Raw genomic sequence first — 57671 nt, 5'->3', positions numbered from 1 at the left:
TGGAGGTTCACGCGAAGGAGGTTTTAGAAGCGATAGAAATTCATCTGCAAGAAGAGAAGGTGGTTTTAGAAGCTCTGCTCCAAGAACTGAAGGAGGTTCGGATAGAGCTCCAAGACGTTCTGAAAGCTTTGGCGATTCATCAAGACCAAGAAGACCAAGAAGAGATTAATAATTCAATTTCTTAATACACAAAATCCCAAATTCCAGACGTACTTGGAATTTGGGATTTTTTTTACGAGAATTTCATCCTCTTTAAATCAGTTTTGTAATTCAAAAAAGCAATGCTGCAGCCTTTGTTAATTTTCTTATAATTAAATTCCCAGACTGCGAGATATTTAATCCCGATTTACTACTTTTAGAACTTTAAAACAGGATATGAAATATTTCGCAATTTTCTTTTTTACTCTTTTCGCCAACCTTGGTTTTGCGCAAGATACGCAAGATTCACAGCCAACAGTCCCACAAAGAGTTTCAGGTTACGTTATTAACGACGACAGCAAACAACCGCTTTCTGGCGTAAACATTATTAACACCAATAAAGTTCGTGGTGCAAAATCTGACGAAAAAGGGTATTTTGAAATTGATGTACAAGTCAACGATACACTTCATTTTTCTATTCTTGGGTTTCAATCGCTAAGAATTAGAGTTACAAATGACTGGATAAAAAATAAAGTAACCAGAATTCAACTTACCGAAAAAGCAATTGCTTTAGAAGAAGTTGTCATTGCTCCTTTTTCTCTAACAGGATATCTTGAAATTGACTCTAAATTAATTCCAACAAAAGAAAACTATCGTTATAGTATATCTGGACTTACGCAAGGTTACGAAGCTGGAGAATATGCTCCAAATGCCTTCGGAAAAGTCCTTGGATCTATCTTTAATCCCGCCGATGTACTCTATGGCTTTTTTGGAAAAAATGCTAGAGAACTGAAAAAACTAAAGGAAATGAAAAAAGATGATACAGTACGAACGCTTTTAGAATCGAAATACGATCGAGAAACCGTTGCAGTATTATTAGGAATCAGCAAAGATGAAATTCCTGAAATTATGCACCGCTGCAACTATTCTGATTCTTTCATTCAAAGTGCAAACGATTTGCAGATTATGGATGCGATCAGTGCTTGTTACGAACAATATAAAGTTTTGAAGAGAAACTAATTCTGAAGTGGTCAGTGGTCAGTTTTTTTTAGTGATCAGTATAAGCTAAAAAAGTGTTCTGTATCAAAAAAAATATACAAATAAAAAAAGTGACCATTGGTCACTTTTTTTATACTTACAGTTTCATTTTTAAAGAGCAGCAAAACTGAACACTATCCCGAAGGGACTGAACACTGACCACTTTTTTAGACTGAATACTAAAAACCCGAACACCGAACACTACTATTTAACTGGAATATTAGAAAGAATTTCTAAAACAAATTTCCAATATTTTTGTGCTGAAGAAATACTTGCTCTTTCGTCTGGAGAGTGCGCTCCGTGAATTGTTGGTCCAAAAGAAATCATATCCATGTCTGGATAATTTGTTCCTAAAATACCACATTCTAAACCAGCGTGGCAAGCCACAACTTTAGGCTGTTCTCCGTTTTGTTTTTCGTAAATGTCTTTTAAAACTTCTAAGATTTCAGAATTCACGTTTGGAGTCCATCCCGGATAAGAACCTGAAAGCTCTACTTCGCAGCCGACCAATTCAAAGGCAGAACGTAATGAATTAGCCAAATCAAATTTTGAAGATTCAACAGAAGAACGCGTTAAACAACCTACTAAGATTTCTCCATCTTTAATCACTACACGAGCAATATTGTTTGACGTTTCAACCAAATCTGCCATATCAGCGCTCATTTTATACACTCCGTTCTGAGCTGCATAAATTGCTCTAATTATGCCTTCTTGAACTCCTAAATCCATTACTTTTTCAGGCAAATCGCCTTTTACGATTTCAATAGACAAATTAGGCTCGGTAGTTTTATATTCCGCTTTAATATCAGAAATAATTTCCTGCATATCATAAACATAAGCCTCATCAAACATTTGAGAAATAATTACTTTAGCAACGCTTTCTCTCGGAATTGCATTTCTAAGACTTCCTCCATTCACTTCAACGATTTGCAAACCAAAATTTTCAAATGCATCAAACAACAGACGATTCATAATCTTGTTAGCATTTCCTAAACCTTTATGAATATCCATTCCCGAATGTCCACCGTTTAAGCCTTTTACGGTAATAGTATATCCAACAGAACCTTCTGGAACTTCTTCTTCATGATACGTTCTAGTTGCTGTTACATCAATTCCTCCAGCACATCCGATATCAATTTCATCATCTTCTTCTGTATCCAGATTCAATAAAATCTGACCTTGAAGAATACCGCCTTTTAAGTTTAAAGCTCCTGTCATTCCAGTTTCTTCGTCAACTGTAAATAAAGCTTCAATTGCAGGATGCGGAATATCTTTACTTTCTAAAATAGCCATAATCGTTGCCACTCCTAACCCATTATCAGCTCCAAGTGTTGTGCCACGCGCGCGAACCCAGTCACCATCCACATACATATCGATCCCTTGTGTATCAAAATCAAAAACAGTATCTGCGTTTTTTTGATGCACCATATCTAAATGTCCTTGCATTACAATCGGTTTACGATTTTCCATTCCTGGAGTTGCCGGTTTTCTGATGATTACATTTCTGATCTCATCTTCGAAAGTTTCTAAACCTAAGCTGTTTCCAAAGTTTTTCATAAACTCAATCACACGCTCTTCTTTTTTCGATGGACGCGGAACAGCATTTAAATCTGCAAATTTGTTCCAAAGTGCTTTTGGCTCCAGATTTCTAATTTCTTGACTCATTATATTTTGTTTGATGTTTAACAATTAAGAGCCTCAAAGTTACAAAGTTTAAACGCTTTTTTGCCACGAATTTCACAAATTAGCACAAATTATAATGGTTCCAAAGTTTTACCTAAATAATCAATTAGTAAAAATTCGTGCAATTCGTGGCTAACTTATTTTTATATTTACTTATCCAAAAAAATTACTGTGAAATCAAAATACGTTTTACCTTTATTTCTTCTTGTTCAAATCATTTTTTATAAAATCCTTCCTTACTTTCCAGATTTTATCGAAGGCTTTTACAGCAAGAATTTATTCATTAGAATTTCTCATTTTTCAAGAACGCTTTTAGGTAAAATTCCATTTTCTGTCGGCGACATTATTTATGGTCTTTTACTAATTTCTATTATCAGTTGGTTTTGGAAAATTAGAAAAACATGGAAAACAGACTGGAAAGATCATCTTTTAACCATCTTAGGCAAAATCTCTGTTTTTTACTTTTTCTTCCATTTGCTTTGGGCTTTTAATTATTATCGTAAACCTCTTTTTGAGAAGATGGAAATCAAAAGAGAATATACAGATGCAGATCTTTTGGCTTTCACTAAAAGGTTAATTGCAAAGACAAACGAAGTTCATTTTCAAATTACAAAAAATGACAGTGCTAAAGTTGTTTTTCCGTATTCGCAGAAAGAATCATTTCAGATGATTTTAAACGGTTATGATAATTTGGCGAAAGAACACCCATACTTTAAATACAAAACGTTGAGCGTAAAGAAATCACTGTTCAGCGTTCCATTAACTTATATGGGATTTGGCGGTTATTTAAATCCGTTTACAAACGAAGCTCAGATTAATTATTTGTTGCCAATGTACAATTTTCCTCTGACCACATCTCACGAAATGGCTCACCAAATTGGTTTTGCCAGTGAAAGTGAATGTAATTTTATAGGTGTCCTGGCGTCTGTTAAAAACGAAAATCTTTATTACCAATATTCAGGATACAGCTTTACCTTAAGTTATTGTTTAGGAATTTGGAAGCATAAAAATGAAAAGATTTTTAACCAGCTAAAGAAAACTGTTCACGTTGGAATTTTAAAAAACTATAAAGAAAATCAAGATTTCTGGAAAAAATACGACACGTTTATCGACAAAGGTTTTCACTTTCTTTGGGACAATTTCTTAAAAACAAATAACCAAAAAGACGGAATGGAAAGTTATAGTAAGTTCATCGATTTAACGATTAATTATTATCGAGATAAAAACTTTTAATCATTTAGCTACAGATTAAAGAATTAGAAAGGATTTATAAAACATTTCAAAGAGATCAATAAAATCTTTTAATGTGTGGCAAAAAAACTATTTTCAACTGTAACAAAAATGATTTCACTACTACTAATATAAATATGAGCGAAAATCTAGAACAGTCATTTGTTGCGCAGCTGCAGGCAAATCAGAATATAATCCACAAGATTTGTAGATTATATACTGCTGGCGAAGATGCTCATAAAGATCTGTTTCAAGAGATTACCATTCAGCTTTGGAAAGCTTATCCAAAATTTAGAGGCGACAGTAAATTTTCGACTTGGACGTATCGTGTTGCCTTAAATACAGCGATTACCTTATACAGAAAAACCAAAAAAACTATTTCTACCGTAGATTATGAAAATCATCAGCATTTTGTAAAAGATGTTGACTATAATTATGAGGAAGAAGAACAGATAAAACTGATGTATAAAGCAGTTTATCAATTGAATGATATTGAAAAGGCATTAGTTTTTATGTATTTAGAAGACAAAGATTATCAAGAAATAGCTGAAACCCTAGGGATCAGCGAAGTGAATGCGCGTGTGAAAATGAACAGAATTAAGGGGAAACTTAAAAAAATACTAAATCCTTAAAAATTATTATGAAAGAACTGGATTTACTAAAAAAAGACTGGCAAAAGAACACTGCTTCTTTTCAACAAATTTCTGAAACGGAAATTTACAAAATGATTCACAAAAAATCATCGTCTATTGTAAAATGGATTTTGATCATCAGCATTTTGGAAATTTCTTTCTGGACATTTTCAAACTTATTCATCAATACAGATGATGTATTGCGAAAAATGAATCATCCTGAAATTGTAACCGCTTTAGAATTTTTAACGTATTTCAATTATGTTGTAGTATTAATTTTTGTTTACATCTTTTATAAAAATTACAAAACCATTTCGACTACAATAGCCACAAAATCGTTGATGGGTGCTATTTTAAAGACTAGAAAAACGGTTCAATATTATGTTTGGTACAATTTGGGAATGATTGTAATTACAGCAATTCTAAGCTTTTTTATCGCTTTTGTCTACAATCCAGATATGGAGTTTCTTCGAAATAAACTAGCCATGAACGGAAAAGCCATGTTCGTTACAATTGGAATATTATTTCTTGTAATTTTAGGCTTCTTTGGATTGTTCTGGTGTTTCTACAGAGTTATTTACGGAACGCTTTTGAGACGTTTGTATGCGAATTATAAGGAGTTGAAGAAAATAGATTTTTAATCAAAGTTACAAAGTTCAGAGTTACAAAGGGACAAAGCATTTGCAACGTGAAACCTGAAACTTGAAACAAAAAAAAATTAGAAATCTAATACTCCCATTGTCTCAATCTGTTGAGTTCTTCCTGTGCTTTTATTTCTTCTGCTGGAATAACTTTTAAGAATGAAGGGTGTTGTTCGATTGCGTATTCTACTTTTTCTACAATTTGTTCGATGGTATCGTTTTCATAATCAATATCAAGAGGTTCTTTGATGATGAAAGATTGCAGAATTCCTTTTTTCTTTAATCGAAGTCCTTTTTTGTCAAACGAACGGCGGAAACCATCAATTACAATAGGAATAACGATTGGTTTGTGCTGTTTGATGATATGTGCGGTTCCTTTACGAACTGGTTTAAACGATTTGGTAGTTCCTTGCGGAAAAGTAATAACCCAACCATCTGCAAGCGCTATTTTAATATTTTCAGTATCGTTCGGATTTACATCACGTTTTTCTGTAACATCTACTCCTTTTGCCCTCCAGGTTCTCTCTACAGTTATAGCTCCAACATAGGCTAAAATTCTGGGTAATAAACCAGACTGCATAGTTTCTTTGGCGGCAACATAATAAATGTTCATTTTTGGTTGCCATAAATAACCGATATTCTTAATCGTATCCTGACGTCCTGATAAACTGGCATTAAAGACGTGAAACATAGCTACAACGTCTGCAAAATAAGTCTGATGATTGGAAATAAACAAAACATTAGTATCTGGAAGCGTTTTAATAATCTCAGATCCTTCAATCTGCAATTCATTAAAACCTCTATACCTCTTATGGGTCATCGCACCAAGAACTCGGATTAACCATTTCTTGATGAATAATATATGCCCAAAAGGATTTCGCTTAAACAATCCCATAACTAATTTGTCTTATTTTTTGTGAGTTCGCAAACATACAAAAATTATTCTTTTAGCAACACATTTACACAATTTCTACAATTAACACTTATTCAAATGAATATCAAAACGTTAAAAAAACATTATCAAGCTTCTTTTGCAATTGCAGCTTTCAAAACATCTCGCAATTCGTTTAAAATCATTGCTGTGGCTCCCCAAACCACATGATTTTGAATATTAAATGCAGGAACCAAAATATTTGCTCCGTAAGAAGTTGATAATCTGGCTTCGATTATAATCTCATCATTTAAAAAAACAGAAATAGGCAGTTCTATAATTCCGGCTACTTCTCGCACATCGGGATAAAAAGAAAGTTCTTCTTTAGCAATTCCTAAAAACGGATGCACCAAAAAATTGCTTGGCGGAATATACATAGGAGAAAAATGTTTGATTACCTCTATTTTATCGCTCGTAATTCCGATTTCTTCATGTGTTTCTCTAAGTGCTGTGGTTTCAAAATTTAAATCTTCCTTTTCATATTTTCCTCCTGGAAATGCAATCTGAGCCGAATGGACTCCATCATAAGCATTTCTAACGATCAAAACCAGATGTGTTTTTTCCTGTTTTGGATAAAACAGCATCATTACTCCCGCCATTCTAGCGTTTAGTGCTTCGATATCAAGATTTTTTAATCCCACTATACGCTCTTTTGGAGCCATTTTTAAGTGTGATGTCACTGCTGGCAATTCTACTGGAATTATATTGGGAACATATTTCAAAAAGTCTTGAAAATTCATAATCAAAGCTTATTTTTGTATTTTCAAATAAAACATAAATATACTTCAGAAAACGCAGTACCGCAAGTTTTCTAATCTTAAAGCCTAAAAAAATGTACAGCAGAGAAGAATCGCAAAGAATAAAAAGAGAATTTTGGGTAGCTTTTGCCGAAAAATACCCTCGCAAATGGGTGCTTTATGATACCAAAATCAAAGATTTCTCTTTTAAATTTTACGTTGATAATAAAAAGGCACAAGTTTTAATTGACATTGAACACCGAAGCGATGAAAAACGTATTGCTTACTTTGAAAAATTGGAAGCTTTAAAAAATATTCTGGAGGAAGAATTTATTAAGAACCTAGTTTTTGAAAAAAATTACACGCTTGAAAGTGGTAAAAACATCAGCCGAATTTGGGTCGAAAAACTAGAAGTTGGTTTTAGCAATAAAAATACTTGGGATACTATTTTTGATTTTTTCAATGAAAATATGCACGCTCTTGAAATGTTCTATTTAGAGTATGATGAGTTTATTAAGGATGTGGAGAATTAAAGGTTCTGAGGTGCTAAGGTTCTAAGAAACTAAGGTTCTCAGTTTATATAGCAAACCCGACAGGTTTTAAAAACTTGTCGGGTTTATTATTTAAATATGTTTATGATTGAAAAATTAAAGCTCAGAACCTTAGAAGCTTAGCATCTCAGAACCTTTACATCAAACATTAAAAATATTATACACAATAATATGATCGTCGTAATTGATGTAAAGCTGTTTACGGTAATCTTGTTTTTTTCGGGTAATAATTGACAGTTTGCATTCTTTTCCGTCGTTATCTTTACACATAAAAGAATACGTTATATCGGTATCGTTTTCTTCTCTTTCAATATAATCTAAAATGGTGAAAAGCTGAATTTCTTGAGAATAAACTACTATTCTATGTTTATTGGTATCTAAAACAACGGTAAGATTTACCAAATCAAGATTAGACCACTCGCCCCATTTTCCTCTTTCGTTTTTTTCTAGAACGCTAAAGCCTGAAGTCTTAAAATGATAGGACTGACTTTGAGCTTGTTGAAAACCAAATCCTAAAAAAAGTAGTAATATATAAGTGCGTATAGAATTCATAAATTATTTCTTGCCGTCAATTAAAACTCAAATGTAGTCTTTTCTTTGGATGCGACTTCAAATTCGGCTATCATTTGTTGAACAATTTCTTCAACTGGTAAAATTTCGTGAATCAATCCTGCAACTTGTCCAATCTCTAATTCTCCCTCCTCCAAATCGCCTTCAAACATTCCTTTTTTGGCTCTTGCACGCCCTAAAAGCTGTACCAATTCTTCTTTAGAAGGACATTTTTGATACAAGTCTTGAACATCCTGATAAAATTTATTTTTCACCAATCTTACAGGAGCCAACTCTTTCAAAGTCAATTGCGTATCTCCTTCTTTAGTATTAACTATCGTATCTTTAAAATTATTGTGTGCCGAAGATTCTAGAGACGCGGCAAAACGGCTTCCGACCTGAACTCCATCTGCTCCTAAAACCATTGCGGCCAGCATTCCTCTTCCTGTGGCTATTCCGCCCGCAGCGATTAAAGGAATTTGTATTTTTTCCTTTACCATCGGAATTAAAGTCAGCGTAGTAGTTTCTTCACGCCCGTTGTGTCCGCCCGCTTCAAAACCTTCCGCTACGACGGCATCTACACCTGCGTCTTGCGCTTTTAAGGCAAAAACACTGCTACTTACCACATGAACTACTGTAATTCCTTTTTCTTTCAAAAAAGAAGTCCATGTTTTAGGATTTCCTGCCGAAGTAAAAACGATCTTTACTCCTTCTTCAACCACAATACTCATGATTTCTTCAATATTTGGATATAACATCGGAATATTGACACCGAAAGGCTTATCGGTTGCTTTTTTGCATTTCTGAATGTGTTCTCTTAAAACCTCTGGATACATAGAACCCGCTCCAATAAGTCCTAAACCTCCAGCATTACTTACTGCCGAAGCCAATTTGTAACCGCTATTCCAAATCATTCCGCCTTGAATGATTGGATATTTTATATTGAAAAGCTGAGTGATTTTATTCATTAATTTATTGCTTGATTATCTTTCCTGTTTTATGCAGATTATCGGCATCAAAACTATAAATGTACAGTCCGCTTTGAAGCGATTGCAAGGAAAGAACTGGGTTTGAATAATTGATTTTTTCTTCTATTAATTTTTGTCCTAATATAGAATAAATGGTTACTGATGCTGTATTATTTTCATTCAAAAAAGAAAACGAAACTTCATTTTTAACAGGATTTGGATACACGGCAAACGAAACTTCTTCTATAAAACTGTCCACACTTAATGCTGTTCCAAAATTTGGAATTCCATAGCCATAACTATTATCTGGATTAGAACATCTGTCGGCAGAAGCCAAAATCATCTGTCTGATTTCTTTGTTTGTTTTGGATGGAAAAGCTTGCCATAATGAAGCCGCCATTCCTGCCATAATCGGGCATGAGAACGAAGTTCCGCTTGCAGTTCCAATAGTTCCGTTTGCATTCGCAACTACAGCAGAAACGCCTTGAGCCATTACATCTGGCTTTATTCTTCCATCATAACTTGGACCGATAGAACTAGAACTCGTTCTTGTTTTTGCTGCATTTACCGAACCAATTGCTAATACAGAAACAGCATCAGCAGGAGAACCAATATGATTTTCTGGTCTGGTTCCTTCATTTCCGGCAGAAGCCAAAACCAATATTCCTTTGCTAAAAGCAATTTCAGCACCTCTTGAAACAAAATTGGTTGTTCCGTTCATATCGCTATAAATATGATCGTATCTTGGCTCAGTTCTATCGCCAAAATATCCTAAAGAAGAGGTAATAATATCAACTCCTAAAGCGTCTGCTTTTTCGGCTGCTTCTACCCAAAGTGATTCTTCTACTGGATTTTCTACAGCACCTATTTCTGTAATAAATAAGTAGTAAGAAGCATTAGGAGCAGTACCAATAAGGGCGTTTTCTTTGTACCCGCCCATCGTAGAAAGAACCTTGGTGCCATGATCATCACCTGCATAAAAATTATTGCTTCGGTTTGTATAATCGTAACCTCCGAGAATTTTATTATTATTTATAAGATTTTCAAAAGGCTGAGCTGTATTTACACCCGGAAATCCCGCATCTAAAACCGCTATAATTTTTCCTTCTCCAGTATAATTCTGCTGATGTAAAAGATGTCCATTCAACATCTGTATTTGATTGCCCGAATTGCCATAAGAATAATTAGCTGCAGTTTCTAGTTTATTAGCAATTTGACTTGTCTTTGCCGTAGAAGTGCTTTTTGAAGTAGAATTTAAAGTTCTGTCTGCAAACTCCACTTTTGCTACAAAAGACAACACTTTTAAAGCATTAATATTAGCTTGAGTTCCACGAATATGAAGTGCGTTTAGCCATTTAGACTGCGCCATTACCGTAATTCCTGTACTCGATTTAATTTGATTTACATAGGAAGTTTCTAAAGGAGCATCGGTCAAATCTAATGCTATATTTTGATTTGTTCTTCGATCTAAAGCTTTTTGAGAAAGTTCTATTAACGGATTATCATAAAATGATTGAGCATTAGGTTTTCCATTAAAATAAACCCATGCATCTTCTTGCGCAAATACCGCAAACGAAAGGAGTAATAAAAGAAAAGTAAAATTATATCTCATCAGTTTATACTTTTTAAGGATTACTCCCAAATAAAGTATAAAGCTAAGAAATTACTCCCGAACCAACTAATTCATTTTCCAAATACCAAGCAACAAATTGTCCTTCTGTAATAGCAGATTGTGGTTCTTCAAACTCCACATACATTCCGTCTTCAAATTGATGCAAAACGGCTTTTTGCAAAGGCTGACGGTAACGAATTCTCGCCATTACTTCCATTTTTTCTCCTGCATTTAGCGTCATATCTTCTCTAATCCAATGTACTTCAGATTTTCCGACAAAAAGTGCTTTTTTAAACAAACCAGGATGCTGGCTTGACAAACCTGTATAAATAGTATTGGTTTCTACGTCTGTAGCAATTACAAATAACGGATCTGTTGTTCCGCCAACATTCAGACCTTTTCTTTGTCCAACGGTAAAATAATGAGCTCCTTGGTGTTTTCCAACCACTTTGCCCATTGTCGGAAGATAGTCTAACTTTTTAGATTCTAATTTTAATTGCTCTTCCAAAGAAAGTTCAGCTGATTTTTCAACAGCATAAATCGGATCATTTTTGTCAACCTGAACAATTTTACCATCTTTCGGCTGCAATTTTTGCTGTAAAAATTCTGGAAGACGAACTTTTCCAATAAAACATAAACCTTGAGAATCTTTCTTTTCTGCCGTAACCAATTCCATTTCAGCAGCGATTTCGCGTACTTCTGGTTTGGTTAAAGCACCAATTGGAAACAAAGCTTTAGACAATTGTTCTTGAGACAATTGACATAAAAAATAAGATTGGTCTTTATTATTGTCAACTCCAGCAACTAATTGATAAACTGGTTTTCCGTCAACTTCAATTTCACTTTTTTGACAATAGTGTCCCGTAGCCACATAATCTGCACCAAGACTTAAAGCGATTTTCATAAACACATCAAATTTGATTTCGCGATTACAAAGCACGTCAGGATTTGGAGTTCTTCCTTTTTCGTATTCGTTAAACATGTAGTCCACGATTTTTTCTTTGTATTCTTCGCTCAAATCAACAGTTTGAAACGGTATACCAAGTTTTTCAGCAACAAGCAAAGCATCGTTACTGTCTTCTAGCCAAGGACATTCGTTAGAAATAGTAACCGAATCATCATGCCAATTTTTCATAAAAAGGCCAATTACTTCGTATCCCTGCTGCTGCAATAAATAAGCTGCAACACTAGAATCTACTCCACCTGAAAGTCCAACAACTACTCGTTTCATTTTGAAATGTTTAATTTTTAAGGTTGCAAAGGTACACCAAATAGTAGAAAATCTTGCAATGGTTTGCATTAGTTTAAGTAATGCCTAAGTAGATAAAACTTATTGCTTTTTTAAGTACTTTTAATCATACATTTTACGAGTATGAAAAAACATATTTATAGCTTAGTTTTCCTGTTCGTCTTAACGACTTTGAGTGCACAACGATTTAGCGCTTCTCTAGCAAATTATGAAGCTTACAAAGCGTTTAGAGGAAAACCTTTGTCTGATAAATTTTCGAATATCGAATCGGTAAAAGTGATTTACGATCTTCGAAAACAAAAAATGTATTATTTCAACAGCAGTCTTATTCCGCTTCATTATGATTTTGTGGTCAATTATTTAGGCTACAGCCAAGATCTTGAAGTATTCAACAATGAAAATTACAGTGACACCGAAAAAAACAGAGATTTTCTTCTCGGCAATTTAAATCACATCAAAGGAACCGACAAATGGATTTTTGAACTTGCTGCATCCGATCACATGCCCGTTGCATTGATTGAACGTTTTTTTAATATGGTCAAAAAATCCACTTTTATTGGCGAAAAACTCAAATTTTATCTGAACAATCCGGAGATGATGAATTGGTTTCAGCGGGAAGAATTTAAAATTCCGTGTGTGAAATCTGATTATATTTTTGGTGAATTAAAGTATCAAGAAGTTGTTCGCGGCAGCAATATTGGAATTCTCAAGAAATACAAAATCAAAGAATTAGAAAACATAAAACCGAATGCCGACGAAATTATTATTTTGGATGGAACGCCAGATATTCTCCCAAACGTAAGAGGAATTATTGTGAATGAACTTCAGACGCCTTTAAGCCATTTGGTGCTTTTAGGAAAAAACAGAAAGATTCCGATTATGGCTTATACGGATGTTGAAAAAGACAATACTATCAAAAAACTACTTTCTAAAAAAGTAGAGCTAAAAATCGAAGTCGATACTTTTTTCATAAAAGAAACCACAAAAAAGATTCCAATAAAATCTGCTGGTAAAAAGAAAAAACTAACAATTGATAGTTCTGTAACCGAAGTAGTCAGTTTGGCTACAATTCCAAAAAAAGGAGTGAATTACATTGGTTCAAAAGCTCAAAATATGGCGTATCTGATTGCAATTTCAAAAGAGATTCCGTTTCGAACTCCTGAAGATGCGCATGCAATTCCTTTTTATTTTTATACGAAACATATTCAGAGAGCATCTATTTCTCCTTTAATTGCAGAACTTTTAGCAAATCCGCATAAAGATTCTACCGTTTGGATTAATAATCAGTTAAAGAAAATTAGAGATGCGATAAAAAAAGAAAAAGTCGATCCCGCTTTAATTGCCAAACTCAACGAAACTTTCAAAAATGCCAAATTCAAAAATTTCAGATTTCGTTCTTCCACCAACGCCGAAGATTTGGATGATTTCAATGGCGCCGGACTATACGATTCTAAAACTGGAATTTTAGGAGACAGCATTAAAACTTTCGAAAAAGCCATCAAACAAGTCTGGGCAAGCGTTTGGAATGAAGCGTCGTATAACGAAAGAGAACTTTTCGGAATTGACCAGCAAAATATTGCAGTGGGAGTTTTGGTTCATCGCTCATTTCCTGATGAACTCGCAAATGGTGTAATTATTACAAAAAACATTTTTAGGCAAAACTTTCCGGGAATTACCGTTAATGTTCAAAAAGGAGAAAATTCGGTTGTAAAACCAGAAAAAGGTGAAATCTGCGAGCAGTTTGTAGCGTATCATTTTAATGACGGAAAAGACGAAACCGATTTTGATATTGATTACACTTCAAACTCAAATTTAAACAATAATGAACCTTTATTGAGTCGAAAAGAAATGAGCAATCTCTATGATGTCAGCAAAAAAATTGAAAGCAAAATGTATCGCTATTGGCGTAAAAACCAATTTCATCCTGTAGATATTGAGTTTAAAATTGTGGGCGAAAAAAGAGATTTATATATCAAACAGGTTCGTCCATTCAATGATTAAATATTAGACGCGGATTAAACGGATTTACTTCGTAAAGACGCGGATAAAAACTAATTTATATTTTTTAAAAATGAAAAAAATCCGGTTTTATCCGCGACTTCGTGGTAACGAATCCGTTTAATCCGCGTCAAAATATCTGATTTTAAGCTACAATTTTTAAGAAAATTAATAGAAAACTAAAACATCTATTTCGTTGCTTGCGGTATTTATTAAAACAATTCTAAAATCAAAGTCTTCAATTTTAATTTTTTTTTGAATTGATTTTCGAATTACTTCTGAGTTTAAAGAAAAGTTTTCGTCAAGCGGAATTTTTACATCGACAGAATTCAGATATTTTGAAGCTTTTTTATTTACTATAATTGAAGCTGCAATATAAAATCCGATAATGGTAATTTGAAAGAATAACAATAATTCCATCTTTTCAAACGGATACATAATATCCAGAATAGACAACGTAATCGTTGCAAAAAGAAAGATTATGGCATTTACCGTAAATGATTGTGTTCTAAATCGGAGTATGGAAAAAATAGCAAAAAGACCAAAACCAATGCCAACACCGATTTCTATTTTGGTAAAAAGGTAACAAAGCGAAAAAGTACAAAGTCCGACAATAACCATCAACGGATTTATGGTAGCGTTATCTTTTCTGTTAGAGAAAAAATACAAAACTAAAATCGAGAAAAACAACAGTAAAAATCTTCCTAAAATCTCGCTTAAATCCATCTAATTAATGTATTAGTGAAATCAAATTTAAAAAATAGTTTGTCACAAATTTCACTCAACTGTACTAATTTTTATTTACGCATAAAAAAAGCCGTCATTACAGACAGCCTTCGATTATTTTTTCTTTTCTCCTTTTTCAGAAGCTTTGTTTGCATTTTTAGGATCACTCATATTAAGCTCCTTTACCAATTTGCCTTTAGTGTAAAATTGCCAGATTCCAGCTTTTTTACCATTTACAAATTTACCTTTAGAAGCAACTGATTTATCTGAATCATAAAAAACCGCATCGCCGTTGTATTGATCATTTTGGAAGTTTGACTCTTCCAAAAGCGTTCCGTTCTGCCCTATTTTTTTATATGGTCCTTCTTTTAAACCATTTTTATACATCATCTCCTCAGCGATTTGAGCATTTGGATAATAAATAGTTCTTTTGCCTTCTAATTTCCCGTTTTTATAATTCTCAACCGTCATAAGAACTTTAGAAGCTTTGTGGTAATATTTCCACTCGCCTTCACGAGCTTTTCCGATCTCTTTTCCCTCGCTTACTTTATTTTTATTCTGATCGTAAAATATAGTGTACGAACTTCCATCATTGGCACTAAAATCTCTCGTTGCCAAAACATCCCCTTTTTTTGTATCATCAAAAAATTTAAAAACACCTGTTTCTTTCCCGTGATCAAAAGTTCCTTCATAACGCGGACGTTTCGATTCAGTATAAGTGCCTTTCCAAAGTCCGTCTTTTTTTCCGTTAGCGTCGACTTTATTAAAATCCTGCGAAAATCCAAGAGTGCTTATTAAAAGTAAAATCCAAAATTTTTTCATAATTTATTTTTTAGTATAACACTAAAAATCACTTTTTAGTATTGCAAAAGTATAACCATTTTAACTTTTATTTTTAATTAATTATCATAAAAACAATTTTGATTCTGTTTAAGTTTTTTAATGGGATAAAAAATGCAAAAAGAGTTTAAAAACGTAACCTAACACATATAAACAACTAAAAACCAGTAATTTAAAAATATAAAAATCATGTTAAAATATTCTTAATTTTAATAATTGTTTAATTTATTTAAAAAATTGTTAAACAAAATTTCATAACTTAGCTATATCAAACGAAAAAAACAATGTATTATGAAAACAATTACAATGAAATTAATCGCTTTGATAGCGATAATTTCCATCGTCAGTATTTCATGTAACAATGATGACGATAATGCTCCTGAAAAAACCAAAACGATTACTGCAATTGCGAAAGCAAGTCCCGATCTTTCTTCCTTGGTTGCCGCCCTTGAAAAAGCCGATTTGGCTACTACATTAAATTCTTCTGGCAGTTTTACTGTTTTTGCACCTACAAATACGGCTTTCAATGCTTTTTTAACCGCAAATGGATATGCTGATCTTAATGCAGTACCAACTGCGGCCCTAAAAGAATTACTATTAAATCATGTACTGAACATAAAAGTAAAGTCTAGCGAAATCACAACTGGATATGTAAAAACTTTAGCAAAAGGTGGTGCTTCTACTTCTAACACGATAAGTATGTATTTAGAAAAAGGTACAGGAGTTGACATAAATGGAGGCAAAACAAACGGAGGCGCAACAGTTACAATGGCAGATATTGAAGCGTCAAACGGTATTATTCATGTTGTAGATGGCGTAATCGGATTACCAACAATTGTAAATCATGCAATGGCTAATAAAAACTTCACAACATTAGTGGCTGCTTTAACTTATAATCCTTCATCAGGTTTTGCAACTACTCTATCTGGAACAGCAAATTCTCCTTTTACCGTTTTTGCTCCTACCAATGCAGCATTTGCAAGTTTCTTAACAGAAACCGGATTTTCGGGTCTCCCTGCTATTCCTGCCAATGTTTTAGAAACTACTTTAAAATATCATGTTGTTACTGGCGCAAATGTTCAGTCGGCTGCTTTGACAAATGGACAGACAGTTAGTACTTTTGCTGGTCAAAATTTTACAGTTAACCTAACGGGAGGTGCAAAAATCACCGACGCAAGTAATAGGGTAAGTAATATTATAGCAATAGATGTCCAATGTTCAAATGGGATAATTCATGTCATAGACAAGGTTTTATTGCCTAAATTTTAAACCATAAAAAAACCGTCCCGATGTATCGGGACGGTTTTTTTATTTATTTATTGAAAAATTATTTCTTTTTCTTATTCTGAGCTTTTGCTGCTTCTTGCTGTTCCATTACTTCTTGAAGACGCTGCTGAAACTTACTTGGTTTCTTAGGCTCTTTCAATTTGTTTTCTTGAATCTGAGCATGAATTTTCTCGCTATCAACAATATAATTCTTGATAACAAACATAATTCCGATTGTAATTAAGTTTGAAATAAAGTTATACAAACTCAATCCCGCACCATAGCTATTGAAGAAAATTAACATCATTAATGGCGAAACATAAATCATGATTTTCATCATTTTTGCCATATCTGGCATACCTTCTTGCTGAGGAGCAGCCATTTGCTGATCTCCAGAAGTCATTTTCATGTAGAAGAAAATCGCAATCGCTGCCAAAATTGGGAACAAACTGATGTGATCTCCGTACATTGGAATGTTAAATGGTAATTTTATAACTGAGTCAAAAGATGATAAATCGTCTGCCCAAAGGAAACTTTTTTGTCTCAACTCAAATGCTGCAGGGAAAAACTGAAACGACGCGTACATAAAAGGAAGCTGAATCAATGCCGGGATACATCCTGCCATTGGGTTTACGCCTGCTTTGTTGTACAGTTTCATTGTTTCCTGTTGTTTTTTCATTGGGTCTTTTTTATACTTTTCTCCCAATTCATTAATATCAGGTCTTAAAACTTTCATTTTAGCCTGAGACAGGAATGATTTATACGTAATTGGCGACATAGCCAATTTGATGATAATTGTAAAAATGATAATAGCAATTCCTAACGAAAGTCCCATTGTTGTACTCAAGAATCCAAATAACGGAACAAAAATGAATTTGTTAATCCATCCAAAAATTCCCCAACCTAACGGAATAATTTTTTCGAAGTTTTTATCGTAAGCTTTTAATGTTTTGTAATCTGCAGGACCCATATACAAATTCATTTTGTAATCGATCTCTCCATTCGAAAATGCTAAAGGTAAATTTGCTCTAAATTGTTTTGTAAAAACAGTATCGATTTTTTCATCTTTAACTAAGTCGTCAGATTGTAATTTTGAAGTTTCAAATGGTTTTTCTGTAGATAGAATTGTAGTAAAGAAATGCTGTTTGAAAGCTACATAACTTACTTTTTCAGGAGTTTCTTCTTTTCCTTGACCACGGTTATTTACGTAGCTGTATTTTTCATCACCGTATTCATAGTTAATTTCAGCATAACGGTTTTCATAAGAAACGCTTTTTTCGTTTCTGTATGTTTTTAAATCCCATTGCAAATCAACTGGTTTTGCAGAGTTTAAAACTCTGTTCAAACCTTGAGAACGAATATCAAAACCAACTAAATAATCGTTTGGTTTTAAAATATATTTATATTCTAAAAATTCATTAGCTCCAGCTTTCAAACGCATAGATAAAACTTGGTCTGCACCAATTTTTTCTAATGTCGGCTCGAAATACAAATCTTTAGAATTTAGTGTTCTATTATCTGTCGTAAGAAGCTGTAAATTTAAGTTTGAGTTGTTATTTTTAATTAACTCAACTAATTGTCCAGAACCTTTTTTTAATCTTTCGAATTCTTTTAGAGTTGCTTCAACAATATAACCACCTTTATTAGCGATTTTCAATCTTAACTTTTCGTTTTCGATTGTAGTAAAAGCTTCTTTTGCAGAAGGAAGTGTTGCAGAATAAGCAAATCCTCCTAAAGTTTTTTGCAATTGAGCCAATTGAACTGTATCTCCAGGAGTTACAGCCACAGCTGGTAATGACGCAGTTTTAGCTTTATCTGCTTTTGCTTGTGCTTCTTGTTTAGCAACTAATTCTTTCTTGGCTTTTTCTGCAGCGATTTCTTTTTCAGAAGGCTGATTTTGATACATAATCCAAATCAAAATTCCGAATATCAATACAAAACCGATGATCGAATTAAAGTCTAATTTTTTTTCTTCCATTATTTTTAAAAAAAGTTATTCGTTTGAGGCTATTAGTTATTCGTTTAATTTAAATGTTACACCTCTTAGAATATAATTATTATTTTTTATGCGCATTAACTGCAGCAGCCACAAAGTTCACAAAAATCGGGTGCGGATTAGCAACTGTACTTTTGTATTCTGGGTGGTATTGTACACCAATGAAGAATGGGTGGTTTTCAAGCTCTACGATTTCTACTAAACCTGTATCTGGATTAACTCCAGAAGCTTTTAAACCAGCTTTTTGCAATTCATCTGCATATTTATTATTGTACTCGTAACGGTGGCGGTGACGCTCCGAAATAGTTTTTTCTCCGTAAATTTTGTACGCTAAAGTGTTTGGTTTAATATCACATTTCCAAGCACCCAAACGCATTGTTCCTCCTTTATCGGTTACATTTTTCTGCTCTTCCATTAAATTCACAACCGGATGAGGCGTTTTATCGTTCATCTCTGTTGAATTCGCGTCAGCATAACCTAAAATATTTCTCGAATATTCGATAACAGACATTTGCATTCCTAAACAAATTCCGAAGAAAGGAATATTGTTTTCACGAACGAAACGAACTGCTTCGATTTTTCCTTCAATACCTCTTTCGCCAAAACCTGGAGCAACTAAAACTCCATCAAGAGTTCCTAATTTCTCTTCCACATTGTCAGCATTAATATGCTCTGAATGAATAGAAATTACGTTTACTTTAGTTTCGTTTGCTGCACCTGCATGAATGAACGCCTCTAAAATAGATTTGTAACAATCTTGCATTTCTACATATTTACCAACTAAACCAATGTTAACCGTTTGTTTTGGACTTTTTAATCTTTTTAAGAAAGTATTCCAGTTTTTAAGATCTGGAGATGCTTTTTTAGGTAAATCTAATTTCTTTAAAGCCACAACATCTAATCCTTCTTCAAGCATTAAATTTGGAACTTCATATATAGTAGAAGCATCAATTGACTGAATAACTGCTTCTTTTTTCACATTACAGAATAAAGCTAATTTTTGACGTAATTCCTGAGACAATTCGTGCTCAGTTCTACAAACTAAAATATCGGCTTTAATACCGCTCTCCATTAAAGTTTTAACAGAGTGCTGTGTTGGTTTTGTTTTTAATTCACCTGCTGCAGCCAAGTAAGGAACTAAAGTTAAATGAATTACGATTCCGTTATTTTCTCCTAACTCCCAAACCAACTGACGAACAGATTCTATATAAGGTAAAGATTCGATATCACCTACAGTTCCACCAATTTCAGTGATAACAATATCATAATCGCCAGATTTACCTAGCAATTGCATTCTGTCTTTGATTTCGTTTGTGATATGAGGAACAACCTGAACCGTTTTTCCTAAAAATTCTCCTCTTCTTTCTTTTTCAATAACCGAAAGATAAACTCTTCCTGTAGTAACGTTATTAGCCTGAGAAGTAGGAACGTTTAAGAAACGCTCGTAGTGCCCTAAGTCTAAGTCAGTTTCAGCTCCATCATCTGTCACGTAGCATTCTCCGTGCTCATAAGGGTTTAGTGTCCCCGGATCAACGTTAATATACGGATCAAATTTCTGAATAGTAGTACGGTATCCTCTTCCTTGTAACAATTTTGCCAAAGATGCCGCGATAATCCCTTTTCCTAATGAAGAGGTCACACCTCCTGTAACAAAAATATATTTTGTTTGATTCATTCTGTTGTTTGTTTGTAAGTAGTTGTGTAAAAAACTTGGCAAAAGTACAAATTTAATTAGACAATTTGCTAATTAGAAAATTAGAAAATGTGTCAATTAAGAAATTTAAGAAATAGACAAGTGATAATTAAAAAACCATAAATTAAATTCATCTTAAATCGATATTTTGCGTTTATCTCTCTAAAGATTATCTAATTTTCTAATTTTTTCATTATCTAATTTCTTTTATGGTTTCGGATATTGCTTCTTAATATTTCTTATCAATTCTTCCAAACCATTCAACTTTAATTCATAAACCAATTGTAATTGCTGTCCTAATTCTCCTTTTGGAAACCCTTTATTATGGTACCAAACCACGTAATATTCAGGCAAGTCAATTAAATATCTTCCTTCATATTTACCGAAAGGCATTTTGGTGTGCGCTAATTTTATGAGTTGCTTTTTGTCTTGTTCCATTTTATAAAGAAAAAAGAAGCAAGAGAAAAGAACATAGATTCTTCTTCTTGCTTCTCTTTGCAAAGCTATTATTTTTTGCCACAGATTAAAAGGATTTAAATGATTTTCGCCACGAATTCACGAATTTCATTTAAACTAATTCGTGAATTCGCGACGAATAAAAACTTAGCACCTTAGCATCTCAGAACCTTAGCAACTTAGTAGTGCCATCTCACGAAAGCCTCCATCGCCGCATAAGTTGCTAAACCTAATTGATGATACAATTCTGCTGTTTCGCGGTTTCTGTCTTCAGCTCTTTGCCAGAATTCACGTGCGTCAGTTCCTTGGAAAACAACTCCGTCTTTTTGAGACTGGTGTTTAAAAATTCCGTGACGTTTTGCTAAAACTTGATCTGGACTCATCGGAACTGCCATTTCAACTTCGTCAATTCCCCATTCTTGCCAAGCTCCACGGTACAACCATAACCAACAGTCGTTCATGAATTCTTTTGGTTTTAAAACTTTTACTGCTTCAAAAATAGCATCCAAACAAACTTTGTGTGTTCCGTGTGGATCTGCTAAATCTCCAGCTGCGTAAATCTGGTGTGGCTTAATTTTCTCAATTAAATCAACCGTCAATTGAATATCTTCTGGCCCGATTGGTTTTTTCTCGATTGTCCCTGTTTCATAGAAAGGCAATTCCATAAAGTGAATCTGCTCGTCTGGAAGACCAACAAAATAACTCGTAGCTCTCGCCTCGCCTTTTCTAATTAAACCTTTAATATAACGTACTTCAGGAATATCAATTTCACTATTCTTTTTATTCTCTAAGAAAGCTTCTGCTTTTTTGTAAATATCGTCTGCTTCTGGGCTTTTGATTCCGAATTTTTCGTTGTAATCAATCACGAATCTTGCAAAACGTAATGCTTCATCATCTGCAACAGCAATATTTCCAGAAGTTTGGTACGCAACATGCACTTCATGCCCTTGCTCTTGCAAACGCATAAAAGTCCCTCCCATACTGATAATATCGTCATCTGGGTGTGGAGAGAAAATCAACACACGTTTTTTAGCTGGCTCTGCTCTTTCCGGACGGTTTGAATCGTCTGCATTTGGTTTTCCGCCTGGCCAACCTGTAATTGTATTTTGTAATTTATTGAAAATTTTAATATTAGTGTCGTAAGCTGGACCAGAATCTGCTAACAAATCGCTCATACCATTTTCAATATAATCGGCATCTGTAAGCATTAAAATTGGTTTTTTAAGATCTAATGCCAATCCTAAAACCGCTTTACGAGTTAATTTATCAGTCCAAACGATTTTTTCAACTAACCAAGGTTTATTAACTCTTGTTAATTTTGAAGATGCTTCTTTATCTAAAATAAAAACGGCATTATCGTGCTCTTGCAAAAATGAAGCGGGAACTCTGTTTGTAACTTCATCTTCAACAGATCTTTTCACGATATTTGCTTTTCCTTCACCCCAAGCCAATAAGATTACTCTTTTTGCTTCCATGATTTTCTTTACTCCAAGCGTAATTGCAGTTCTTGGCGTATTATTCAAACCATAAAAATCTTTACTTGCCGCAACTCTTGTAATATGATCTAAAGCCACCAAACGTGTTTTAGAGTTTTGAAGCGAACCAGATTCGTTAAAACCAATATGTCCGTTACCTCCAATTCCAAGAATCTGAAGATCAATTCCGCCTAAAGCTTCAATTTTAGCTTCATATTCGTGGCAGTAATCTGCAATTTGCTCTTTTGTCAAAAGTCCGTCTGGCACGTGAGCGTTTTCAGGCAAGATATCGACGTGATCAAACAAAAGTTCTTTCATGAAACGAACATAACTGTTGATTGAATTCGGCTCCATTGGATAGTATTCATCCAAATTAAAACTGATTACATTTTTGAAACTCAAACCATCTTCTTTGTGCAAACGCACTAATTCAGAATACAATCCTTTTGGAGAAGAACCAGTTGCCAAACCAAGAATACAAGGTTTTCCTTCTTTTTGCTTTTCTCTAATTAAAGTCGCAATTTCTTGTGCTACTTCTTTTGAAGCATCAGTTGAGTTTTCAAAAACAACTGTATTGATGTTTTCGAAGCGTTTTTCGAAACCTGTTGCTTTGTCGATTTTACTTTTTAACATGATATCTTAATTTTTATTTTGTTGAAATTTCAATTTTTAACATTTCTGGCATATAACTTTAAAAACTATTAATCAAAGCCATCTCCTAAAAATCACATAACTAAAACACTATCAAACACATAAAGATACTTACTTTTTCTTTTATGGTCAAAAATCATATCGATACAATTACTTTTGTTTAAACTGACTTCTTATTGTATTTTATACTATCAATCAAAACTGCAATTTCGAAGCAGTGTTTTGCGTTTTTTTTGCAAATATAGGCAATATTAAAATTCGAATGCGAAAAATATATCTTTTTTTTGCAATTTTTTTGAAACAAAATCCTATTTCTGCAAAAATATTTCAAGATTAAAAAAAATAATTCCATAAAAAAACCATCAGTTTCCTGATGGTTTTTACATAATATATAATTTTAAAAGCTTATTTCCAGTTAAAAGAAATTTTCTTCTCTATTTCATTGCTTAAGCTTAAGAATACTGGACATGTCATTGCAGCGCGCTCTAAGATAGTTCTGCTTTTTTCGTCGGCAACACCTTGCATCTCAAATACAATTTCGATTGCTCCAATTCTTCTTGGTTCTGCGTTCATAATTTTGGTTACTTCTGCAGTAGAACCAATAAAATCCACTTCCATATCACGAGCTTTAATTCCCATAATTGTCATCATGCAGCTTGCTAAAGCATTGGCAACTGTATCTGTTGGAGAAAATGCTTCTCCTTTTCCGTTATTATCCAATGGCGCATCAGAAATGATTTCGCTTCCTGACTGCACGTGAATTGAACTTGTTCTTAAATCTCCTAAATAGGTTACTTTTGATGTCATTAATTTGCTACTTTTAAAGTTAAATCGCTATCGTAATATAAAATGTACACTCCTTTATTAGCGTGTCCGCCATCTTCTTTTCTATAATATTGAAATTTATTATCTACTTGCTGAGTGGTCATTAAATCGGCTGTTTCCTGAAATGTTTTTCCTTGCACCAAACGCATCATCGTATCAAACGTAACGTCAAAACCTCTGGTCGCATACGTTGTTGGATTTGCTTTATTTTTAAGACTGTACTGTTTTTCATAAATCAAAACTGGCTGTTCGTCACTTTCGCGAGTTACAGAAGGATACATCAATTTCAATTTCACCAAATTCTCAAAGCTGATTTCATCTGTATCCAAAGTACTGTTTGGCTCTAAAATTACCAATTGAACCTGACATGTTTTCTGAGAATCCAACAACGCTTTTATTGTAGCTTTAACCATGGCTGTATTGCCTGTTTCCATCACAACATAATTCATACGATTTGGCATCAACAGACTTTTTAAATTAGCAGCATCCAAACCTCCCGTTTCTGTCAAAGTAGCAAAAGCAACTCCTCTTTGGTTTTGTTTGATGTAATTGATAACCGACTCTTTTTTCTTATCTACTACCGCTACAATATTTCCGTTTTTAGAACGCATAAAATCAAAAACTGCATTTCTGATAACGTCACTTGAAGGTACTGTTTGATACAAATTGTTAATCGGATTCGCGCTGTCTTTTGATAACGGTGAAATTACCGGAACGTCATTAGAAAGAAGCATATTTGCTGTTGTTTCTGCATTATTCTGATAAAATGGTCCAATTACAGCATCTGCATCTTGAAGTTTAGAAAGTAAACCTACCACATTTGAAGTAGTTTTAGTTTCCTGTGAATCATAAATAGAAACATCAATTGGCAGTTTTAATGTCTTGGCTGAATCAATCGCCATCATGGCTCCAGAATAAAAATCTAAAGTCATGTTTAAGAACTTATCATTTTTAATTCTGTTTGCCGTTCCCGCAGTATCGCTTTGAACTTTTGCTAAATTAAAAGGAAGCAACAAAACTACTTTTTTGCGTTCGTTTGTTTTCTTCTTAGTCAGAGCCACCACTTCAGCATTATTTTCTTCAGATTCTACTCTGTCTACAATTTTAATACCGCCACCAGAACTTACGACAGGTTTGTCATTAGTAGTTCCAATTGGTTTATCTGCAACAACAATTGGAGCCGGAGCTAAATATCCTGTTGGAACCTTAATAACCATTCCTTCCTTTACTCCTTCAGAAAGTGAAGGATTCAAAGCTGTTAATTCTTCCTGAGACAAATGAAACGTTCTTCCTAAACTATAAAAAGTCTCTTTTGGTTTCACTTGGTAATCCATATAAGAAACTGCTTTTTTAGAAGTTTCCGCAGGTTTTTTATTTTCAGTAGGTTTTGCAGTTTCTACTGGAGCACTCGCCGTTTTTGGAGCCGTTCCTTTAATTGTTAAACGGTATCCGACAGGCAAATTCGAAACAATTTCGGGATTGCGTTTTTCCAATTCGTCAACCGTCATATTGTACTGTTTTGCAATTCCAAATTTGGTTTCTTTTGCCTGAACATCATGGTAAACATATTTTTCAGCACCTTTTTCTTTAGCAGGTTTTGCGGTTGCTTTTGGAGCAGATCCTTTTGCCGGAATAACCAGTTTTTGTCCAATTTGAACGCCTGTTTTCTCCAAAGTAGGATTTGCCGCTTTTAAAGCTTCCTCTGAAATTCCGTATTTGTGCGTAATGCTATAAAACGTTTCTTTTGGTTGCACTTCATGAATAATTTCTTTCCCTGAAGCCGTTTTAGTTTCAGAAACATCTTTTTTTGCTTCACCTGATTTCGTCGGAATCAATAAAACAGAATTCGGCACCAATCCAGTTCTTGCGTCTGGATTGAGCTGGTAAATATCATAAGGCGTTACCTTAAATTTTTGTGCAATCTGATTAATCGTCTCACCGCTCGATACTTTGTATTTCACCACTTTTTCTTGCGAAAATGCGGTTGAAGTTATAAAAAATACGAGAGACAATACTGTTAAATAATATTTCATAATAAGGCTTAAAACAATTTAATTTCTAATTCTAAAATAAGTTACAATTTCACTAAAAGCAAAATTCGCGCCGTTTGTTTTATTGCTGTAAAATTTACCTCAGATCGATTTCTACTTTAGCAATAATGATTTCTTTATATAACTCATCTTCTTCTTTTTTCTTGCATTTGTAAAGCACTTCTTCCATGTTTTCGAACTTATCGGCGTAAACATAATACGAAAGGCTGTTGATGTTGAAAAAGAAGCTAGCGTTAAATTCGCCAGAATCAATGAGTTTCATAATAAACCTATCTCGGTCAACCGCGCCTGTAAATATACCTAAAACTAAGTAATACCCGTTTGAAACTTCTTTAAGATTATCATAAACTTCCACTTTTACGGTTTTATCAGTCCTTAACGGATTGTATTTCAATTCTTGTTTCATTTCTTCCAAAGAAATAGTTTTTGAATTTTCTCCCGAATTATTCTTTTTCTGTTTTTTGATCGCTTCATCCTGATATTTTTTCAGTTTAACCAAAGCCAGTTTATCATCAAATTTTCGCGCTTCCATGCTATAATAAGAAGCTTTGCTAATATGTCTTTTTACTTCAATTTTCTTCTGAGTATCCAAAGAATCGATTTTAGCAATTAAAAGCTGATTCTGTTTGTCGCCTTCTTCCTGCTCAATTTTATATCTTTTAATTTCTTCTAAAGACAAACGCTGCTGTAAAGAAGCGGTGTTGTTATTTTTTTCGCTTTCGCGGATTTTCCTCTTATATTCTTGATTTTCCTCAACAGCAATTTTTTCGACTTTATTCATCAAACCAGTATACACTTTTCTGTTTTCGGCCAATTCTTTTTTTAGCTGAGATGATAATTCATTGGTTTTATTGATTCCTTCAGAAGATTGTTTTTCAAGTCTTTTAGATTCTTCTACATTCAAAATATCCATTCGTTTTAATTCCTTCAAATCATTATTCATTGCAGCTACAAGCGAATCTAATTTTGCCATTAAAACGTCTTGAACATTTTTATTCGCTTCTAAAACCAAACGCAGTTTTTCAACCGAATTTTCTTTAGAACCATTCATATCGTTCAGATTCACTTTCAGATCATTAATTTTTATAATTTTTTGATTCATTTCTTTCTGAACCACCAAACGATCTTTCAAATCTTCAATTTCTACCGTTTTAGCTTTTGTTTTTTCAACTACAACTTGTTTTTCGGCTAGAGCCAACATCAGTTCTTCGCTTTCATTTGCGGGTTTAATTGCTGCAGTGTTAATAGCCAATTTGTTTCCAACAATTAATCCGTTTACGATTTCAGGATTTTGCGATTCTAATTGGTCAATTGAAATTCCGTATTTCTTGGCAATCGAAAATTTAGTTTCTTTAGGTTCAACCACATGAAAAACCGTTTCCTGATTAATTACACGAACTCTTCCGTCTAAAGTTTTTCTTTTGTTCGGAATCGAAATCGTCTGACCAACCTGTAATCCGTTAATTAAAATTTCTTTATTTAAATTTTCTAAATCCTGAACCGAAACATTGTATTGTCTCGCAATGCTGAATAAAGATTCTTTTGCCACAACTTGATGTGTAACTTTTGAAGAACTCGAAATTTCTGTTTTTGTATTTTTATCTGAATTCTGAGGAATAATCAACTCTTGGCCTATTTGAAGTCCGCCAGCAAGAATTTCCTGATTTGCATCTTGAATGGCTTCTACCGAAATATGGTACTGCTTCGAAAGTCCGAAGAGTGTTTCTTTTGGTTGAACAACATGTTTCAATTGTGTGTTTTGACTCGCAACTATTTCAGTATGAACGGGAATCTTTAGAATTTGATTTTCCTTAATGCCTTTTTGAGATTCTGGATTAAGTTTGTAAATCTCATCAATGGAAACCTTATACTTTTGGGCAATAAAATAAGCGGTTTCTCCTTTTTGAATTTGATATTCAATAATTGAATCTTGTGCAATTATTTTGTTAAAAGACAGAATAAACACAAGAGAAATCGTTAAAAACTCTCTCATAAATAGTAGGTTATAAAAATTAGGGCTTTACAAATGTAACTTAATTTTAAAAAAATACTACTATTCTCCATAGGTTTGTTACAACTTAGGACACTAAAAAGTTTTGCATTCAAAAATTAAAACTGTCATTTGTTTGTAAACAAAAAAATGCCCACCAAAGTGAGCATTTTTATATAATTATAAAGCAGTATTTTTATTCCCACTCAATTGTTGCAGGTGGTTTTGAACTAATATCGTAAACAACACGATTCACACCTTTTACTTTATTAATAATGTCGTTTGACACTTTCATCAAGAAATCGTAAGGTAAGTGAACCCAGTCAGCCGTCATACCGTCTGTAGATTCTACCGCTCTAAGCGCTACTACTTTTTCGTAAGTACGCTCATCACCCATTACACCAACAGAGTTTACAGGAAGCAAAATTGCGCCCGCCTGCCAAACTTTATCGTATAATCCCCAAGATTTTAATCCTTCGATGAAAACAGAATCAACGTCTTGTAAAATTTGAACTTTCTCTGGAGTAATATCTCCTAAAATTCTAATTGATAATCCTGGTCCTGGGAAAGGGTGTCTTCCTAATAATTCTGGGTCTATTCCTAATGTAGCTCCAACTCTTCTTACTTCGTCTTTGAAAAGCATTCTTAGCGGTTCTACAATTTTCAATTTCATATAATCTGGCAATCCACCAACGTTGTGGTGCGATTTGATTGTAGCAGAAGGTCCTTTTACCGAAACAGACTCAATTACGTCTGGGTAAATTGTTCCTTGCGCCAACCATTTTACGTCTTCCAAAAGGTGCGATTCATCATCAAAAACTTCGATAAATACACGCCCGATTGTTTTACGTTTGGTTTCAGGATCGCTGATTCCGGCTAATTCACCAAGAAAACGATCACCAGCATCTACACCTTTTACATTTAATCCCATTCCTTTGTATTGATCTAACACATTTTGGAATTCGTTTTTACGTAAAAGTCCGTTGTTTACGAAGATGCAATATAAATTTTGTCCGATTGCTTTATTTAATAAAACTGCTGCTACAGTAGAATCTACTCCACCAGAAAGACCAAGAACTACTTTATCGTTTCCTAGTTTTTCTTTCAATTCTGCTACCATTTCGTCAACGAAAGCATTTGGAGTAAAGTTTTGAGGAACTTCAGCAATTTTCACTAAGAAGTTTTCCAACATCTTTTTCCCGTCAGTTGAATGATACACTTCTGGATGATATTGGATTGCATACGTAGTTTCGCCTTCAATTTTGTAAGCTGCATATTCTACATCATGTGTACTTGCCAATTTCACCGCATTTGTTGGTAAAGCTTTGATACTGTCACTATGAGACATCCAAACCTGGCTATTTTCTGAAACTCCTTCAAAGAAAGTTTCGCCTTCTTTAATATAAGATAAATTTGCTCTACCGTATTCTCTTGTGTTTGAAGCAGCTACTTCTCCACCACTAAAGTGTGCTAAATATTGTGCTCCGTAACAAACAGCAAGTAAAGGCATTTTACCTCTAATTTGCGATAAATCAGGATGTGGCGCGTCTTCTCCACGAACAGAGAAAGGGCTTCCTCCTAAAATTACGGCTTTATAACTTGATAAATCACTTGGAATGTGATTGTAAGGAAAAATTTCGCAGAATATATTTAATTCGCGAACTCTACGCGCAATAAGCTGAGTATATTGCGATCCGAAATCTAAAATAAGTACGTTGTGTTGCATGCGCAAAAATACTTTTTATATTCGAAAAGTAAAAATCGGAAGTATGAAAAAAATTTTTTTTTTTCATACTTCCGATTTTAGGTTCAAAGTGACAAAGTAACAAAGGTTCAGAGGTAAAATTAAAAGGCATTAACCTTTGTCACTTTGAGCCTTTGTAACTTTGTCACTCTAAAGAAATCCATTTTCTAAAAAACTTCGTAATTAGGAAAAACAATTTTAATTAACCCTAAAAATCAAAGTTTCATTTTTCATTTTTCATTTTTCACTTTGTCACTTTGCAACTTTGTAACTTTGTAACTTTGTAACTAAAAATCAAACATGAAATCAAAACTCATTGCCCTGACAGCTTTTCTTTCAGTCTTTTTTTCTTCTTGTAATGCTGTCGATGAATTATTGACTTTTACAATTTCGAATAATGCTTCGATTAAAATTCAAAGCACTTCGCCAATCAATCTGCCCTCAGAGATTATTACACCAGAAGTTACAACCAATTCTTCGGCTGAATTTGAAAACAATAAAACAAAAGCTAGTTTAGTAAAAGATGTAAAAATCAGATCGCTGAAATTATCGATTATAGATCCTTTAGATAAGACTTTTACATTTTTAAAATCGATTCATCTTTATATTTCTACAGCCAATTCAGAAGAAATTGAATTAGCTTATCAAGACAATATTAATGTCTCAAGCAACACAATCGATTTAATTTGCACCGATAATAGATTGGACGAATATATTAAAGCGGATAGCTACAAAATAAGAACTAAAGTGACTTTGAAAGAGACTTTAACTAAAGATGTAACGGTAAAAGCAGAAATGAAGTTTAAAGTTACTGCGGATCCATTTTAGTCTAAGGTACTAAGGTACTAAGGTGCTAAGCTACTGAGTTGCTAAGAAAAAACTTAGAACCTTAGAAGCTTAGCATCTTAGTAGCTTTTAAAATCACTCTTTCGTTACGACAATAGACGCCTTAAAACCTGCGGCAAGATTATCCCAGTAATCATTTGTAACGAGATTGCCTTTATCGTCATAGACTTGTATTTCTGCGGTATTTCCTCCTAAAGTACCTATATTTAAGGCTTCGAAATCTAATTTATTAAAACCTTGGGCAAGATTAATTTTTACTTGCTGAAAATTAGAATCTAATAAAATTCTATCGCGAATTACAGCATCATTTGACGATACTTTTACTAAATCACCGTCGATAGCGCCAAAGTCTCGGAACTTCACTATAAAAAATTCAGATTTCGTTTTAAAATCACCTAGCGAAATATTTCTCTTTACCAAAACACCACGGCCTTCTCTCAATCCGGCATCTTTCAAAGATTTATCCAAATCTTTTTCCATTTTTGCTACGTATCGATCTCCTGGATTAGCAAAATCTGTTTCGGTAGACATGGTAAATGTGCTTTTCTCCTCTCCAATCTGAAATTTTGATTTTGGAGTTATCGTTGTGTTTTCAAAAACGTTTGGAGTTTTTATACTTGGAATATCGAGACTATTTGCCTGCGGATCTTTTACGTCAGGAATTGGAGTCTTTTTAGGCTTTGCAGTAAACTTCCCCCCAGGAATAGTCTTGAATTTAGAATTAAATTCGACTTGGGCTGACACTGACATTGCAGTAAAAAACAATATGAAAAATAAAATGTGCTTCATTGAAAAAAGTATTATCGAAATCGGCTTTTATAATTAATTTAACCAAAAGTCCTCCTTCACAAAAATAGTATAATTTAATTAGGCTTCACAACTTTAGGAGTTTTATAACATATAATTAAGCTAATTTTTGGAATCAAAAAACCTGCCAAAAGATGGTTTTCTGCGAAAAATTAAATTCCAAATTTTAAATTCCAAAATCCAAAACTGAATATTCTATTTGGTGTTGAAAATCAAATTTGCATTCGCCTATATTTAAACTAAAAAAAATCAGTTTTTATCTGCGTTTTGCATTAGCAAATCCGTCTCATCTGCGTTCTATTCCAACATTTTGAAAATCAGCAGATTTTTCTTAACTTCAAGGCTTTAATTCGCATTTATAAAATCATACAAAATGGATTATATAGATTATTACAAAGTACTAGATGTAACGAAATCTGCAACTGAAGCAGATATCAAAAAAGCATATAGAAAACTGGCTAGAAAATATCATCCCGATTTGAACCCGAATGATAAAGAAGCCGAAAAAAAATTTAAAGAAATTAATGAGGCAAACGAAGTTTTAAGCAATCCGGAAAACCGAAAAAAATACGACAAATACGGAAAAGACTGGAAACATGCCGACGAATTTGAAAAAGCCGGTTACGATCCGAATCAGCAACAAAACAGACAAAGCGGTTCGCAATATTCTGGAGGCGATTTCTCTGGTTTTGGTGGAGATTTTTCTGGAAGCGATTTTTCAGAATTCTTCAATTCGATGTATGGTAGCGGAAGAAGCAGATCACAATCCAAATATAGAGGTCAGGATTTTAATGCCGAACTAGAACTAGATCTTAAATCTGCTTATACTACGCACAAACAAAATTTAACGGTTAACGGAAAAAACATCCGAATTACGATTCCAGCTGGTGTTGAAAACGGACAGATTATAAAAATTCCAAATCATGGCGGACCTGGTGTAAACGGCGGCCCAAACGGCGATTTGTATATTACTTTTAATATCTCGAATAATTCCGATTTTAAGCGTGAAGGAAATAATTTGTATGCCGATGCTCCAATTGATTTATACACGGCTGTTTTAGGCGGAGAAACCTACATCAATACTTTTGATGGAAAAGTAAAAATTAAAGTCCCAGCAGAAACTCAGCCTGGAACTAAGGTAAAATTGAAAGGAAAAGGATTTCCTGTTTATAAAAAAGAAAATCAGTTTGGCGATTTGTACATCGCGTACACCATAAAAATTCCAACGAATCTGTCGGACAAAGAAAAAGAGTTATTTGAAGAATTAGCAAAACTAAGAAAGTCATGAAAAACAGAAATTTAATCCAGATAAAACAGTTTTGTTTGTACCACGAAATTGAAAATACTTTTATAACCGAACTTCACAATTTTGGTTTGATTCATATTATTGCAGAAGAAAATGACGAATTTCTAGAACCCGAACAATTGCCAACGATAGAAAAAATGATTCGTATGCATTATGATCTCAAAATTAATCTCGAAGGAATCGACGCCATTGCAAATCTTTTGAATAAAATTGAAGTCTTACAGCAAAACTTAAATACGGTACAGAATAAGCTTCGCCTTTACGAAGAAAAACATTCCGAATAACAAATTAATATCACAAAAAAGCTTGAATTTCTGAATTGATTTCAAGCTTTTTTTAATCCCTTTCAGCAGCATAATTCTTAAATTGCAGCATCTTAATTAACCTGAATTTGCTTTTTAAAACCATATAGACAAATTCGCAAAAATTATAAAAATGAAAAGAGAAAACATCTTAACCGGATCTCCGTGGGAAGACAAAATGGGATATTGCCGAGCGGTACGAATTGGCAACATCGTTGAAGTTTCTGGAACTGTAGCCATTGTTGACGGCGATAAAGTAAAAGCTGATGACGCTTATGCGCAAACCTATAATATTTTGGAGCGAGTTGAAAAAGTTTTAGAAGATTTAAATGTTGGGATGAAAGATGTTATTAGAACTAGAATTTTCACTACTGATGTTTCTACTTTTGAAGAAGTGGCAAGAGCGCATTCTGCTTTTTTTAAAGATATAAAACCAACAACAGGATTTTATGAAATTAGTAAGCTGGTTGCTCCAGAATACTTGGTTGAAATAGAATTTACTGCTGTTGTTCAGTAATTTTTTTTTTGCCACGAACTTCACGAATTGCACTAATTTTTTCTTTTTTGCCACAGATTAAAAGAATTTTAAAAGATTTCTTTTTTTTATTTTTAAAATTAAAACATATTAATTCGTGAAAATTGGTGAAATTCGTGGCAAACTATTTTTAGCAATCCTAAATGACTTCCCTAAATCCAAAACAATTGCTGCTCGATATTCCTAAATGGATTATTATTTGTGCATTGATAGGATTTCTTTCTGGCTCGGCTTCTGCGTTTTTCTTAATTTCTTTAGATTGGGTTACGCAATTTAGGATTCAGCATGAATGGATTGTCTGGCTCTTGCCTTTCGGCGGATTTCTGGTTGGTTTGAGTTATTATTATTGGGGAGAATCTGTTGTAAAAGGAAACAATCTTTTACTGGAAGAATACGAAAATCCTAAAAAAGTTATTCCGTTTAAAATGGCGCCTTTAGTTCTTTTAGGTACTTTGCTGACTCATTTATTTGGTGGATCGGCGGGCCGTGAAGGAACTGCGGTACAAATGGGAGGTGCAATTGCAGATCAGTTTACAAAGCTTTTTAAATTGGATAATGCACAACGCAGAATTTTAATCATTCTCGGAATCAGCGCAGGTTTTGCTTCTGTTTTCGGAACTCCTTTGGCTGGTGCAATTTTCGCTTTGGAAGTTTTGTATTTCAGTAAAATCAATTTTAAAAGTATTGTACTTTCTTTTCTAGTCGCATATTGCGCTTATTTTACTGTAGAATTTTGGAAAATAAAACACACACATTATAGTATTCCAATAATTCCAGAACTCAATTTAAACAACGTTTTTTATACCATTATTGTAGGTCTTCTTTCTGGATTTGCTGCTTTATTATTTTCGCGTAGCACTCACTTTTGGGGTTCGCTTTTTTCAAAAAACATTAAATATCCTCCGCTTCGTCCTGTAATTGGCGGAGTTGTTTTAGCGATTGCCATTGCTGGTTTAGGTTTTACTAAATTCGCTGGTTTGGGCGTTCCCGTTATTGTCGATTCCTTTTCAAATCCGAATCCGTGGTACGATTTTCTGCTTAAAATATTATTTACCGGATTTACTTTAGGAGCTGGTTTTAAAGGTGGAGAAGTGACTCCTTTATTTTTTGTTGGCGCGACTTTAGGCAGCGCTTTGTCTACTGTCATTCCAATGCCGATTGCTCTTTTAGCTGGAATCGGATTTGTGGCCGTTTTCTCTGGCGCGACCCACACTCCTATTGCCTGTACCGTTATGGGAATGGAATTATTCGGAATTGCTCCTGGAATCTTTATCGCAATTGCCTGTATCATTGCGTATTTTTCTTCTGGTTCGGTTGGAATTTACAAATCTCAAATTGTCAAAGGTGCGAAGCACAAGTTATATCAGAAATTTTATAAAAAAGAACTTCAGGATTTATAAAAAATAAAAATCCAAATTTTAAATTCCAATATTTTATTTCGAAGCTTCAGCAGCAAATTCCAATATTTTTAAATTCCAAATTCCAATTAATATATGTGTTTCGTTCCTACGGAACTCAAACAAAAAAAATCCGCGTAAATCAGTGTTTTCGCTTAGCGAATCTGTGTCATCTGCATGCTAATTACATACAACAATTCAAAACCCAAATTCCATAATAGAACTGAACACTAAACAATCTGAACACTGATTACTTAAAAAATCTGACCACTAACGACTGAGATAAAAATATTTTCAGCATTACATTAAAAACTGTAAATTCGCACACTATGAAAATACAAGATATTCAAGCGATTCAATCATTACTCGCTACCCCGAAGAAAATTGTCATAATTCCACACAGAGGACCAGATGGCGACGCGATGGGATCTACGCTGGGTTTATACCATTTTTTAATAAAAAACAATCATCAGGCAACAGTAATTGCACCGAATGATTTCCCTAATTTTTTAGCTTGGCTTCCAGGATCTGAAACTGTAAAAATATTCGAAAAAGAAACTGAAATCTGTACGCAGCTTTTAGAAGAAGCTGAAATTATTTTTACGCTTGATTTTAATGCTTTTCATCGTACAGGAGAAATGATGGAGAATGCTTTAGCAAAACTGAATGCTACTTTTATCATGATCGATCATCATCAAAAACCTGATGATTACGCAGCATACACTTATTCAGACACTTCATACGGATCGACTTGTGAAATGGTTTACAACTTTATCACTTTCTTAAATAAAAAAGAAGATATCGATAAAGACATTGCAACTTGCATCTACACGGGAATTCTAACTGATTCTGGTTCGTTTCGTTTTCCAGGAACAACAGGAAATACGCATAGAATCATAGCAGAATTAATTGATTTAGGAGTAGAAAATACGCAGATTCCTGTTTTACTTTTCGATAATAGTTCTTTCAGCAGATTGCAGCTATTAGGTCGCGCTTTGCAAAATATGAAGATCCTCGAAGATCATAAAACTTCGTATATGACGTTAACACAAGATGAGCTAGATTCTTTTAATTACGTTAAAGGTGATACCGAAGGAATTGTTAATTATGGTTTAAGTATAAAAGATATTGTTTTTACTGCTATTTTTATCGAAAATAAAGAAGAAGGCATTATCAAAATTTCTTTCCGTTCGCAAGGAGGATTTGATGTAAATCAGTTTGCTCGAGATCATTTTAACGGCGGCGGACATAGTAATGCTGCTGGAGGAAGATCGGAAGTTTCGATGGAAGAGACAGTGAATAAATTTGAAGATTTAGTAAAAAAACTAAAATTATAGTCCAAATCATGAATTACCTAAAACTTAGCATTTACACTTTGCTTTTTGCTGTTTTATCAATCAGCTGTAAGCATCCTGAAGAAGCCAGAAGACCAATCTCTAGTGCTTCGGGAACATTCATGAAGAAATCGGCTGACCGAAACAAGAAATTAGTGGCAAATGAAGAAGATGTCATCAAAAGAATAATAAAAAGCAATCCGAAAGTAAAGTACTATGCCACTCCAAAAGGTTATTGGTTCTACTATGAAGAAAAAAATGCAGCCGAAACTTTAGCTCCAAGAAAAGGTGATATCGCCTACTTTAACATGGAAGTAAAAGATATTAAAGGCAATGTTATTTACTCTGAATCTGATCTTGGTCCGCAAACCTATTATGTCGACAAACAAGACATTATGATGGGACTTCGTGACGGAATTAAAAGAATGCACAAGAATGAAACCGTTACCTTTTTATTTCCATCGCACATGGCATACGGCTATCATGGAGATAACAAAAAAATTGGAACAAACGAATCTTTAATCGTAACGGTAACGCTTAGAAATTTTGTTCCAGATCCAGCTGCACCAACTGCAAAACCTGCAGCGCAGCCATCACAAGCTGTTACACCAAAATCTACCGTTACACCAAAACCTGCTGTTGCAAAACCTGCAGCACCAGCTAAAAAAGACACATTAACTCAATAAAACAATATCTTAAAATGAAAAAGAGTATTTTATTATTACTAATAGCCGTAAGCTCATTTTATTCTTGTAAAAACGATCACAGTAATCTGCCAGATGGTTTATATGCCGATATCGAAACTAACAAAGGTCATATCATTGTAGAACTTGATTACAAAAAAGCGCCTATTACAGTTGCCAACTTTGTAACACTTGCCGAAGGTAAAAATGAATTTGTTATGCATCAAAACCTAAAAAATAAACCTTTTTTTGATGGTTTAAAATTTCATAGAGTTATCGAAAGTTTTATGATTCAGACTGGAGATCCATTAGGAACGGGTTCTGGAGATACTGGCTATAAATTTAAAGATGAATTCTCAGACTTAAAATTTGATAAAGCTGGAGTTTTAGCTATGGCAAATAACGGACCTGGAACCAATAGCAGCCAATTTTTCATTACGCATGTTGAAACTCCTTGGTTGGACGGAAAACATACTATTTTTGGTCATGTTGTAGACGCAAAAGATCAAGAAGTAGTAAACAAGGTAGTGCAAGGCGACAATATTGTTTCTGTAAAAATCATTAGAAATGGTGAAGCTGCTAAGAAATTTGATGCTGTAAAAGTATTCCACGATTATTTTGCTGACATCGCCAAAGAACAAATTAAATATGCCGGTGTTCAAAAAGATAAATTAGCTTTTTATGCGGCACAAAAAGCTAAAGCTACTAAAACCAATAGTGGTTTAGAATTTGTAGTTACAGAAAAAGGATCTGGAAAAAAACCTGCAATTGGAACTCAAGTTTATATTCACTATGCTGGATTCTTAGAAGACGGGACATTATTTGATACAAGTATTGAAGACGTAGCAAAACAATTTGGAAAATTTGACGAACAGCGATCAGCCGCTAAGGGATATCAGCCAATTCCGTTTACAGCAGGAAAAAAAGACGGTTTAATTCCTGGTTTTATCGAAGGAATCGAGCAGCTTTCTTTTGGAGATAAAGCCGTTTTATTTATTCCTTCTCACTTAGCATACGGAGAAACTGGCGCAGGAGGTGTAATTCCGCCAAATGCGAATATCATTTTTGAGATTCAGTTATTAGAAAAACCGTAATTAAAAGATTAATCATAGACTTAAATTTAAATAGTAATGAAGTTTAAATTTCTTTTTTTATTCTGCCTAGCAGTAATAAATATTCAAGCACAAACTAAAAAACCTGCCACAAAACCAGCAGCTAAACCTACAAGTAAAGCAGCTGTTGCGGCTAATCCTGGCGACGGAATTTTTGCAACAATCTCTACTACAAAAGGAGATATCGTTTTATCACTAGAATATGTAAAAGCTCCTGTTACTGTAGCCAATTTTATCACTTTGGCAGAAGGCACAAACCCTAATGTAAAGGCGACTTATAAAGGAAAACCTTTTTATAATGGATTAAAATTCCATAGAGTAATTAATGACTTTATGATTCAGGGTGGAGATCCAGACGGAAATGGTTCTGGAGGTCCAGGATACTCTTTTAAAGATGAATTTGTAGACGATTTAAAATTTGAAAAAGGCGGTGTTTTGGCAATGGCAAATTCTGGTCCGGCAACAAACGGAAGTCAATTTTTTATTACACACAAAGACACTCCTTGGTTAAACGGAAAGCATACTATTTTTGGTCATGTGGTTTCTGGAATGGATAATGTGAATAAAATTGTTCAAGATGATGTAATGACAAAAATTGTGATTACTCGCAAAGGTGCTGCAGCAAAGAAATTTGATCCTTTAAAAGTTTTAAGCGACGACGTAAAAAAAGAGGCTGCAAAAAAAGAAGAAGCTAAAAAAGTAGTGACTGCTAAAGCGGCTTATTTTAAAGACTTAAAAGCAAAAGCGACAGCAACTGCTACAGGTTTAAAGTATGTTGTTATACAAAAAGGAACTGGCGTTAAAGGTGCTGAAGGCTCTACAATCTATTTCCATTATGCTGGATATTTTGAAGACGGAACTTTATTTGACAGCAGCATGGCTCCAGTAGTAAAAGTATACGGAAAATATGATGCCAACAGAGATGCTCAAGGCGGCTACAAAGCTTTTCCTTTTACAGTTGGTAAAAAAGAAGGAATGATTCCTGGTTTTATTGAAGCGCTAGATATGATGACAGATGGAGAAAAAGCAACTTTCTTCTTGCCTTCTAATTTAGCTTATGGCGAAAAAGGTGCTGGCGGTGTAATTCCTCCAAATTCAACTTTGATTTTTGAAATTGAAACCTACCAAAATCAGCCTAAATAATTAATAGATAGAACCATTTGTTCTTTACTAACAAAAAGCCATCAGAATTATTTTTGATGGCTTTTCTCTTTTTCGGTATTTTCATTTTTTAAATAATTCCCAATTCAAGACTTCAAAATTGATTTTTATTGTCATTAAATTACTATTTTCAACATAGTACGATGAAATCCTAAACAAAATAACTTACCTTTGCCGGCTAATTTTTTTTAAACAGATAATTTATGACGTCGCAAAATAATGTATTAAAGGGTGTTTTTCTTGTTGCCTTGGGAGCAACTACTTACGGAATGCTAGCTACTTTTGTAAAAATGGCTTACACAGAAGGATACACAACTGCAGAGGTAACGACTTCACAATTTATTTACGGGATTCTAGGCATTCTTTTAATCAATCTTTTTCAGCGTATTAAAAATAAAAATAGTGCTGTAAAAGCATCTCCTAAAAATATCTTCAATTTAATGCTTGCGGGAACTTCATTAGGAATGACGAGCTTATTTTATTATCTGGCTGTAAAGTACATACCCGTTTCTATCGGAATCGTTTTATTGATGCAAACTGTTTGGATGGGAGTTTTGCTTGAAATGATTTTAGAAAAAAAACTTCCTTCTAAACAAAAAGTCATTGCGGTATGCATCGTGCTTTTTGGAACTGTTTTAGCTACTAATATTATCAATAATGACATCGAATTAGATTGGAGAGGTCTTCTTTGGGGAATGCTTGCGGCAGCTTCTTTTACTACAACTATGTTTACTGCCAATAGTGTTGCTACGGAAATTTCATCAGCACAGAGAAGTCTTTACATGCTTTTGGGTGGTGCAGTTATTGTTTTTTCATTTGCTTTTGCAACTCAGGTAACGGCTTTCAATCTAGAGATATTCTTAAAATGGGGAATTGTATTGTCTTTGTTTGGAACTATTATTCCGCCCCTTTTAATGACTGCAGGTTTTCCGCTAACGGGAATCGGATTAGGCAGCATTGTTTCTGCACTTGAACTGCCCGTTTCTGTGATGATGGCCTATATTTTACTAAATGAAAAAGTAATCTTTTCTCAATGGGTTGGTATTGTACTTATTATATTAGCCATAATTATTATGAATGTAAATTTCAAGCGTAAAAGATAACCTTAAACAAGCATTATTTAAAAAAATAAGATCTGTAATGCAATAATTGTTAATTTTTTTATAATTTCGTGATAAACAACGATTTATCATGATTCTACCTTGGCATTTGTATTTAATGGCTTCTTTATATATTCTTGCCGGAATAAATCATTTTAGAAAACCTGGAATGTACATAAAAATCATTCCACCCGCATTTAAAAACCCCAAATTAATAAATTTTTTAAGTGGTGCCGCCGAGATTATTTTAGGCATCTTTCTAATCCTGCCTTTTACAACACATTTTGCTGCCTGGGGAATAATAATGCTATTAATTGCTGTCTTCCCTGCCAATTTGTACATGTTTCAAAATAAAAAAGCAGGTTTTGGTTTACCAAGATGGATTTTATTTGTACGTTTGCCCTTACAAATTGTTTTAATTTATTGGGCTTTCCAATATACATTCTAACATTAACCATTTAAATTATTTTATTATGAAAAAATTATTTGCAGAGTTCTTCGGAACTTATTGGCTTGTTTTTGGTGGATGCGGAAGCGCTATTTTTGCTGCAGGTATTCCAAATTTAGGAATTGGGTTTGCGGGTGTTGCTCTTGCTTTTGGTTTAACAGTTCTTACGATGGCATATGCCGTTGGTCATATTTCGGGCGGACATTTTAATCCGGCTGTATCTTTTGGTTTATGGGCCGGCGGAAGGTTTTCTGCCAAAGATCTTCTTCCGTACATCATTGCACAATGTGTAGGTGCTATAGCTGCGGCTGGAACGTTATATACAATTGCTTCTGGAAAAGCTGGTTTTGGTATTGACAATACAAAAGCTGGAGCTTTTGCATCTAACGGCTTCGGTGCCTTTTCTCCTGATGGTTATTCGCTACAAGCCTGTTTTATAGCTGAATTTGTACTTACATTATTCTTTATACTAATAATTTTAGGAGCAACAGATAAATTGTCAAATACTCCTTTCTGTGGTATTGCAATCGGTTTAGGGCTAACTTTAATTCATTTAATTAGTATTCCAATTACAAATACTTCTGTTAACCCAGCGAGATCTTTATCTCAGGCTATTTTTGTAGGTGGACAACCACTTTCTCAGGTTTGGTTGTTTTGGGTCGCTCCTATTCTTGGTGCCGTTGTAGCAGGTTTACTTTATAAAACTTTACTGCAGAACAATACGAAAACTGAAGAGCAATCTTAAAATATTATCCTATAAAAAAAGCAGAAAATTATAATTTTCTGCTTTTTTTATTTTACCATCAAACAAAAAGTACAAAACACAACCAGTTACATTAAAAAATTATCAAAAATAAAATTACAGTTTTATCAATTTAATTAAATTTGAATCAAAACTCTGTAATATTATGAATGATATCATTTCTTATTTCAGTACAATTCCCTCGTCACATAGAAGCTTAATACTTGTTGGCGGTATCACTATTTTCTGGCTCATCGAAAACAGTTTTCCATTATTTAAAATGCAGTACAGAAAATGGCCTCATGCTGGAATAAATTTCTTTTTTACGTTTACTACAATTGTCGTCAATTTTATTTTAGCCTTTATTTTAATACGAACTGCCGCTTGGGCTGTCGATCATAATTTCGGAATTCTGCAATGGCTTCCGCAAATGCCTATTTGGCTTTATACCATTCTTGGCTTACTGCTTTTGGATTTAATTGGAGCTTATTTGGCTCATTTAGTAGAACACAAAGTAAAAATTCTGTGGCAGTTTCATTTAGTGCATCACACCGACACTTGGATTGATACTACAACAGCAAACAGACATCATCCAGGAGAAAGTGTTGTGCGTTTTGCTTTTACCACTTTGGGCGTATTGATTGTTGGAACTCCAATGTGGATGGTTTTTCTTTATCAGTCGTTATCGGTTATTGCTTCACAATTTAATCACGCTAATATTTCACTTCCAGAAAAACTGGATCGCTTTTTAAGTTACTTTATTGTTTCTCCGAATATGCATAAAGTACATCATCATTATGTTATGCCTTATACAGATAGCAATTATGGAAATATTTTTTCTATTTGGGACAGGCTTTTTGGCACCTTTACTTATTTACCCAAAGAACAGCTGGTATATGGTGTAGATACTCACATGTTGCCTGAAGAAAACAATCAATTAAAGAATCTATTAAAAATTCCATTTCAAAAATCAAGATCCTTCAAAAACAACTAAAATCATTAAAAAAATTGCACTTTACTGAACCAACGTATTATTTTTTTTTATAATATTGATACTAGAATTGAAAATCAATCTATTAATCATTAACACCCTATTTTGAATTAATTTTCACGAGATGAAAAAGAGTAGCCGCAAAGAATTAACTTGGGAACAAACTGAAAAACTTGTTTCGTTAGCTTTAGAAGAAAGAAATCCATTTGAAATTATAAAAAAAGAATTTGGATTAGCAGAGAAAGAAGTCTTGGAAATCATGAAAAAGAAAATGCCTCTTGAAAAATTTGAGATGTGGAAAAAGAAGGCAGTTGCAAACAAACCAAAACCAAAACCAGTAAAAATAGATGATTTTGATGAAGATTTGGATGGAAAATATTATATCAAAAATAAATTAGACTAATATAAAGCTCCTGTTTTTCAGGAGTTTTTTTTTATCTTTAAATTTAATGTGATTTTTTAGTAACTTTTTAATGCTTTTTGTGACAAATACAATTAACTAAACATATACAAATGAAAAAAATACTTTACACCTTAGCTCTAGCGGTGACTTTTTGGAGCTGTAAAACAGGGAGCACGGGGACCGCAAAAAGCAATATAGTTGAAGTTAATATCAATTTAACCGATGTTAAAGACGATAAGGTTTTAGTAACCGTTACTCCTCCTGCTATCAAAACAGAGGAAATTGTGTACAGCATTCCTAAAACCGTTCCAGGTACATATTCAACAGATAATTACGGAAAATTTTCAGAAGACTTTAAAGCATTTGATGCCAAAGGAAATTTGCTTACGGTAAAAAGATTAGACGATAATTCTTGGTCTATTTCGAACGCAAAAGCCTTAAAAAAAATCACTTACTTGGTAAATGATAGTTTTGATACTGAAAAAGGAACTGGATTTGGAAATGATGACGTTTTTTCTCCAGCAGGAACAAACATCGATGCCGGAAAAAATTTCATGGTTAATACACATGGATTTGTAGGGTATTTTCAAGACAAATTAGATATTCCGTACAAAGTTACCATTACGCATCCTGAGACACTTTGGGGCGCTACTTCTATGACAGATCAAGATGCAAGCAATACATCTGACACTTTTACAACTTCTCGTTATGCTGTTTTGGTAGAAAACCCAATTATGTATTCGAAACCAGATTACACTACTTTTAATGTAAACGGAATGGATATCTTAATTGCTGTGTACTCTCCTACTGGAAAATATACTGCTGAAAGTATTACTCCAGAAATGAAAACCATGATGACAGCACAGAAAAACTTTTTAGGAAAGATAAACTCTACTAAAAAATATACAGTGCTTTTATACTTGTCAAGCATGGCAAAAGACGATGCACACGGTTTTGGAGCTTTAGAACACCCAACTGCTACCACAGTAGTTTTACCAGAATCTATGCCTAAAGAAAAATTGGTTGAATCTATGAAAGATGTGGTTTCTCACGAATTTTTTCATATTGTAACGCCATTAACTATTCACTCAAAAGAAATTCAGTTTTTTGATTACAACGCGCCAAAAATGTCTGAGCATTTATGGATGTATGAAGGTGTAACCGAATATTTTGCTAATCTTTTCCAAATTAATCAAGGTTTGATTGACGAAGCAGAATTCTATACTCGTATTGCTGATAAAATTGAGCAGGCAAAAGGTCTAAATGATACGATGTCATTTACGGTAATGAGTAAAAATGTATTAGAACAGCCTTATAAAGACCAATATTTAAATGTGTACCAAAAAGGTGCTTTAATTGGAATGTGCATTGATATTATCATTAGAGAAAAAAGTAATGGCGAAAGAGGAATTTTGGATCTAATGCATAAATTATCTGATGAATACGGAGTTGAAAAACCATTTAATGACAACGAATTATTTGCAAAAATTACTTCGTTAACGTATCCTGAAGTTGGTGAATTTTTAAATAAATATGTTGCAGGAACTACTCCAATTCCTTACGATTTCTACTTAGCTAAAGTTGGTGTAACAAAAGCAATGGAGAAAAAAGCTGGAAATCCGTTTATTAAAGGACAAACTCCTAATATTACTATTGACAAAGCAACAAAAGAAATTGCTGTTCGTCCTGAATCGGAATCAATTGAATTCTTTAAAAGCCTGAATTTAAAAGGTGGAGATAAAATCTTAGCGGTAAACAACAAATCATACAACTTAGATAACATTTACGATTTGATCACAGAAAGTGAAAATTGGAAAGAAAACGATCCAATTACTTTAAAAGTTAAACGTGGCACTAAAGAAGAAACTGTAAAAGGAACTGTAAAATTACCATACGAAGAAGCTGAAACTTTTAAAGCTACAGATGCTTCAAAAGAGAAACTTAAAAATGCATGGTTAAAAGGATAATTTCTTTTTAAAACGTAAAAAAACCGACAAGTGATTGTCGGTTTTTTTTACGTTTTATCTTTGGTAAAGTGATTCTCATTTTTGTCATCCTGAGGAACGAAGGATCGCACCAGAAATTCCTCAAAGGATATCAAAAAATCTTTCAATCAGCTAGTGTGATCCTTCTTTCCTCAGGATGACAAACTATACTTATTTCTTCACAGGAAATTTCCAGTCAAATTCATCTTTACTGTTGATGATAGCTCCAATTTCAAACTTCACAACCTCATCAAATTCTGTTTGAAGGATAAACCAATTGTCTTCGTTGAAGTAATTTTCGAAAGTATCAAAAGTTTCCTGATTGTATTTTGTAATTCCTTTTGCAGCGAAATCTTTCTTTACATCAGCAATTTTTCTTCCGATTAATTTGAATCCGAAAACTTCTAGATCATTGCTAGATGCTACAATGTAACCCAATTTCAAATCTTCTTCTTGGTAGAATGTCAATCTTGCTTTCAATGCATTGTAAACAAAAATAACATTGTCGTCTTCGTCTTTATAGTTTTTATCAGGTTTTCCTAAAGCAGCGGTTACGTCGTTCTGCTTCATTCCGAAAAGCAGTTTATCAATTCCTGATTTTAGATTTATTTTCATATTTCGTTTCTTTATTTAGAGTGCAAATTTCGCTTTTTTTTCGCCACGAATTTCACAAATTTCTCGAATTTTGAAGAAGTCCTAAGTTTTTAGTCCCTAGTCCTTAGCTGTTAAATCTAAGGACTAGGGACTAAGACTTTTTTTTACTATTTTCTAGGTTTACTGCTCATATAAAAGGTAATTTTCCCTCCATTCATAACATCTTCATGTTTTAAGAATGGTTTAGAAAGTTCTTTTCCATTTAAAATCACTTTGGAAACAAAGACATTTTTATCCGATTGGTTCACTGTTGCAACTTCAAAAGTTTTCCCGTTTTCTAAATTTAAAACAGCGCTCTTCAATAGCGGACTTCCCAATGCGTATTCGTCAGAACCTGGAGCGACTGGATAAAATCCTAAACTGCTGAAAATATACCAAGCGCTCATTTGGCCGAAATCGTCATTTCCGCCTAAACCATCAGCTCCATTTCGGTACATTTTTTTCAAAATCATTCTAATTTTATCTTGCGATTTCCACGGAGAATCTGTCCAATTGTATAAATAAACTACGTGATGCGATGGCTCGTTTCCGTGAACATAATTTCCGATAATTCCGTCTCTGGTAATATCTTCTGTGTTTTCAAAATATTTATCAGGAAGATGCATGTTAAATAACGAATCTAAACGAACTTTGAATTTTTCATTTCCACCCATTAAATTAATCATACTAACAGGATCTTGTGGAATATATAAACTGTAGTTCCAAGAGTTTCCTTCAATAAAACCTTGTCCGTGCGTATCTAACGGATCAAATTCTTTCTTAAAAGTTCCGTCATTCAATTTCGGACGCATGAAACCTGTTTTCTCATCATACACATTTTTATAATTTTTCGATCTATTGATGAATTCATTATAAATGTCAGTTTTTCCTAATTTCTTTGCGGCTTGTGCAATTGTCCAGTCATCATAAGCGTATTCTAAGGTTTTTGAAACCGAAGCGCCACTTTTATCTTCTGGAACATAACCTTTATTCATATAATATTCTAAGCCATCGTAATAAGGAACTTTTGCGGTATTTACGCAGGCCTGAAGCGCTTTTTCTGCATCAAAAGAAATATTGCCCTTTACAATGGCATCTGCCACAACAGAAACAGAATGATAACCGATCATGCACCAGTTTTCGTTGGCATAATGTGACCAAATTGGCAGCATTTTATGAACGCTCTGATCTGAATGAGCGAGCATAGAACTTACCATATCGGCGTTTCGTTTTGGCTGTACGATATTAAATAATGGATGCAAAGCACGATATGTATCCCAAAGCGAGTAACTGGTATAATTGGTAAAGTTTTCTGCTCTATGAACATTCATATCCAAACCTTTATAATTTCGATCCAAATCCATGTATTCTGTCGGACCTAGAAAGGCATGATACATTGCGGTGTAAAAGTTTACCAAATCTTCTTTTTGAATGATTTCGATCTGAATTTTATTCAATTCCTTATTCCAAACTTCCTGACTTTGTTTTTTTACTTTTTCGAAATCCCAGTCCGGAGTTTCTTTTTTCATATTTTCTAAAGCTCCCGCTGAACTTACCGGCGATAAAGCCATTTTTATTTTAATTTTTTCGCCTTCATTGGTATCAAAATCAAAGAACAGTTTTAAGTTTTGTCCTGCCATTTCAGGGAAATTTTTCGTTTGATCGAATCTCCCCCAAAAACCTCTGTAAACACTTTTTTCTTGTGCAGCTTGTCCGTAACTTTTAATCGGTTTATTGAATGACATCGCAAAATAAACTGTTCTGGTTCTCGCCCATCCATTGGTCTGACGGTAACCTGTTATTAAAGTATCGTTTTCTACACGAACAAATGTCCATACATTCTTTTTATCGTAATTGTAAATTCCTGAAGTTAGATCTAGAATAATATGCGCCTCATTAGATTTTGGAAAAGTGTATTGATGCATTCCCACGCGGGTTGTTGCCGTCAATTCTGCTTTAATTTTATGATCTTCCAATAAAACATTGTAATAAGCGGGTTCTGCTTTTTCCGTAGAATGTGAAAATGCCGATCTATAACCTGACAACGGTTTTGATGCTACACCTGGATTCAATTGCAGTTTTCCTGTCGTCGGCATAATTAAGAAATCGCCTAAATCGGAATGTCCCGTTCCGCTAAAATGGGTATGACTGAATCCTACAATAGTTTTATCTTCATATTGATATCCTGCACAATATTTGTAAACTTCTCCGTTGTATTTTCCGTTTAAACTGTAAGCTATCGTGTCGGTTTCTGGACTTAATTGCACACTTCCAAAAGGCACTGTTGCACCAGGATACGTATGCCCCATTTTTGCTGTTCCAATCATTGGATCGACATATTGGATTAAATTCTTAAGCGAATTTCCCTTTTTCTGAGCACTTATATTTGTTGAAAAAACAAGTGCTAAAAATCCATAAACAATAATAAAAACAGATTTGTGTAAAATATTCATTGGCAATTTTTCAAATAATTAATAGTTCAGAAAATTACAACAAAAACTGTTTTTAAAAAACATAAAATTGCAATGCTTTTAAAAGGTTTTAAATATCTTTGATTTATAAAATTCAGGCCTTTCATGAAAAATTACTTTTTTTTAATACTCTCTTTGTCTTCATCATTCCTCTTTTCTCAAAAAACAGAAAGCCATCGATTAACTAAACAGGAAATTGCACAACGTGAACTTGAAGGCGTAACTGATTTTCCAATTTACAGAGCATTTGAATTCAGTGATAAAGGCGGTGTATATAATTTAGTTTTAGGAGAAAATCAGAAAATAATTTCTAAAAAAGACACTTTAAATACCAAAATACAAGCTGTTTGTGTGATAAATGACCATGGCGGATTTTTGGAAAAATGGAGAATTAATGATTTATTAGAAGATTATAACCCGAAGGAAACTACTATTTGGTTTTGGACAAAATATTGCAGTACAAAAGATCTTGATAACGACGGCTATATTGATCCTGTAATCGTTTATGGAACAAAAACAGAATATGATGAAATAAGACGCGTAAAAATTATTACGGTTTATAAAAATAAAAAATACGTGATTCGTGCTGCCGAATGTGTGTTAGACGATTGCAGAAGTTTTAAAAAAGATCAGAATTGGAATACGCTTCCGCAGAAAATAAAAACGTATGTAGATCAATTGGTTATCAAACTCAGAAAAGAACAAGATTTGATTTTGAAGGATGGATAGGGTTAAATTTCAATAAAAAAATTCCAAATTCCAATTAAAAGTTCCGTAGGAACGGATAATATTAAAACTGGAAAAAATGGGTCGAGCCGCTGGCTCTTTTTTCATTTGGGTATTTTATATAAAAAACCGGATTAAAATCCGGTCCTACAATATTTCCCGAGCCTCTGGATCTTTCTGAATGAATAAATTAGGATTTCGTTTCACCAAACTTTAAACTTTAAACTTTAAACTTTAAACTTTAAACTTTAAACTTCAAACGTGAAACTTTAAACAAAAAATTTATTCACTCATTTCATCATAACGTTCTGGAACCTGCGGATCGTAAAGTGGCAGTTTAAACTCTTCCATAACATCTACCAATTTATTCATGGTTTTGCCTTCTGTTCCGTAGCAGTCTATTTTGATGCTTTGTGGTGTAGTAATAACTTGAAATGCTCCTTTTCCTTTTGGATTTTTCCAGCTGTTTTCATCGATTCTTTCCCAGTCTGAAAAAACAGAATTAATTCTGTTTACGATTACTTCAGTTTGAAGAACAGCAAGACCTTCTACTTCTTCTTTTTCAAGAAGAGCTTCATAAACTTCCTGATTGTTAAGGTAAATTTCGTCTAGATATCTCCAAAAAAGTAATTCGTACATAATCGTTGTGTTTTTTTTTAAAACCATATAAGTTATATAAATAAATTTTAGTTTAAGCGCGTTTAACTTAAGTTCAATTAAGCTGCGTATAGTTTTAAAATGAACTTATATAACTTATACGGTTCACAATATTTTTAATATTCAAATGTTCCGTATTCGCTTGTAATGGTAAGTTTTTTAGCGTCTGATGCTTCTACTCTACCTACGATTTGTGCGTCTACATGGAAAGATTTTGAGATTTCAATGATATCCTGTGCTATATTTTCTGGAACATACAGCTCCATTCTGTGACCGCAGTTGAAAACCTGATACATTTCTTTCCAATCTGTTTTTGATTGTTCTTGAATTAATTCGAACAATGGCGGCACTGGAAATAAATTGTCTTTTATAACGTGTAAATCTTTTACGAAATGTAAAATTTTAGTTTGTGCTCCGCCGCTGCAATGTACCATTCCGTGAATGTCTTTTGGAGTATATTTATCTAAAATCTTTTTGATAATTGGCGCGTAAGTTCTTGTTGGAGAAAGAACTAATTGCCCAGCGTTGATAGGGCTGTTTTCTACCTCATCGGTTAAATTTACTTGTCCTGAATAAATTAATTCTTCTGGAACTGCTGCATCATAACTTTCTGGATATTTTTTAGCTAAATATTTTCCGAAAACATCATGACGTGCAGATGTTAATCCGTTGCTTCCCATTCCTCCGTTATAGCCTTTTTCATAAGAAGCCTGTCCAAAAGAAGCTAAACCAACAATTACATCTCCAGCTTTAATATTAGCGTTGTCTACAACATTTGAACGTTTCATACGTGCCGTTACAGTTGAGTCTACAATAATGGTACGAACGACGTCTCCAACATCAGCAGTTTCTCCTCCTGTTGAGTGAATCGTTACGCCAAAAGATTTTAATTCGTTGATTAATTCTTCGGTTCCATTAATGATTGCAGAAATAACTTCGGCTGGAATTAAATTTTTATTTCTTCCAATGGTCGAAGAAAGTAAGATATTGTCTGTTGCACCCACACACAATAAATCGTCAATATTCATGATTAAGGCATCTTGAGCGATTCCTTTCCAAACTGAAAGATCTCCAGTTTCTTTCCAATACATATAGGCCAAAGACGACTTTGTACCTGCTCCATCAGCATGCATAATAAGGCAGTGTTCCTCATCTTGGGTCAAATAATCAGGAACAATTTTACAGAATGCCTGCGGAAATAAACCTTTGTCAATATTTTTTATAGCGTTATGTACGTCTTCTTTTGATGCCGAAACACCTCTTTGTGCATATCTTTTGCTAGAATCTGAACTCATGAAAATTAGTTTGTGTTGATGTGGTGCAAAGATAATCCCTTTTTTTAATTCTTTGCCTTATTCGATTATTTGATTGATAAAAAAAATCGGCAGAAGTTTATCTCCTGCCGATCTTCTCAAATAAAATTGGTTATGAAGCTTTGGCTTGCTGTTTTTATTCCCAATCAGGCATTGAAGCTCCTGAAAATAATGTCGTTCTAGAGTCTTTAATTCCAATTCCAGATTTTAGAAAATTTTTAGTTGAGAGCCCATCGTTAGAGGTATTCATAAAAATCAATTCGGCCTCATTTGGAGAGTAACGAACATCTAAGTCGTTTGTTCCTGATATTTTTTCTGTGGCTATTTCGTATGAATTTCCTAAAACAAAATTATATTCAAATATTCTAGAATCTAATTGGCGGTAATTACTGTTTTCAAATCCTGATACATCTCTTGTATAAACTAATTTTAAGCCTGAGACTGAAAAATTTAAGCCACTCACTGCGCCAGGCAACGCTGCTAAAATTTGTGTTTGTACAACTCCAGACGGATTTATAACATAAATTTCTACACCATATCCGTTTATATCGTTTACTTTGAGTGCTATTTTACTTCCGTCGGCACTCCAATCGCATTCAGAAATAAATTTACCATTTGGAGTTTGGAATATCTTAGCAACTCCGCTTCCATCACTTTTTATTCGATACAATTTATCAAAATTCGGATAAATAAATTCGCTTCCAGAAGCATTCCAAGAATAGCTTAAATAATCTGCATTAAAGCCTGCAATCGGAATAGAACCTGTAACTTTCTTTATATCTGATCCGTCAAAATTCATGGTGTAAATATCATTTTTAGAACCGTTTGTTCCTATAAATGCAATTTTTCGAGCGTTATTATTTCGTCTCGGACGCCAGTAGTTTTTCTCAGAACTTGTTAATTGGTATTGTTTACCGGCATCGTCTGCTGTAAAAATCACATTATTTCCATTTATATTTTTTACAAATAAATATCGTGTCGACGGGAAAGCTACGGTTGTAAATGAACTTATCGCACTCAAAACAGGTGTGTTTATTCCGTCACTTACAGAAACCTGCCAATAATATTTTGCCCCATATATAAGGTTTGTAAGCGCCAGTTTTTTTTCTTTTATATCTGCAAAAACTGCTACAACACTATTTTTATCATTTCTCAGATTGATGGTATAGGTCATAGCATCATTATCAGGATCGGTTACAGTCCAAGCTAATTCTACATTTACTGGCTGGCTTGTGCTATTGTCTACTGGCGCAGTTAACGCTGGAACTGTTGGAGGTTTGTTATTTACTGTCGATTTGCTTAATTCAAATACAATCTCAGAGGTATTATTTGCTGTAACACTAACTGCTTCAAATTTTGCTACAAAACCTTCTTTTTGAGCTTGAAAAGAATATTCTCCGACTTTTATATTTGAAACTGTAAATTTTCCTTCAGCATTTGTAAAAACGGTACTTGTTGTCGGACTTGATACTATTTTGACATTTTCCATTGGTTCAAATGTATCACTATTGACTACTTTTCCTGTCACTGTTCCAAATTCAGATTCACCAATTTTTTCTTCGCTGCAGGAAATCAAAACCACCAAAAAAATTGCACTTATTATTTTGTATAAATACTTCATGATTAGTTTATTTTAAAATTTAAACGGGTCCTTATACTTTAGAAATTTCTAACATATTATTTTTTCTTTTTGACAAAATAATACGTTAATCCTAATCCGAATTTATAATAATAATCATCTCGTGTTCCCGCTACTATATAGTCAAGATTGTCACTGAAATTTATATTTTGTTCAGCAAATAATTTTATCCCAATTCGATCTGATGCCATATATTCTAAGCCTGCTCCGTACTGAAATTTACCGTATGAATTTTCAAATTTTCGATTCATTCCATATCCTCCTCCAGCGTATAAAAATGGCGTAAGACGATCTTTAGGAAGTATGATCCACTCCATATTAAGGTCATAAGTAAGATAACCTACATCAAGTAAATTTTTGTTAGCAAGATTTACGACGTTTGTAGAAGCACTTACTGTAAAACTTGGAGTAATAAGCCATTTTAAGGCTCCACGTCCAAAAGGTCGTAAAAGCGGATCTCTGTAATCTCCATCCATTAAAGTGGTTCCGCCAGAAAGTTCCATAGAAAATTTACTTCTTCTGTTTTCCAAAACTCTATCATAAAGGCCTGTTACATCGGCCGTTTTGGTTTCTTCAGCGTAAGCTTTAAGTAAATTATCAACCTGCCATTTTGGTGCATCGGCCTGCCAGATATTATCTTTTATTCCTTCTAAAACCAATGATTCTACTGCTTTTTCTATAGCTTCTGTTACAGCCATATGCACTGGTTCATTGGTAGTATATCCTGTTTCAACTTCCAAAAGTCTTTTAAAATTGACATATCTAAAAAGGCTTTCATCAATAGCTTGAGAAAGTATTGTTTTTGAAATGTAAATTGATTTTAAGATTTTTCCGTTTGAGGTAGAAATCATTCTCAAGTAAATAGTAACTCGATCCTGACGGTATTTTACAGATGCTCCAGCACCAAAATACCTAGCTCCGAATCCGCCTGTGATAATATTGGAATCATACGAAACAATCCCTCCTTCCAGCAATACCCCAGCATATAAAAGCGGAGTCAATTGCGGTTCGTTTGGATTCGCATTTTTTACATATTCTTGTCTTGTAGCGCGAATAAGGTTTCGCTCCTGCAAAAGGTTTCCGATATTTTCACGCTCAATTGGCACAAACCATTTTGAGTCTTCTAGTGCTTTTATCAAAATTGAGGTTGCACCCTGAGTTACGGCAGTACTAAAACTGCTTCCGTTTTCCTGAGGTTTATATTGCCCTGTCTGGTCTCTAAATTTGTAGACACCGACAACGACTTGTTCCTTAGGTTTTGGCAGATCTTTTAATAATGAAGTCGCAGGCGTGCCTTCTCCCAAAACAGCTTTCTGTACTCCAGTGGGTTGATTATAATAAGCGCCGCAACCAGTTAAAAGAAATCCAAATACAATGAATAGATAGTAATGGAATCGCATGTTATTGATTTGGGATGATTACTTGTGTTTGTTCTCCTGTATTGGTATCTAAAATATTGAGCGTTAATCCATCAGCTGAAGGATAAACATCTACCGAATAACTTCCGAAAGTATAAGAGCCTTCTTTGATACCATCTGTACCAAATTGCTGTTTATAAAGAGAACTGGAAATCTGACTTAATAACTGTGAATTTAAATTGGCTTTAAATCGTTCTAAGTCGGTTTGCTGTGTAGTGACAGCTGTTTTATCTTTTTGCTTGTTTTGTGCTTCGGCACTGCTCAAAAGCCATTGATAATTAAAGGTATCTCCCCCAAAAGCTGGATTGACCGGTTTATAAACTAAAGCCTGTGCATTTATAAACGGAGAGATAAAAAGTACTACTGTGAAGGTTAAAATAAATTTCATGGCGCTAATAATAAAATTAATACTGAGTGAAATATTTGCGTTCTTTTTCTTTTCCTTTCAAATAAGTAAAGGTTGCGTTTACAGATTCTTCTGCAACCGCTTCTAAAAATTCGTCATTTGGCTGTGCTAAAAATTCATAAATAACCTCATTATCGATGATTATCGAAATGGCTGTATTTCTCGCAAAACTATATTCTTCACCTATTGTGACTATTTTTTCTGCATTTATTCCAAGTTCATTGTATTTGTAATAATATCTATCGTAAAAATCTTTTCCCATTTTTGTTTTGGTATTATCGGTTATAATACCTTTCAAAACAAATCCATCAACGGGAAGCACTATTACATCATCTTTTTTTTTTCTTGACCAAGCACTACTCTATCTTTTGCTATAATCTGCTTATCTTCATCATAAAATAAGAGCAAAACAATTACTTGGTCATCTGCAGCCAAATTAATCTGAGAAGTAGATAATTTCTGAATCTCATTAGGCTGTAAGGTAAAAGCACCTACTTGATCATTATTAGATTGATTATTACTTTTATCATTATTTTTAATAACAGACAAACGGTAAGCTGCACTTCGAATTACATCTGTCAAATTCTCTGCAGTACCGGTAATTTTTACACTGTTCTCTATTTTCTCTATTTCTATTTTTGCTTTTATCTTATCCTGAGGGACTTGTCCAAACGTAAATAGCGAAAAAAACATTAAAAAAATTATAATATGTCTGTTTATAAAATACATGCTTATTTATTTATAAGTATTATTGAAGCTCCATTTCCTGTCTGTGTAATTTTCATGTTTTTGGACAGCGAATTGGTTCCAATATTTTGAATGTTTTGATTATCACCCTTTTGAATTATCTCCATGTTTACATTATGATTAGTATACAATGTAAAATCATTAATATTGTTGTTATCTCCTTGCTGTATAACACTCTGTGTGATTGTTTTGGCATTTTTATTTAAAAACAGTGCATTGCGGTCACCGTTTTGATCTACTGCCACCTTGGTATCATTAGATTTTAAAGAAGTATATACTTTATTAAAATCACCGATTTGCTGTATTACTACACCCGATTGAATTCGTGAGTTTAGTTCTTCGCGTTGCTTTTTATCCAAATTTGAAACAATGCTAAGAGCTTTTTCTTTTGAATTGAAAACAGAAGAGCTGTAATTATTAAATTCTAAATTATCCTCTTTATCCTGTCCATAAAAAAGGGGGCAGTAAAAAAGCATTAAAAGTATATATAGAATGAAATTTTTCATTTTGTTATATTTTTAATTTAAAAAAAATGTGATAGTCGTTCTGCGACTATCACATTTTATATTTAAGCCTTAGTTGCTTTGAGAAACAGTGATTGTGTTGTTGTTTCCTTTAGAGAAAGCAATACTGCTGTGAGATGCACCAAGTTGGTTTACAGTTGCTGTATTGGTGTTACCAATTTGCAATGTATGCTCTGTTAGCTTAGTACCATTTTGAGTAGATGTAGCTGTATTACCGTCACCATATTGATAGTGGTATGATTGGTTTCCATCTCCGTCAGCTGTACCACTTGGTGAAGTTTGATTTTGAGTAGATTTATTTCCTACTCCTCCCTGGCTTGCATATGCTAGATTATAGTCTCCAACTTGTGTCTGCCATGCTTGATTACCGCTATGTGGTCCAACAGGAACATTTACGTCATTAACGTGTCCAATTTGAACAGCGCTAAATGGAGATCCAGTTGGTCTTTCGTTACCAGTTGTTCCTTGATCTACAGTAGCTGTGTTGTTATCTCCCGTTTGAGACTGCCATGCTTTGTCAGATCCGCCAGTTGAACTTGGTGCATTAACGATTTGATCTTGCCAAATAGTAGCTTTGTTTAAATCACCATTTTGAGTTTGATAAGCTTCGTTGTTTTGGTTACTTTGAGAAATGAAAGCATCATTACCGTCTCCCTCTTGTTTCACATCAGCTTTGTTACTAACTGCACTGTACAAGGCTGGTTGAATTCCTTGGTACACTTCAGATGTGTTATCATCTCCTAATTGGTCAACTTTAGAATCATTAGTTTGACCATTTTGATTCGCAATACCAGTATTGCCGTCTCCAACTTGGCTTACCGAAGAGGTATTTCCTTGAGCGATTGCCGCTACTCCTACAAACAGCATCGCTGAGATGCTTAAAATTACTTTTTTCATAATAAATATATTTAATTGGTTATTAATACAACTTATTATGTAGGTTCTGTAGGTTTGTTCCGGGGGAGGAAAAATGAGGGCTTTTTATTAGTTTTAAAAACAAATTTTAAATCTATTTTTTCAACTTGATGACCAAAATTAGAAAAACTTATTCAAAACAAGTTCACGTATAAATACCTATTTTACAAGATATTAACCTCTTTTCGATAAACTGTAAAACTATCTCGATGAACTGCCAGAATGCTTAAAAATTTTCATAAGAAAAAAACTACTTATTGCAATTTATTTACATTTACGGTTTTAAAAGTGCTAAAAAAGAGAGATATTAACCTTGTTTTTACTATTATTACAAAAAAAGCCTGTCTTTTTGAGACAGGCTTTAACAAATTGTTACCTAAATATTACTTCGTAAACAATAATTCTCTGTATTTGGTCAAAGTCCAAGTTTCGTCATCTACCAATAATTCTAATTTATCACAGTGATTACGAATATCCTCAAAATATGGTTTAACATTATTGCAATACGCTTCTGCCATTTTTTGAGCATCTGTTAATTGATTGGCTTTCTTTCTTTCATTGGTCATTGCCAAAACCTTAGAATTAATTCCTTCAATATGACCTGAAATTTCTTTAATTAAAACAATTTGCTCCTTTGCAATAGTTTCAAACTCTTTTCCAAAAATCTCTTTTAATCCTTTTACATTATCAATTAATGTATTTTGGTAACGAATCGCAGTCGGGATAACATGATTTCTGGCAATATCACCTAAAACACGTCCTTCGATCTGGATTTTTTTAGTATATTCTTCCAATTCAATTTCGTAACGCGCTTCGGCTTCAACGTGATTAAAAATTCCTAATTCTTCAAAAAGATCCAAAGCTTGTTTCGAAACTTTTGCTTTAATTGCTTCCGGAGTGGTTTTAAAATTACTTAATCCTCTTTTTGCGGCTTCTTTTTCCCATGCTTCACTATATCCGTCGCCTTCAAAAAGAATTTTTTTAGATTGTTTGATGTATTCTCTTAAAACATTAAAAATAGCGTCGTCTTTTTTCATGTCTTTCGACTCAATCAAATTCTCCACTTCATTTTTAAAATCTTTTAATTGTTTGGCTACAATTGCATTTAAAGTTGTCATCGCATTTGAACAGTTTGAGTTTGAACCCACTGCTCTAAATTCCCATTTATTTCCTGTAAAGGCAAAAGGCGAAGTTCTGTTTCTGTCTGTATTATCTAATAATACGTCTGGAATTTTACCAACAACGTTCAATTTTAAGTCTGTTTTTTCTTCTGGCGAAAGTTTTCCTGTTGTTACGCTTTCTAATTCAGATAAAACTTTAGTTAACTGCGCTCCAATGAAAACCGACATAATCGCTGGCGGCGCTTCGTTTGCCCCTAACCTGTGATCGTTACTTGCTGT

General features: G+C 33.7%; 54 protein-coding genes (2 of these 54 cut by a window edge). 24 read left to right on the top strand and 30 right to left on the bottom strand.

Annotation, left to right across the window (positions count from 1 at the left end):
* Positions 1–169, top strand: partial view of a DEAD/DEAH box helicase gene (locus EG814_RS04395; protein ID WP_125719318.1) — the 3' portion only. 1751 nt of this gene lie to the left of the window's left edge; 169 of the gene's 1920 nt are visible here — the last part of the coding sequence; its start codon lies off the left edge, out of view; it ends in the stop codon at positions 167–169.
* A gap of 206 nt (positions 170–375) precedes the next feature.
* Positions 376–1158: a carboxypeptidase-like regulatory domain-containing protein gene (locus tag EG814_RS04390; protein WP_125719316.1), complete on the top strand. Its 783-nt coding sequence runs from the start codon at positions 376–378 to the stop codon at positions 1156–1158.
* A 222-nt stretch (positions 1159–1380) separates the two neighbouring features.
* Here the strand turns inward: EG814_RS04390 and EG814_RS04385 are convergent, their stop codons facing one another.
* Entirely contained in the window at positions 1381–2841 is a 1461-nt protein-coding gene (locus EG814_RS04385; RefSeq protein WP_125719314.1) for an aminoacyl-histidine dipeptidase, read from the bottom strand.
* A gap of 189 nt (positions 2842–3030) precedes the next feature.
* Here EG814_RS04385 and EG814_RS04380 point away from each other — a divergent pair, with 189 nt between their 5' ends.
* The 3 genes from EG814_RS04380 (at position 3031) to EG814_RS04370 (ending at position 5362) form a co-directional block, all read left to right on the top strand.
* A complete protein-coding gene (locus tag EG814_RS04380; RefSeq protein ID WP_125719312.1) occupies positions 3031–4092 on the top strand; it encodes a DUF3810 domain-containing protein in 1062 nt (353 codons plus the stop codon).
* A gap of 134 nt (positions 4093–4226) precedes the next feature.
* Entirely contained in the window at positions 4227–4721 is a 495-nt protein-coding gene (locus tag EG814_RS04375; RefSeq protein ID WP_125719310.1) for an RNA polymerase sigma factor, read from the top strand.
* An 8-nt stretch (positions 4722–4729) separates the two neighbouring features.
* On the top strand, positions 4730–5362 hold the full coding sequence (locus EG814_RS04370; protein ID WP_125719308.1) for a hypothetical protein: 633 nt from the start codon (positions 4730–4732) through the stop codon (positions 5360–5362).
* Between the two features lie 85 nt (positions 5363–5447).
* Here EG814_RS04370 and EG814_RS04365 read toward each other — a convergent pair whose 3' ends face one another.
* Positions 5448–6257, bottom strand: coding sequence for a lysophospholipid acyltransferase family protein (locus EG814_RS04365; protein WP_125719306.1), 810 nt, complete (start codon positions 6255–6257; stop codon positions 5448–5450).
* Between the two features lie 125 nt (positions 6258–6382).
* Positions 6383–7033 (bottom strand): NUDIX hydrolase, encoded by a 651-nt coding sequence (locus EG814_RS04360; protein ID WP_125719304.1) that lies wholly within the window; start codon positions 7031–7033, stop codon positions 6383–6385.
* Between the two features lie 92 nt (positions 7034–7125).
* On the opposite strand from EG814_RS04360, the gene EG814_RS04355 reads away from it, so the two are divergent.
* On the top strand, positions 7126–7563 hold the full coding sequence (locus tag EG814_RS04355; protein WP_125719301.1) for a DUF4268 domain-containing protein: 438 nt from the start codon (positions 7126–7128) through the stop codon (positions 7561–7563).
* Positions 7564–7722: 159 nt separating this feature from the next.
* On the opposite strand, the gene EG814_RS04350 is transcribed toward EG814_RS04355, so the two are convergent.
* From EG814_RS04350 to mnmA, 4 genes are read right to left on the bottom strand one after another with little or no spacing between them, the layout of a single operon-like run.
* Positions 7723–8133: a hypothetical protein gene (locus EG814_RS04350; RefSeq protein WP_125719299.1), complete on the bottom strand. Its 411-nt coding sequence runs from the start codon at positions 8131–8133 to the stop codon at positions 7723–7725.
* A gap of 20 nt (positions 8134–8153) precedes the next feature.
* Positions 8154–9098, bottom strand: a complete 945-nt coding sequence (locus EG814_RS04345) for an NAD(P)H-dependent flavin oxidoreductase (protein ID WP_125719298.1) — start codon at positions 9096–9098, stop codon at positions 8154–8156.
* Between the two features lie 4 nt (positions 9099–9102).
* A complete protein-coding gene (locus EG814_RS04340; protein WP_125719296.1) occupies positions 9103–10710 on the bottom strand; it encodes a S8 family serine peptidase in 1608 nt (535 codons plus the stop codon).
* 43 nt (positions 10711–10753) lie between these two features.
* The gene (gene mnmA, locus EG814_RS04335) at positions 10754–11941 is read right to left on the bottom strand and encodes a tRNA 2-thiouridine(34) synthase MnmA (protein WP_125719294.1); all 1188 of its coding nucleotides are present in this window, start codon (positions 11939–11941) and stop codon (positions 10754–10756) included.
* A gap of 141 nt (positions 11942–12082) precedes the next feature.
* Between mnmA and EG814_RS04330 the strand changes: the two genes are divergently transcribed.
* Positions 12083–13960, top strand: coding sequence for a PEP/pyruvate-binding domain-containing protein (locus tag EG814_RS04330; protein ID WP_125719292.1), 1878 nt, complete (start codon positions 12083–12085; stop codon positions 13958–13960).
* 165 nt (positions 13961–14125) lie between these two features.
* On the opposite strand, the gene EG814_RS04325 is transcribed toward EG814_RS04330, so the two are convergent.
* Positions 14126–14683, bottom strand: coding sequence for a DUF4956 domain-containing protein (locus EG814_RS04325; RefSeq protein ID WP_125719290.1), 558 nt, complete (start codon positions 14681–14683; stop codon positions 14126–14128).
* A gap of 114 nt (positions 14684–14797) precedes the next feature.
* Positions 14798–15505 (bottom strand): toxin-antitoxin system YwqK family antitoxin, encoded by a 708-nt coding sequence (locus EG814_RS04320; protein ID WP_125719288.1) that lies wholly within the window; start codon positions 15503–15505, stop codon positions 14798–14800.
* 309 nt (positions 15506–15814) lie between these two features.
* On the opposite strand from EG814_RS04320, the gene EG814_RS04315 reads away from it, so the two are divergent.
* Positions 15815–16792 carry a fasciclin domain-containing protein gene (locus EG814_RS04315; RefSeq protein ID WP_125719286.1) on the top strand — a complete coding sequence of 326 codons (978 nt, stop codon included), beginning with the start codon at positions 15815–15817 and terminating at the stop codon, positions 16790–16792.
* Between the two features lie 58 nt (positions 16793–16850).
* Here EG814_RS04315 and yidC read toward each other — a convergent pair whose 3' ends face one another.
* From yidC to guaA, 8 genes are all read right to left on the bottom strand, one after another.
* A complete protein-coding gene (gene yidC / locus EG814_RS04310) occupies positions 16851–18767 on the bottom strand; it encodes a membrane protein insertase YidC (protein WP_125719284.1) in 1917 nt (638 codons plus the stop codon).
* 79 nt (positions 18768–18846) lie between these two features.
* Positions 18847–20460: a CTP synthase gene (locus EG814_RS04305; RefSeq protein WP_125719282.1), complete on the bottom strand. Its 1614-nt coding sequence runs from the start codon at positions 20458–20460 to the stop codon at positions 18847–18849.
* Positions 20461–20685: 225 nt separating this feature from the next.
* On the bottom strand, positions 20686–20916 hold the full coding sequence (locus EG814_RS04300; RefSeq protein WP_125719280.1) for a DUF3820 family protein: 231 nt from the start codon (positions 20914–20916) through the stop codon (positions 20686–20688).
* Positions 20917–21113: 197 nt separating this feature from the next.
* Positions 21114–23042 (bottom strand): glucosamine-6-phosphate deaminase, encoded by a 1929-nt coding sequence (nagB, locus tag EG814_RS04295; protein ID WP_125719278.1) that lies wholly within the window; start codon positions 23040–23042, stop codon positions 21114–21116.
* Between the two features lie 423 nt (positions 23043–23465).
* Positions 23466–23867 (bottom strand): OsmC family protein, encoded by a 402-nt coding sequence (locus EG814_RS04290; protein WP_125719276.1) that lies wholly within the window; start codon positions 23865–23867, stop codon positions 23466–23468.
* Complete coding sequence (locus EG814_RS04285) at positions 23867–25918, bottom strand: LysM peptidoglycan-binding domain-containing protein (protein ID WP_125719274.1); 2052 nt, start codon at positions 25916–25918, stop codon at positions 23867–23869. Before EG814_RS04285 ends, EG814_RS04290 begins: the two co-directional genes overlap by 1 nt.
* Before the next feature lie 94 nt (positions 25919–26012).
* The gene (locus EG814_RS04280; RefSeq protein ID WP_125719272.1) at positions 26013–27929 is read right to left on the bottom strand and encodes a LysM peptidoglycan-binding domain-containing protein; all 1917 of its coding nucleotides are present in this window, start codon (positions 27927–27929) and stop codon (positions 26013–26015) included.
* A gap of 193 nt (positions 27930–28122) precedes the next feature.
* Entirely contained in the window at positions 28123–29652 is a 1530-nt protein-coding gene (gene guaA / locus EG814_RS04275) for a glutamine-hydrolyzing GMP synthase (RefSeq protein WP_012024443.1), read from the bottom strand.
* A gap of 318 nt (positions 29653–29970) precedes the next feature.
* On the opposite strand from guaA, the gene EG814_RS04270 reads away from it, so the two are divergent.
* Positions 29971–30498, top strand: a complete 528-nt coding sequence (locus tag EG814_RS04270; protein WP_125719270.1) for a hypothetical protein — start codon at positions 29971–29973, stop codon at positions 30496–30498.
* Between the two features lie 93 nt (positions 30499–30591).
* On the opposite strand, the gene EG814_RS04265 is transcribed toward EG814_RS04270, so the two are convergent.
* A complete protein-coding gene (locus EG814_RS04265; protein WP_235830905.1) occupies positions 30592–31266 on the bottom strand; it encodes a hypothetical protein in 675 nt (224 codons plus the stop codon).
* Positions 31267–31696: 430 nt separating this feature from the next.
* Here EG814_RS04265 and EG814_RS04260 point away from each other — a divergent pair, with 430 nt between their 5' ends.
* From EG814_RS04260 to EG814_RS04195, 14 genes are all read left to right on the top strand, one after another.
* Positions 31697–32611 (top strand): DnaJ C-terminal domain-containing protein, encoded by a 915-nt coding sequence (locus EG814_RS04260; RefSeq protein ID WP_125719266.1) that lies wholly within the window; start codon positions 31697–31699, stop codon positions 32609–32611.
* Positions 32608–32913, top strand: a complete 306-nt coding sequence (locus tag EG814_RS04255; RefSeq protein WP_125719264.1) for a chaperone modulator CbpM — start codon at positions 32608–32610, stop codon at positions 32911–32913. Before EG814_RS04260 ends, EG814_RS04255 begins: the two co-directional genes overlap by 4 nt.
* A gap of 151 nt (positions 32914–33064) precedes the next feature.
* Complete coding sequence (locus tag EG814_RS04250) at positions 33065–33448, top strand: RidA family protein (protein WP_125719262.1); 384 nt, start codon at positions 33065–33067, stop codon at positions 33446–33448.
* A gap of 161 nt (positions 33449–33609) precedes the next feature.
* Entirely contained in the window at positions 33610–34866 is a 1257-nt protein-coding gene (locus EG814_RS04245) for a voltage-gated chloride channel family protein (RefSeq protein ID WP_125719260.1), read from the top strand.
* A 326-nt stretch (positions 34867–35192) separates the two neighbouring features.
* The gene (locus EG814_RS04240) at positions 35193–36200 is read left to right on the top strand and encodes a DHH family phosphoesterase (RefSeq protein WP_125719258.1); all 1008 of its coding nucleotides are present in this window, start codon (positions 35193–35195) and stop codon (positions 36198–36200) included.
* Positions 36201–36208: 8 nt separating this feature from the next.
* Positions 36209–36883 carry a gliding motility-associated peptidyl-prolyl isomerase GldI gene (gene gldI / locus EG814_RS04235; RefSeq protein WP_125719256.1) on the top strand — a complete coding sequence of 225 codons (675 nt, stop codon included), beginning with the start codon at positions 36209–36211 and terminating at the stop codon, positions 36881–36883.
* A gap of 14 nt (positions 36884–36897) precedes the next feature.
* On the top strand, positions 36898–37974 hold the full coding sequence (locus EG814_RS04230; RefSeq protein WP_125719254.1) for a peptidylprolyl isomerase: 1077 nt from the start codon (positions 36898–36900) through the stop codon (positions 37972–37974).
* Positions 37975–38010: 36 nt separating this feature from the next.
* The gene (locus EG814_RS04225) at positions 38011–39135 is read left to right on the top strand and encodes a peptidylprolyl isomerase (protein WP_125719252.1); all 1125 of its coding nucleotides are present in this window, start codon (positions 38011–38013) and stop codon (positions 39133–39135) included.
* A gap of 221 nt (positions 39136–39356) precedes the next feature.
* Positions 39357–40256 (top strand): EamA family transporter, encoded by a 900-nt coding sequence (locus EG814_RS04220; protein WP_125719250.1) that lies wholly within the window; start codon positions 39357–39359, stop codon positions 40254–40256.
* Positions 40257–40344: 88 nt separating this feature from the next.
* On the top strand, positions 40345–40701 hold the full coding sequence (locus EG814_RS04215; protein WP_125719248.1) for a DoxX family protein: 357 nt from the start codon (positions 40345–40347) through the stop codon (positions 40699–40701).
* A gap of 25 nt (positions 40702–40726) precedes the next feature.
* On the top strand, positions 40727–41446 hold the full coding sequence (gene aqpZ / locus EG814_RS04210) for an aquaporin Z (protein ID WP_125719246.1): 720 nt from the start codon (positions 40727–40729) through the stop codon (positions 41444–41446).
* A gap of 163 nt (positions 41447–41609) precedes the next feature.
* Complete coding sequence (locus tag EG814_RS04205; protein ID WP_125719244.1) at positions 41610–42437, top strand: sterol desaturase family protein; 828 nt, start codon at positions 41610–41612, stop codon at positions 42435–42437.
* Between the two features lie 121 nt (positions 42438–42558).
* Entirely contained in the window at positions 42559–42837 is a 279-nt protein-coding gene (locus EG814_RS04200; protein ID WP_125719242.1) for a DUF2805 domain-containing protein, read from the top strand.
* A 110-nt stretch (positions 42838–42947) separates the two neighbouring features.
* Positions 42948–44804, top strand: coding sequence for a M61 family metallopeptidase (locus EG814_RS04195; protein WP_125719240.1), 1857 nt, complete (start codon positions 42948–42950; stop codon positions 44802–44804).
* Positions 44805–44993: 189 nt separating this feature from the next.
* Here the strand turns inward: EG814_RS04195 and EG814_RS04190 are convergent, their stop codons facing one another.
* The gene (locus EG814_RS04190; protein ID WP_125719238.1) at positions 44994–45437 is read right to left on the bottom strand and encodes a hypothetical protein; all 444 of its coding nucleotides are present in this window, start codon (positions 45435–45437) and stop codon (positions 44994–44996) included.
* 146 nt (positions 45438–45583) lie between these two features.
* The gene (locus EG814_RS04185; protein WP_125719236.1) at positions 45584–47908 is read right to left on the bottom strand and encodes a GH92 family glycosyl hydrolase; all 2325 of its coding nucleotides are present in this window, start codon (positions 47906–47908) and stop codon (positions 45584–45586) included.
* A gap of 123 nt (positions 47909–48031) precedes the next feature.
* Between EG814_RS04185 and EG814_RS04180 the strand changes: the two genes are divergently transcribed.
* Entirely contained in the window at positions 48032–48655 is a 624-nt protein-coding gene (locus EG814_RS04180) for a M949_RS01915 family surface polysaccharide biosynthesis protein (protein ID WP_125719234.1), read from the top strand.
* Between the two features lie 279 nt (positions 48656–48934).
* On the opposite strand, the gene EG814_RS04175 is transcribed toward EG814_RS04180, so the two are convergent.
* The 10 genes from EG814_RS04175 to EG814_RS04130 all read right to left on the bottom strand — a co-directional run.
* Complete coding sequence (locus EG814_RS04175; protein ID WP_125719232.1) at positions 48935–49291, bottom strand: hypothetical protein; 357 nt, start codon at positions 49289–49291, stop codon at positions 48935–48937.
* 134 nt (positions 49292–49425) lie between these two features.
* Entirely contained in the window at positions 49426–50604 is a 1179-nt protein-coding gene (locus EG814_RS04170; RefSeq protein ID WP_125719230.1) for an AIR synthase related protein, read from the bottom strand.
* 154 nt (positions 50605–50758) lie between these two features.
* On the bottom strand, positions 50759–52243 hold the full coding sequence (locus EG814_RS04165) for a carboxypeptidase regulatory-like domain-containing protein (RefSeq protein WP_125719228.1): 1485 nt from the start codon (positions 52241–52243) through the stop codon (positions 50759–50761).
* A gap of 56 nt (positions 52244–52299) precedes the next feature.
* The gene (locus EG814_RS04160; RefSeq protein WP_125719225.1) at positions 52300–53661 is read right to left on the bottom strand and encodes a CsgG/HfaB family protein; all 1362 of its coding nucleotides are present in this window, start codon (positions 53659–53661) and stop codon (positions 52300–52302) included.
* Between the two features lies 1 nt (position 53662).
* Positions 53663–54067 (bottom strand): curli assembly protein CsgF, encoded by a 405-nt coding sequence (locus EG814_RS04155; protein WP_125719223.1) that lies wholly within the window; start codon positions 54065–54067, stop codon positions 53663–53665.
* A 16-nt stretch (positions 54068–54083) separates the two neighbouring features.
* Positions 54084–54407, bottom strand: a complete 324-nt coding sequence (locus tag EG814_RS04150; protein ID WP_262699578.1) for a curli production assembly/transport protein CsgE — start codon at positions 54405–54407, stop codon at positions 54084–54086.
* 2 nt (positions 54408–54409) lie between these two features.
* The gene (gene csgH / locus EG814_RS04145) at positions 54410–54814 is read right to left on the bottom strand and encodes a curli-like amyloid fiber formation chaperone CsgH (protein WP_125719221.1); all 405 of its coding nucleotides are present in this window, start codon (positions 54812–54814) and stop codon (positions 54410–54412) included.
* A 2-nt stretch (positions 54815–54816) separates the two neighbouring features.
* Positions 54817–55338, bottom strand: a complete 522-nt coding sequence (locus tag EG814_RS04140; RefSeq protein ID WP_125719219.1) for a hypothetical protein — start codon at positions 55336–55338, stop codon at positions 54817–54819.
* A 69-nt stretch (positions 55339–55407) separates the two neighbouring features.
* Positions 55408–56253 carry a hypothetical protein gene (locus tag EG814_RS04135; protein ID WP_125719217.1) on the bottom strand — a complete coding sequence of 282 codons (846 nt, stop codon included), beginning with the start codon at positions 56251–56253 and terminating at the stop codon, positions 55408–55410.
* 401 nt (positions 56254–56654) lie between these two features.
* On the bottom strand, positions 56655–57671 hold the end of the coding sequence (locus tag EG814_RS04130) for a glutamine synthetase III family protein (protein WP_125719215.1). It continues 1173 nt past the right edge of the window; 1017 of the gene's 2190 nt are visible here — the last part of the coding sequence; the start codon falls outside the window, past its right edge; its stop codon occupies positions 56655–56657.

The organism is Flavobacterium ustbae (assembly GCF_003946915.1).
In the GTDB taxonomy this organism is placed as follows: Bacteria; Bacteroidota; Bacteroidia; order Flavobacteriales; family Flavobacteriaceae; genus Flavobacterium; species Flavobacterium ustbae.
This window is presented reverse-complemented; position numbering and strand designations above follow the sequence as displayed.

Bases quoted from the DNA above. Each gene is read 5' to 3' on its own strand.
- guaA (WP_012024443.1), bottom strand. From the start codon at position 29,652: ATGCAACACAACGTACTTATTTTAGATTTCGGATCGCAATATACTCAG.
- EG814_RS04355 (WP_125719301.1), top strand. From the start codon at position 7,126: ATGTACAGCAGAGAAGAATCGCAAAGAATAAAAAGAGAATTTTGGGTA.
- EG814_RS04165 (WP_125719228.1), bottom strand. From the start codon at position 52,243: ATGAAGTATTTATACAAAATAATAAGTGCAATTTTTTTGGTGGTTTTG.
- EG814_RS04290 (WP_125719276.1), bottom strand. From the start codon at position 23,867: ATGACATCAAAAGTAACCTATTTAGGAGATTTAAGAACAAGTTCAATT.
- EG814_RS04345 (WP_125719298.1), bottom strand. From the start codon at position 9,098: ATGAATAAAATCACTCAGCTTTTCAATATAAAATATCCAATCATTCAA.
- aqpZ (WP_125719246.1), top strand. From the start codon at position 40,727: ATGAAAAAATTATTTGCAGAGTTCTTCGGAACTTATTGGCTTGTTTTT.
- mnmA (WP_125719294.1), bottom strand. From the start codon at position 11,941: ATGAAACGAGTAGTTGTTGGACTTTCAGGTGGAGTAGATTCTAGTGTT.
- EG814_RS04390 (WP_125719316.1), top strand. From the start codon at position 376: ATGAAATATTTCGCAATTTTCTTTTTTACTCTTTTCGCCAACCTTGGT.
- EG814_RS04195 (WP_125719240.1), top strand. From the start codon at position 42,948: ATGAAAAAAATACTTTACACCTTAGCTCTAGCGGTGACTTTTTGGAGC.
- nagB (WP_125719278.1), bottom strand. From the start codon at position 23,042: ATGTTAAAAAGTAAAATCGACAAAGCAACAGGTTTCGAAAAACGCTTC.
- EG814_RS04385 (WP_125719314.1), bottom strand. From the start codon at position 2,841: ATGAGTCAAGAAATTAGAAATCTGGAGCCAAAAGCACTTTGGAACAAA.
- EG814_RS04360 (WP_125719304.1), bottom strand. From the start codon at position 7,033: ATGAATTTTCAAGACTTTTTGAAATATGTTCCCAATATAATTCCAGTA.
- EG814_RS04175 (WP_125719232.1), bottom strand. From the start codon at position 49,291: ATGTACGAATTACTTTTTTGGAGATATCTAGACGAAATTTACCTTAAC.
- EG814_RS04375 (WP_125719310.1), top strand. From the start codon at position 4,227: ATGAGCGAAAATCTAGAACAGTCATTTGTTGCGCAGCTGCAGGCAAAT.
- EG814_RS04370 (WP_125719308.1), top strand. From the start codon at position 4,730: ATGAAAGAACTGGATTTACTAAAAAAAGACTGGCAAAAGAACACTGCT.
- EG814_RS04205 (WP_125719244.1), top strand. From the start codon at position 41,610: ATGAATGATATCATTTCTTATTTCAGTACAATTCCCTCGTCACATAGA.
- EG814_RS04170 (WP_125719230.1), bottom strand. From the start codon at position 50,604: ATGAGTTCAGATTCTAGCAAAAGATATGCACAAAGAGGTGTTTCGGCA.
- EG814_RS04185 (WP_125719236.1), bottom strand. From the start codon at position 47,908: ATGAATATTTTACACAAATCTGTTTTTATTATTGTTTATGGATTTTTA.
- EG814_RS04350 (WP_125719299.1), bottom strand. From the start codon at position 8,133: ATGAATTCTATACGCACTTATATATTACTACTTTTTTTAGGATTTGGT.
- EG814_RS04135 (WP_125719217.1), bottom strand. From the start codon at position 56,253: ATGAAAAAAGTAATTTTAAGCATCTCAGCGATGCTGTTTGTAGGAGTA.
- csgH (WP_125719221.1), bottom strand. From the start codon at position 54,814: ATGTATTTTATAAACAGACATATTATAATTTTTTTAATGTTTTTTTCG.
- EG814_RS04200 (WP_125719242.1), top strand. From the start codon at position 42,559: ATGAAAAAGAGTAGCCGCAAAGAATTAACTTGGGAACAAACTGAAAAA.
- EG814_RS04250 (WP_125719262.1), top strand. From the start codon at position 33,065: ATGAAAAGAGAAAACATCTTAACCGGATCTCCGTGGGAAGACAAAATG.
- EG814_RS04320 (WP_125719288.1), bottom strand. From the start codon at position 15,505: ATGAAAAAATTTTGGATTTTACTTTTAATAAGCACTCTTGGATTTTCG.
- gldI (WP_125719256.1), top strand. From the start codon at position 36,209: ATGAATTACCTAAAACTTAGCATTTACACTTTGCTTTTTGCTGTTTTA.
- EG814_RS04305 (WP_125719282.1), bottom strand. From the start codon at position 20,460: ATGAATCAAACAAAATATATTTTTGTTACAGGAGGTGTGACCTCTTCA.
- EG814_RS04180 (WP_125719234.1), top strand. From the start codon at position 48,032: ATGAAAAATTACTTTTTTTTAATACTCTCTTTGTCTTCATCATTCCTC.
- EG814_RS04340 (WP_125719296.1), bottom strand. From the start codon at position 10,710: ATGAGATATAATTTTACTTTTCTTTTATTACTCCTTTCGTTTGCGGTA.
- EG814_RS04255 (WP_125719264.1), top strand. From the start codon at position 32,608: ATGAAAAACAGAAATTTAATCCAGATAAAACAGTTTTGTTTGTACCAC.
- yidC (WP_125719284.1), bottom strand. From the start codon at position 18,767: ATGGAAGAAAAAAAATTAGACTTTAATTCGATCATCGGTTTTGTATTG.
- EG814_RS04260 (WP_125719266.1), top strand. From the start codon at position 31,697: ATGGATTATATAGATTATTACAAAGTACTAGATGTAACGAAATCTGCA.
- EG814_RS04270 (WP_125719270.1), top strand. From the start codon at position 29,971: ATGAAATCAAAACTCATTGCCCTGACAGCTTTTCTTTCAGTCTTTTTT.
- EG814_RS04215 (WP_125719248.1), top strand. From the start codon at position 40,345: ATGATTCTACCTTGGCATTTGTATTTAATGGCTTCTTTATATATTCTT.
- EG814_RS04315 (WP_125719286.1), top strand. From the start codon at position 15,815: ATGAAAACAATTACAATGAAATTAATCGCTTTGATAGCGATAATTTCC.
- EG814_RS04285 (WP_125719274.1), bottom strand. From the start codon at position 25,918: ATGAAATATTATTTAACAGTATTGTCTCTCGTATTTTTTATAACTTCA.
- EG814_RS04330 (WP_125719292.1), top strand. From the start codon at position 12,083: ATGAAAAAACATATTTATAGCTTAGTTTTCCTGTTCGTCTTAACGACT.
- EG814_RS04280 (WP_125719272.1), bottom strand. From the start codon at position 27,929: ATGAGAGAGTTTTTAACGATTTCTCTTGTGTTTATTCTGTCTTTTAAC.
- EG814_RS04225 (WP_125719252.1), top strand. From the start codon at position 38,011: ATGAAGTTTAAATTTCTTTTTTTATTCTGCCTAGCAGTAATAAATATT.
- EG814_RS04160 (WP_125719225.1), bottom strand. From the start codon at position 53,661: ATGCGATTCCATTACTATCTATTCATTGTATTTGGATTTCTTTTAACT.
- EG814_RS04220 (WP_125719250.1), top strand. From the start codon at position 39,357: ATGACGTCGCAAAATAATGTATTAAAGGGTGTTTTTCTTGTTGCCTTG.
- EG814_RS04300 (WP_125719280.1), bottom strand. From the start codon at position 20,916: ATGGAACAAGACAAAAAGCAACTCATAAAATTAGCGCACACCAAAATG.
- EG814_RS04265 (WP_235830905.1), bottom strand. From the start codon at position 31,266: ATGTCAGTGTCAGCCCAAGTCGAATTTAATTCTAAATTCAAGACTATT.
- EG814_RS04230 (WP_125719254.1), top strand. From the start codon at position 36,898: ATGAAAAAGAGTATTTTATTATTACTAATAGCCGTAAGCTCATTTTAT.
- EG814_RS04190 (WP_125719238.1), bottom strand. From the start codon at position 45,437: ATGAAAATAAATCTAAAATCAGGAATTGATAAACTGCTTTTCGGAATG.
- EG814_RS04155 (WP_125719223.1), bottom strand. From the start codon at position 54,067: ATGAAATTTATTTTAACCTTCACAGTAGTACTTTTTATCTCTCCGTTT.
- EG814_RS04140 (WP_125719219.1), bottom strand. From the start codon at position 55,338: ATGAAAAATTTCATTCTATATATACTTTTAATGCTTTTTTACTGCCCC.
- EG814_RS04240 (WP_125719258.1), top strand. From the start codon at position 35,193: ATGAAAATACAAGATATTCAAGCGATTCAATCATTACTCGCTACCCCG.
- EG814_RS04365 (WP_125719306.1), bottom strand. From the start codon at position 6,257: ATGGGATTGTTTAAGCGAAATCCTTTTGGGCATATATTATTCATCAAG.
- EG814_RS04245 (WP_125719260.1), top strand. From the start codon at position 33,610: ATGACTTCCCTAAATCCAAAACAATTGCTGCTCGATATTCCTAAATGG.
- EG814_RS04325 (WP_125719290.1), bottom strand. From the start codon at position 14,683: ATGGATTTAAGCGAGATTTTAGGAAGATTTTTACTGTTGTTTTTCTCG.